General features: G+C 41.1%; 32 protein-coding genes and 1 pseudogene. 25 read left to right on the top strand and 8 right to left on the bottom strand.

Annotated features, from left to right (window positions below; all coding sequences use genetic code 11):
- Positions 1-78 precede the first annotated feature (78 nt).
- Positions 79-186, bottom strand: a pseudogene (locus ACX0G9_RS27125) (transposase); the annotation flags it as partial.
- 1,227 nt (positions 187-1,413) lie between these two features.
- Between ACX0G9_RS27125 and ACX0G9_RS27120 the strand changes: the two are divergent.
- The 6 genes from ACX0G9_RS27120 (at position 1,414) to ACX0G9_RS27095 (ending at position 10,187) form a co-directional block, all read left to right on the top strand.
- A complete protein-coding gene (locus ACX0G9_RS27120) occupies positions 1,414-3,006 on the top strand; it encodes a hypothetical protein (RefSeq protein WP_459068116.1) in 1,593 nt (530 codons plus the stop codon).
- Positions 3,007-3,009: 3 nt separating this feature from the next.
- Positions 3,010-6,126, top strand: coding sequence for an NAD(P)/FAD-dependent oxidoreductase (locus ACX0G9_RS27115; protein ID WP_459068115.1), 3,117 nt, complete (start codon positions 3,010-3,012; stop codon positions 6,124-6,126).
- Positions 6,127-6,129: 3 nt separating this feature from the next.
- Positions 6,130-6,588: a MauE/DoxX family redox-associated membrane protein gene (locus ACX0G9_RS27110; RefSeq protein ID WP_459068114.1), complete on the top strand. Its 459-nt coding sequence runs from the start codon at positions 6,130-6,132 to the stop codon at positions 6,586-6,588.
- Positions 6,589-6,604: 16 nt separating this feature from the next.
- Complete coding sequence (locus ACX0G9_RS27105) at positions 6,605-7,084, top strand: TlpA family protein disulfide reductase (protein WP_459068113.1); 480 nt, start codon at positions 6,605-6,607, stop codon at positions 7,082-7,084.
- An 11-nt stretch (positions 7,085-7,095) separates the two neighbouring features.
- Positions 7,096-9,747, top strand: a complete 2,652-nt coding sequence (locus tag ACX0G9_RS27100; RefSeq protein ID WP_459068112.1) for a class III lanthionine synthetase LanKC N-terminal domain-containing protein — start codon at positions 7,096-7,098, stop codon at positions 9,745-9,747.
- Between the two features lie 158 nt (positions 9,748-9,905).
- Positions 9,906-10,187 (top strand): hypothetical protein, encoded by a 282-nt coding sequence (locus tag ACX0G9_RS27095; protein ID WP_459068111.1) that lies wholly within the window; start codon positions 9,906-9,908, stop codon positions 10,185-10,187.
- 273 nt (positions 10,188-10,460) lie between these two features.
- On the opposite strand, the gene ACX0G9_RS27090 is transcribed toward ACX0G9_RS27095, so the two are convergent.
- The 5 genes from ACX0G9_RS27090 to ACX0G9_RS27070 all read right to left on the bottom strand — a co-directional run bounded on the left by ACX0G9_RS27090 (position 10,461) and on the right by ACX0G9_RS27070 (position 20,904).
- Positions 10,461-11,843, bottom strand: coding sequence for a TlpA family protein disulfide reductase (locus ACX0G9_RS27090; protein ID WP_459068110.1), 1,383 nt, complete (start codon positions 11,841-11,843; stop codon positions 10,461-10,463).
- Positions 11,844-11,872: 29 nt separating this feature from the next.
- The gene (locus ACX0G9_RS27085; RefSeq protein WP_459068109.1) at positions 11,873-13,294 is read right to left on the bottom strand and encodes a RagB/SusD family nutrient uptake outer membrane protein; all 1,422 of its coding nucleotides are present in this window, start codon (positions 13,292-13,294) and stop codon (positions 11,873-11,875) included.
- 23 nt (positions 13,295-13,317) lie between these two features.
- On the bottom strand, positions 13,318-16,695 hold the full coding sequence (locus ACX0G9_RS27080; protein ID WP_459068108.1) for a SusC/RagA family TonB-linked outer membrane protein: 3,378 nt from the start codon (positions 16,693-16,695) through the stop codon (positions 13,318-13,320).
- Between the two features lie 166 nt (positions 16,696-16,861).
- Positions 16,862-18,136, bottom strand: coding sequence for a FecR family protein (locus ACX0G9_RS27075; protein ID WP_459068107.1), 1,275 nt, complete (start codon positions 18,134-18,136; stop codon positions 16,862-16,864).
- Positions 18,137-18,399: 263 nt separating this feature from the next.
- A complete protein-coding gene (locus ACX0G9_RS27070) occupies positions 18,400-20,904 on the bottom strand; it encodes an outer membrane beta-barrel protein (RefSeq protein ID WP_459068106.1) in 2,505 nt (834 codons plus the stop codon).
- Between the two features lie 504 nt (positions 20,905-21,408).
- Here ACX0G9_RS27070 and ACX0G9_RS27065 point away from each other — a divergent pair.
- Positions 21,409-21,972 (top strand): cyclic nucleotide-binding domain-containing protein, encoded by a 564-nt coding sequence (locus ACX0G9_RS27065; protein WP_459068105.1) that lies wholly within the window; start codon positions 21,409-21,411, stop codon positions 21,970-21,972.
- A gap of 20 nt (positions 21,973-21,992) precedes the next feature.
- Here ACX0G9_RS27065 and ACX0G9_RS27060 read toward each other — a convergent pair whose 3' ends face one another.
- On the bottom strand, positions 21,993-22,517 hold the full coding sequence (locus tag ACX0G9_RS27060) for a hypothetical protein (RefSeq protein ID WP_459068104.1): 525 nt from the start codon (positions 22,515-22,517) through the stop codon (positions 21,993-21,995).
- A gap of 241 nt (positions 22,518-22,758) precedes the next feature.
- Here ACX0G9_RS27060 and ACX0G9_RS27055 point away from each other — a divergent pair, with 241 nt between their 5' ends.
- From ACX0G9_RS27055 to ACX0G9_RS26995, 13 genes are all read left to right on the top strand, one after another.
- Positions 22,759-23,298: a Crp/Fnr family transcriptional regulator gene (locus ACX0G9_RS27055; RefSeq protein WP_459068103.1), complete on the top strand. Its 540-nt coding sequence runs from the start codon at positions 22,759-22,761 to the stop codon at positions 23,296-23,298.
- A 216-nt stretch (positions 23,299-23,514) separates the two neighbouring features.
- Entirely contained in the window at positions 23,515-24,105 is a 591-nt protein-coding gene (locus ACX0G9_RS27050) for a Crp/Fnr family transcriptional regulator (protein ID WP_459068102.1), read from the top strand.
- Between the two features lie 341 nt (positions 24,106-24,446).
- On the top strand, positions 24,447-24,788 hold the full coding sequence (locus ACX0G9_RS27045) for a DUF4134 family protein (RefSeq protein ID WP_459068101.1): 342 nt from the start codon (positions 24,447-24,449) through the stop codon (positions 24,786-24,788).
- Between the two features lie 20 nt (positions 24,789-24,808).
- A complete protein-coding gene (locus ACX0G9_RS27040; RefSeq protein ID WP_459068100.1) occupies positions 24,809-25,129 on the top strand; it encodes a DUF4133 domain-containing protein in 321 nt (106 codons plus the stop codon).
- Positions 25,130-25,131: 2 nt separating this feature from the next.
- On the top strand, positions 25,132-28,263 hold the full coding sequence (locus ACX0G9_RS27035) for a TraG family conjugative transposon ATPase (RefSeq protein ID WP_459068099.1): 3,132 nt from the start codon (positions 25,132-25,134) through the stop codon (positions 28,261-28,263).
- Positions 28,264-28,303: 40 nt separating this feature from the next.
- On the top strand, positions 28,304-28,921 hold the full coding sequence (locus ACX0G9_RS27030) for a hypothetical protein (protein WP_459068098.1): 618 nt from the start codon (positions 28,304-28,306) through the stop codon (positions 28,919-28,921).
- 21 nt (positions 28,922-28,942) lie between these two features.
- Entirely contained in the window at positions 28,943-29,605 is a 663-nt protein-coding gene (locus ACX0G9_RS27025; RefSeq protein ID WP_459068097.1) for a TerB family tellurite resistance protein, read from the top strand.
- Between the two features lie 10 nt (positions 29,606-29,615).
- A complete protein-coding gene (gene traJ / locus ACX0G9_RS27020; protein WP_459068096.1) occupies positions 29,616-30,650 on the top strand; it encodes a conjugative transposon protein TraJ in 1,035 nt (344 codons plus the stop codon).
- A gap of 59 nt (positions 30,651-30,709) precedes the next feature.
- A complete protein-coding gene (gene traK / locus ACX0G9_RS27015; protein WP_459068095.1) occupies positions 30,710-31,327 on the top strand; it encodes a conjugative transposon protein TraK in 618 nt (205 codons plus the stop codon).
- Positions 31,328-31,833: 506 nt separating this feature from the next.
- Complete coding sequence (gene traM, locus ACX0G9_RS27010) at positions 31,834-33,456, top strand: conjugative transposon protein TraM (protein ID WP_459068094.1); 1,623 nt, start codon at positions 31,834-31,836, stop codon at positions 33,454-33,456.
- Positions 33,444-33,779: a hypothetical protein gene (locus tag ACX0G9_RS27005; RefSeq protein ID WP_459068093.1), complete on the top strand. Its 336-nt coding sequence runs from the start codon at positions 33,444-33,446 to the stop codon at positions 33,777-33,779. The genes traM and ACX0G9_RS27005 overlap by 13 nt, the downstream gene beginning before the upstream one ends.
- Positions 33,764-34,675, top strand: coding sequence for a relaxase/mobilization nuclease domain-containing protein (locus ACX0G9_RS27000; protein ID WP_459068092.1), 912 nt, complete (start codon positions 33,764-33,766; stop codon positions 34,673-34,675). The genes ACX0G9_RS27005 and ACX0G9_RS27000 overlap by 16 nt, the downstream gene beginning before the upstream one ends.
- 50 nt (positions 34,676-34,725) lie before the next feature.
- A complete protein-coding gene (locus tag ACX0G9_RS26995; protein ID WP_459068091.1) occupies positions 34,726-36,708 on the top strand; it encodes a YWFCY domain-containing protein in 1,983 nt (660 codons plus the stop codon).
- Positions 36,709-36,795: 87 nt separating this feature from the next.
- Here ACX0G9_RS26995 and ACX0G9_RS26990 read toward each other — a convergent pair whose 3' ends face one another.
- The gene (locus ACX0G9_RS26990; RefSeq protein WP_459068090.1) at positions 36,796-41,622 is read right to left on the bottom strand and encodes a RecQ family ATP-dependent DNA helicase; all 4,827 of its coding nucleotides are present in this window, start codon (positions 41,620-41,622) and stop codon (positions 36,796-36,798) included.
- Between the two features lie 161 nt (positions 41,623-41,783).
- Between ACX0G9_RS26990 and ACX0G9_RS26985 the strand changes: the two genes are divergently transcribed.
- From ACX0G9_RS26985 to ACX0G9_RS26965, 5 genes are all read left to right on the top strand, one after another.
- Positions 41,784-42,242 carry a hypothetical protein gene (locus ACX0G9_RS26985; protein ID WP_459068089.1) on the top strand — a complete coding sequence of 153 codons (459 nt, stop codon included), beginning with the start codon at positions 41,784-41,786 and terminating at the stop codon, positions 42,240-42,242.
- Positions 42,239-43,582 carry a S1 family peptidase gene (locus ACX0G9_RS26980; protein ID WP_459068088.1) on the top strand — a complete coding sequence of 448 codons (1,344 nt, stop codon included), beginning with the start codon at positions 42,239-42,241 and terminating at the stop codon, positions 43,580-43,582. The genes ACX0G9_RS26985 and ACX0G9_RS26980 overlap by 4 nt, the downstream gene beginning before the upstream one ends.
- Before the next feature lie 381 nt (positions 43,583-43,963).
- Complete coding sequence (locus tag ACX0G9_RS26975; RefSeq protein WP_459068087.1) at positions 43,964-45,199, top strand: hypothetical protein; 1,236 nt, start codon at positions 43,964-43,966, stop codon at positions 45,197-45,199.
- An 83-nt stretch (positions 45,200-45,282) separates the two neighbouring features.
- Positions 45,283-45,951: a hypothetical protein gene (locus tag ACX0G9_RS26970; protein WP_459068086.1), complete on the top strand. Its 669-nt coding sequence runs from the start codon at positions 45,283-45,285 to the stop codon at positions 45,949-45,951.
- A 255-nt stretch (positions 45,952-46,206) separates the two neighbouring features.
- The gene (locus ACX0G9_RS26965; protein WP_459068085.1) at positions 46,207-46,953 is read left to right on the top strand and encodes a DUF3800 domain-containing protein; all 747 of its coding nucleotides are present in this window, start codon (positions 46,207-46,209) and stop codon (positions 46,951-46,953) included.
- Positions 46,954-46,987: the final 34 nt, after the last annotated feature.

Below are 46,987 nucleotides of genomic sequence, written 5' to 3'. Positions count from 1 at the left end.
AACCTATGTACTCCTTGTTGCCAAAAACTGTGTATTCCTGATTACGAAAAATCCTGCATTTGTGATTGCCGATTACATGGCTTCACTAATGCCCAAGTCACGGGCTATATCCTTAACAGGAATGCCCCCTTCCTGCTGTTTAAGGGCTGATACGATTTGACTCTCTGTAAATTGCTTGCGTTTCATAATTCAAGTTTAAAGTTAACAATTCATTCAATTGGTAACTCTAATTCTTGTGGCCGGAGTTCGGGGGAGCTTACACTATTACTTCACACCTCTAGAGAAATGGGGAAACCTCAAATACTTAATTCTCATCAACAGAATCTTACTAAAACAAAAAATTTGTGAAAGCAAATATTAGATCTGCAAAATTGGTGCTTTAAATGTGAATACAATAATTATAAATATTTCATCCCTTATTGCCCAATTTCTGTACACTCAATGATGGAAATGTGATTACATTTCATTTTACTGAGTTACACTTATTCTCAAAAAGAAAAAACAATTATTAAAAAAAAAAGAAAAGCTATAGTAATCGACTTGGTTTCGAAAGAGGACATAATGTAACTTAGTTAAAATTTATTGCATTGGAAGGAATAGAAATATTATCAGTATGACCCTACTTTATTTTATTTTTTCTAGCAACAAATAGACATTGCAGATAAAATTAAAAAATATACTCATAAAATTTATTAAACACCTAAGCCAATTTCTAGATCAGCAAAATTAACAATTATTACTTGACCTTTTAATGTTTTATCTGAATACCGTTAAACAAATTTTTTATGAAACGTAACAGACTTTTTCTTGGCCTTACTACAATTGCATTAACCATTGCAGGACTGGCTGCAACTAATTCACGTGTTATGCCTTTAACAAGAATGTTCTATTATACTAGAATATCATCCCCACAAAAGTGCACAAAAATGGCATTCACCGCATGTTCAATAAATGGAACATTGCTTCAATGTTTTTACCAAAATGGAACAATAAGAACGCCATATTATACACAGGGGGGTGGCTTGCCATTTCTTTGTCACCATCCGGTATATTACAATCCACTTTAAAAAAAATAAATACTTACTTCATAATAAATATTCTTTTATGATCCCTCTCAAAAGATTCGGCAAAACACTATTTATATTAAGAACGGCAAATAATTTCTTGAATCCCCTAGTGTAGCATTTAGTTATAGTGAATTTAAGAGTAGATAGAATTACTTACTATTTATAAATATAAACAATAGTAGAAAAAAGTTAGAATTTTATAGTAATGGATTTGTTTTCGATACTATTACCAATGTACCTTGGTTTGAAATTAAGAAAAAACACAGATATTCAATATTTCACTGGTAGAAATCCGAACTAGTAGCAGTCTATAAATATTTTGTAAACCTTATTCTACTGCATCTGCATGAAAAAAGCAAATGAAAGCCAACCGCCTATCGCTATTGAAGTAGCTACGACTTATCATCCAGGTCTAATATTAAAGCAAATACCCAGCATAAATAGTTTTAGACAATATATCTATGGAGAAAATAAGGTTTACAGTGCCTTGATAATCTTTTTAATGATCTGTCAGTTTATCGTATTTAAATTATTATATCCATTCCCAGATTTCTTCTCAGACAGTTATAGTTACCTTTATGCTGCATATGCACATATGGATGTCAACATCTGGCCGATAGGCTATTCAAAATTCTTATTGATCTTTCATTGGTTTACCCACTCTGCAAAAGCCTTGATCTTTTTTCAATATATGTTTTTAGAAGTTACGGCCCTTTATTTTTATCACACTATTGTATATTTTTATAACACAGGAAAAAACACCCGAATTATTCTATGCTTGTTTCTTTTCTTTAATCCACTTTTTCTTTATTTAAGCAATTATGTGACCAGTGACGCCATTTTCACCGGTTTGAGTCTGATTTGGTTGACACAATTAATATGGATAATTCGTCGACCCAAATTGTATATGGTATTTGTACAATCCTTGGTAATGTTTATTGCATTTACCTTTCGATATAATGCTATGTATTATCCAATTATTTCCGCATTTGCTTTTTTAATGTCCCAACAACAAAATTGGATAAAAGCAGCAGGTATCATTTCAGGCCCAATACTAATTCTCCCTTTCATTTTATTTTCGTCAGAAGCAGCTAAAAAAATGACGGGCACAGCCCAATTCCCTCCAATACTAGGGGGATGGCAATGGGGGAATAATGCGCTTTATATACGGGAGTATATTGATGTCGATAGTACGAAATTTCCAACGCCAGAGACTGCCGAACTGGATCGAATAGCCAGAGAGTTTTATCGAACCATTCCTGCATCAGCAAGAGAATTACCTTCTTATGTCGCTAATTTTTTTATCAGGCAACCAGAAGCTCCACTTAAACAATACAAATCAAGACATTACAGCCCCCAAACCAATTACGAAGATGTTGTAAGTTGGGGAAAAGTAGCACCAATCTTTGGGCAATATGGAATATTTCTAATTAAACAACACCCCATTGCCTATGCGCGCTATTTTATTTTGGTTAATACAAAGAATTATTTTCTACCTCCATTAGAAAAATTGGAAATCTATAATCTGGGATTGGATGAAATATCTCCAATTGCTGCATTTTGGTTCGACTATTCCAGCCTGAAAATCAAGTCGATATCGAAGACTCTACAAGGTGCTATATTATTTATATATACAGGATTATTCATGGCCATGAATCTATACTTCTTAGGAAATCTCGTTCTATTCTTTCGAAAAAATGGCTTAAAAAACGCTCCTCGTTTCTTTTCCTATTCAATAATTATTATAAGCAGTTTTTTATTCCTGAATTTCTGTTTTAGCGTCTTTGCCAATATTATCGTCATTCGATACCAGGTCTTTCCCATGATCATATTCCTGGCTTTTTCTATGCTCTTAACGGATTGGCTGGATTTAGCAGCACCGGAAAAGAAAAAAGTGCATGTTCCCTCATCAGCATCCATACAACCAGAAATCTCTTAAGCTATGCCCAAAAAAGCGATTATCATTGGTGCCGGGCCGGCAGGGTTGACTGCGGCATATGAATTGTTAAAAAGAACAGATATTATTCCTATTATCCTGGAAAAAAGCGGTGATATAGGCGGAATCTCCAAGACGATTAATTATAAGGGCAATAGGATGGATATGGGCCCACATCGCTTCTTCTCTAAATCAGACAGAGTTATGGACTGGTGGCTAAAAATTATGCCACTGGAAACAAATGGGAAGGACGATGTAAAGATTTCTTACCAGAATAAAACAAGGGAAGTCAGGCAATCAGAAGAGAATGCCATTGAAACCGGAGCAAATACACCTACAGATAAAAAAATGCTGATCATTCAGCGCTTGACCCGCATTTATTTTCTTCGTAAGTTTTTTGCCTATCCCATTCAACTCGGGGTCGACACGTTAAAGACCTTAGGCCTTATAAGAACCATCCGGATCATGGTCTCTTTTATACTTATTAAGATATTTCCCCGTAAACCGGAGAAAAGCCTGGAAGATTTTATCATCAATAAATTTGGCCGACAACTATATCTCTTATTTTTCAAAGATTATACAGAAAAGGTATGGGGTGTACCCTGTCATGAAATCTCTGCAGAATGGGGAGCACAAAGGATAAAGGGAGTCTCTCTAAGTAAGGCTATTGCTCACGCCATTCAGAACCTACGGCCTAAAAAGAAATCAGGAATCGGACAAAAAAGCACGGAGACCAGCCTCATTGAACAGTTCCTTTATCCCAAATATGGACCCGGGTCGCTTTGGGAAGAAGTAGCCAGGCAAGTAGAGGAAATGGGGGGAAAGGTCTATTTGAACCAGGATGTGCAGAAGATCGAACAGGCAGATCAGGAAATAGTTGCTATAACCACAGTCAATAGCCTGACAGGTGAAACAGGAGTTTGGGAAGGAGATTATTTCTTCTCCACTATGCCGGTGAAGGAACTCATTGCTGGAATGGGCGAGGCGGTCCCTCCAAACGTTAAGGAGATTGCGGCAGGTTTGCAATACCGGGACTTCATTAATGTGGGGATTTTACTAAAACAACTGTCAGCGCCTTCTAAAAACAGCAGTCATTATGAAAAACTGGATCTGAAAGACAACTGGATCTATATCCAGGAACGGGATGTAAAGGTTGGAAGACTGATGATCTATAACAACTGGGGAGATGGGATGATCAAGGATCCGTCTACCGTGTGGATCGGCATGGAATACTTCTGCAACAAGACCGATGCCTTCTGGGATCTGGATGACGATACTATACAAAAACTGGCAGTAGCAGAACTAGAAAAGATGGGATTGGCTAATACAAATGACATACTGGATACCACCGTACGACGTATGGAAAAAACCTATCCTGCATATTTTGGCACCTATGATCAGTTTGATAAGGTCAGGGAGTTTACGGATAAATTCCGGAATCTATTCCTGGTAGGCCGTAATGGGATGCATAAATACAATAATTCCGACCATTCGATGCTAACGTCCATGGTGGCTGTGGACAATATTGCGGCAGCAATTACCAGCAAAGAAAATATATGGTCTATAAATACGGAACAGGAATATCATGAGGAAAAGACAGAAACGGGAAAATCAACCCCTCAGCCTGTCCAGGGGAAGGCTCAGCGGACAGAGCCTTCCTTTATAGATTTTATCTGGAATAACAAAGGCAACCGTGTCTGGTTATACTTGTCAGGCATTGCCTTTATCATTCAGTTTATACTATTTAAAAGATATTATCCTTTTGCCAATTATATGCCAGATTCCTATTCTTACCTGGATGGAGCATTTTCAAACGCAGACGTAAATATGTGGCCGGTGGCTTATTCAAAATTTCTACGGCTGATTAGTGTGTTTACCCATTCTGATAAGGTCTTGGTTGGTATTCAATACCTTTTCATGCAGGCAACAGCCATTTTCTTTTTATTAACTCTTTTTTATTTTTTACGCCCGGGAAAGATCGTTCAACGGGTCTTATGGTTTTTTTGCATTCTAAATCCAATTCCATTGTATGTAAGCAATTATGTTTCGGCAGATGCGTTGTTTTTTGGCTTTAGCCTGACCTGGCTTACTGTACTCTTATGGATTCTTTATCGTCCCAGGCCCTATCAATTATGGTTACAGGGCATCCTTCTATTAGCTTGTTTTACCTTAAGATATAATGCTATCTATTACCCTATAATTGCGGCATTAGTCTTCCTCCTCTCCAGACAACGGTGGGAAAGAAAGCTGGCAGGTATAACGTTGGGTACAGCTTTAGTATTCGTGTCAATTTTATATACCAGCCAGAAAATGCAGGAAATTACTGGTCATCGTCAATTTTCCGCTTTTGGAGGCTGGCAAATGGCTAATAATGCGCTCTATATGTATGAACATATTCCGGCATCAGAAAGAGGGGAAGTTCCGAAAAGGTTTGCAAAACTGGAAGGTATGGTTCGCCAACATATGGATACGCTGAAAAAAGTAAAGCTGACCGCAGAAGATTCAGCTAACTCCTATTTTTATCTCTGGAGCGGTCGAAGCCCCTTAAGTCTATATCTTGAAAATGAATGGAAAAAAGACAGCACAACCACCTATTTTAATCGCTGGGCGTCTGAAGCCCCTCTTTATTTGGACTACGCCAAGTGGTTAATCCTTAAACACCCCTGGTCTTATATTCAAACCTTTATGTTCCCTAATGCTATAAAATTCGCCGTTCCACCATCAGAATTCCTTGGAATGTATAATATGGGAGGAGACAGTGTAGGAATGTTTGCTAAAAACTGGTTTCATTATAAAAGTCAACGGGTTAAAGCCAACAATAAAAAAGCAGGTCCGATCCTGTTTACGGAATGGTATCCAGTATTTTCGGCTCTGGTTAACCTTTTATTACTACTTCATGTTGTTGGTCTCTTAATTTTGGGTGGATTAAAAAGAACAAAAGGGCTTCCCGCCCTCCTGGGAGTTGCAATAACACTCTGGCTATTAAATACAGGATTTAGTGTATTTGCTTCTCCGATCGTTCTCCGATACCAGGTATTCCCAATATTGGTCAGCTTGTGTGTAGCTCTATTGACAGGTGAAGCTATATATAAAACAGACCCTTCTAAAAAAATAATTGCATAAACCATGAAAAAAGAAATTATCGTAGACATTATCTCCTGTTTGTTCATTATACTTTTCTTATATACTGGAATTTATAAATTAATGGACCTAACACATTTTAGATGGGCACTTTCAAAATCCCCACTGATGGAACATACTTATCTGATAGTTTCGGATATTATACCTCCATTAGAGATTATAATCGCATTACTTTTATTGATTCCCTTTTTCCTTGACACACCACGATTACGCAAGTGGGGTTTATATTGTTCCGCAGCACTTATGATAATTTTTACTATTTATATTGGTTATATGCTTGAATTCCGGACAGACAGGCCGTGTACTTGCGGAGGTATAATTTCCCAAATGAATTGGCACCAGCATCTTTATTTTAATACAAGTTTTTCAATCTTGGCTTTGTTCGCTGTCTGGCTGAATAGGTTAAGATTAAATAAGACTCAAAATAGGTTGGTAATTAGCTGATTTTAACTGTATTTAAATGAAAAAGATTTTAATCTTCTGTTTAATATTTTCTATGGTAAAATGTAAACCTTCCATAAAAGGAGGAGAAATTTTACCTTCGTTCAACCTTTTGCTTGTAGATAGCGTGACTAAATTTAATACCACATCTATCCCTGAAGGCAAACCATTTGCAATCTTATATTTCAGCCCAGACTGTGAACATTGTCAGGAAGTAACTGAAGGCATTCTTAAAAAAATAGATTCGCTTAAGAATGTACATTTCTATTTTATTACCAATGACCCTTTTGATCGTCTCCAGGTCTATAATAAAATGTATAAATTATATCTTTTCCCAAATATAACATTAGCCAGAGATTATAACTTTTTTATCCTAAGAAATTTCAAAGAGGCTACAATTCCTTACTTAGTCATTTATGATAAAAATAAACGAATAAGAGCAACTTTTAGTGGAGGAGCATCTGGTTCTCAAATCATAGACTACATTAAACAATTATAAATACGAAAAATATGGATAAAGTTCTTCAGCTAAATAATTACTCAGAAATATTAAAGACATATGGATTGGAGGGAAGTCCTTCTGGATATTATTGGCAGGTCGGAGAAATAAAGCAAACTCAGGGATGGATCATTCACCTTTCCGTGATTAAATTGCAAGTAGCTAACTTGTTACAAGTTCTTATTCCAAAACTTTTGGAATGGCAAGTTCCTTTTAAAATCGCTAGAGACTTAAATACAGTATCCAATCTTCTTGATGGTGGACTAGGATTTATTAATTTAGGGAAAATTGTATGTGTTTATCCCACGATTGATCAAGATACTAATTTTATAGCCAAAAAACTGATTTTACTTACTAATGACTACAAAGGGCCAATCATCCATACTGATCGTCATTTAGGTAGTATTGTTTATACAAGATTTGGATCCTTTACTCCTATAATGGTCACTAATGAAAACGGTGACCCTGTGCAATATATATATAATAATCAAGGGCAGTTAGTTCCAGATCCATATACAATACCTTTTGAAATGCCAAAAGGTATTTCCTGGCCATTTTCCGACATAACAATCCCTATCCCTCCAATTCGAAGAAAGTTATTAAATTTTTCCTATTATCCTCTTATAACCATAAAACCTGATGCAAAAGGTAATGTGATCAAGGGTATATATTTCAAGAAACTATGGCAAATCCATACTTGCCTGATCAAGCAAGGTCGCCAACAGATGTTTGTAGATTCTTCTGGACGAGATATTAGGGATCGCCTAAGATGGCAAAATGAATTATACCAAATGTTAAATAAATATGTACCAATGCCAGAAGTGTTTGATTTTTTTCAAGAATACGAAGATAGTTATCTGGCAATGGCTTTCATAAAAGGGGTTTCTCTACAAAACTGGATCGCTTCATACTATAAAGGTCGTTCTTGGATAGATTTAAATAATTCTTCAAAAATTGCTTTAATAGATCGGCTATTAGAAACACTTGATATTATCAGGAGAATTCATGAAAAGGGATATTTGCACAGAGATATAACTTCTCATAATTTCATTGTAGATCTGAATGAAAAAATATGGCTGATAGATATGGAATTAGCGTGGTCAATAAACCGAAGTTATCCTGATCCACCTTTTTCATTAGGAACGCCTGGTTATATGTCACCAGAACAAAATTCAGGAAATACTAAGCCATCAATTAAGGAAGATATTTATGGTCTCGGAGCTTTAGCTCAAGAATTTTTTACAAATTTACCCCCTATAAAACTTGAGCAAAATCATCAAGAAAACCTGCAAAATGCAATTCTTTTTTTTACAAAAGATGAAGAAATAGCTCGCTTGATAATCACTTGCAAGTCTGTAAATCCCCAAGAAAGACCTTCATTAACTGAATTTCAGGAAATCGTAACTCAATTTCGTAGCCGTGTAAGTTCGACAATTGAGCCTCTTGAAAAACCCATAAATTCTTCGCATTTTTCATCTTCAGCCGTAAATACAATCCAAGAAGGTCTCCAAGGTTTAATTCACCCTGATTTAATCCTACCCCAAATAGGATGGTTATCCATGAAACAAAGAGAAGAAGACAATATTGGAAACCCGCAAATAGAACAAGATATTTATGAAGGTTGGCATACAGGTATTTCAGGTCCACTCTGGCTAGTTGCAAGAGCGAAAAAGTGCGGCTTCAATATTGAAAATTGTGTAGAGATTTACAATCAAAGCTGGGTATTCCTTAATCAGAATTATTTCACGAATTCTAATCCCTCAAACTCAGGACTATATTCTGGAGGAGCGGGAATTTCAATGGCCCTGGTGGAAGGAATAGAAAGTGGTCTCTTATCAGCAACCCAAAATACAATTTCCTGTATAGAATCATGCTTCTTCTCCTCAACAACTAACATAGATCTCTCAACTGGAGTTTCAGGACAAGGGATTGCACGTATACGCGCCAATAAATGGATTAATTCATCAAAAGAGGATAATGTCTTAATAACCTTTATAGATAACTTGATCAAATCTCAGAAACCAGATGGTTCTTGGGATCTTGGACTAAATTTATCAAATAGGAAAAATACCGCAATCGGGTTAAATAAAGGAATCGCAGGTATCTCATGGTTTCTCTTGGCCTTTCTTGAAAAAAATCCAAGCCATCCTGTAAAAAAGTCATTGGTAAAGTCTTTAGATTGGATTTTAAAAGTTGGACGTAAAAAAAGTGATTGCTATATATGGCCAATAAGTACGAAGTCAAATGACATTGATCTTTGGGGAATGGGAAATGGGATCCCAGGAATAGCATTGTTGTTTGTTAAATCATATGCTATATTAGGAGACCTTTTGTATAAGGAAATAGCAGAGGATATTTTACAACATTTAAATCCCCATCCGATTTATACCGATTTTAGTCTTAGTGCAGGACTGGCTGGCTTGGGGGAAATCTACCTAGAAGCTTTCACTATTTGTAAAAATACACTTTGGAAAAATCGGGCAGATTGGATTGCCAATTTCTTTCTACATTCTGCAAAAAAAAGCGAAGATGGAAGTAAATATTGGCTAACTAAAATGTCTGAATTCGCAACAGCAGATTTATTTACAGGCAACAGTGGAATCCTTCATTTTTTGATCAGACACCAAAATCCTAATGAATTGAGCCATCCACTTTGGCCTTAACATAATAAAAATGTGACCCGACAGGGTCCAGAAACTTGTCATGACAAACTCACCAAATGGCTTCTATCTACTTGCCTTTTGTTGAACTACTTAAAAGTAGATAATTATTTTAAACTAAAGTTTTTTCTGCTTTTTGAATTTAAAAAGCCTACATTTTTATGAAACGTTCCAGAATTATTCTAGGAGTTACCACAGCTATATTGGCAATTGCCGGTGTAGCAGCTTCAAATGCAAATCGTATTCCTAAATTAAGTGTATTCACTTACACCAAAATTTCAGCAGGTGCACCATTATGCACAATCGTACTGAATACTTCCTGTACATTAAATGGGACTCAGGGCGCTTGTGTGTATAGGAAGGGGACTCTTCAATTCCCAGTTTACACTCACATCACTGCAGCTAATCGTTGTGTAAATATAGCTAAATATAACCAACAATAATTAGCAAGTGAATAAGTAAAAATGAGGGTGTTTAAAAAGCAATTTGAGGCACCCTCGTTTTTATTTTTAATTTTATAAGGGAGTTTAAACACAACATAGGCATTCTTGAAAAAAACTTTGCACATATCTCTCAATTGATTCGGCGGAAGTTATAGTACATTCCTGCCCATATTTAGGAACTTACCAAAAAAAACCTCTATTATTTTTGAGCGCCCCAACGTTTCCTTAAGAAAAGGCTAAAAAAATAATAATGCCGAACTATGAAGAACTACCTTAAAAGGTCTGGTCCCGAGAAACTAAACTAATCCTATCTCGTACTACCAAAACCTTCATTTCCTTTTCTGTGGGAACTAGATCCAACCCCATTGGATGTAATATTTTTTTCATATCATTTATATCAGTTAGTACACAATTCCCACACTCTAAAGTCATATCTACATTTCCATTTATACCAGATTCATCAATCACATAATTATCCCCTGCTGCACGGCTTATAAGTTTGAATACATTTTCAAATGGCATATTCACTCCTTTATATAAAACACTCCCAATAATCTCATCTACAACTGCACCTCCTTTTGTTTTAACTTTTTCTCTACCTTCCTTCGTAGCTATTAATTTCCAGCAAGGACATTTTTTATCTTCTACAGATACAAAAAAGCCAAAGGAATTTTCTAATTCTTTTTGCATAACCTCCTTCACTCTTTCCACACTTATTTTCGAAGGAGGAAGGTTTACTGAATAGCAAAAAAGATTTTTTCCGGTTTTATAATCGACTTTAAACATTGAAGAATCTGTGACTTCTAAAAAAAGTTTAGGGGAATATTTCCCATAATAGGGTTCCTCCGGAAAGGAATATGATGTTCCCAAATATGCATAAAAATATAATGACCTCAAATCAGCGCCTAAAACAGAAAAACCGGACTTCACATTTACCAATAACGCTGCATCAATACTACCATAGTCTAATATTCCATTAACCCCTGGTTTCCAAGTAGTCAAAATTGACCGAAAAAGAAAATCCGAATCAACACCGCCATTTCCATTTATCGCAAAAGGTTTATCATAATCAAATGGTATGATTTTAGTTGAATTTGAACTTATACTTTCCGGAGGAGTTTCATTCATTCGAAAAGCCTTGGGTAGAACAGGATGCTCCCCAGCTAAAAAAGCTTTCATTTCATTTAAGTGTATTGTGGTTGTAATACACTGAACAACGCCTTTATCATCGATTAGGATTGATCGAGGCGTGATTAAAAAATCAAACCGCTGCGCAATCGCGGAATCGAAAGCGCAAGGCATTAATAGATCCTCTTTTGCCCTATATCTGGAGTAGATAATTTCTACTTGTTTATTAGGATCTTCAATACCAACCATCATAACCTGTACCCTTTCTCCCAAATTTTTCTGAATTTCATTGACATGTGGGAAGCTTGCGACACAAGCACCACATACTCTATTCCAGAAATCCAACAACAACCATTTACCCCTAAAATCTTTTAAGCTGGCTTTTCTTTTAGGGTAATATTTGATATTTTTTAACTCAAACTCAGGGCAAGGTTTTCCAACTTCAGGATAATAGGAAGGGTTATTGTTTTGGGCTTGAGAACAGCCAACGCAAATCAATGAAAAAACAATTAGTAATAAAGTTTTCATATTTGTCCTATACTTTTATTAAGAAATAATCAATACTGAGGGTTTTGAGTCAAATTAGGATCCTTATTACGCTCTGATTGCGGGATCGGATATAATTTTTGGTGACCGTCTGCGCTCCAAGCACTTTCTTTCATTGGTGCAACAACACTCATGACCGAATTTATATGTTCAGTTCTAATTAGATCAAACCATCTATGTCCCCATTCAGTAAACAGCTCAACTCTCCGCTCATGAAGAATTGCCTCAAGCAAAGACTCTTGATCGGTTGCACCTTTATAACTAGAAAGACCTGCGCGCATTCTAATTGTGTCTAGATCGGAAATCGCACCTTCTAAATTACCAGTTTTCGCCCTGCACTCTGCACGAATCAAGTATTGTTCAGCCAAACGTAGGACCATAACATATTCTGTTATGTTGGGATCAGCATAGACTAATTTATACTTGTAAGGATAAGAATACAAATTTCCACCAAATGTAGAGTCATGGATCCAATTTGCCCTTCGCCCATCTCCAGACTCAAAGCTGGCCAGCAATTGTGAACCTACAGACACTCCATTTCCGGTCCCATTTGGCTCAGCCCTGAGGATAAAAATCAACCCATCTTGAGTTGCATAGATCGATGGCTGGGGAATTTGTATTTGCCATATCGCTTCATGGCTGTTTGCCAGAAACACACTATTTAAATCTTGTTCCATACCAAAAAGGGTAGTATAATTGATCACTGAAGTTGCTTCAAGTTCAGCACTATCGTATTTTCCTGCATATAAATAAGTTCTAGCCAAAAGGGCTTTAGCTGCCCAGCGTGTTGGCCTGGTTCTCTCCGTGGTTACAGTTGTATCACTAAAATCAATATAATTAGAGCTTAATAAATTCTTTGCATCATTAAGATCATTTATAATTTGTTGAAAAACCTCTTTTTGGGGAGTCCTAAAAAGTAAGGCATTCGAGGCATAGTCAGTAGTAGTAACCAAAGGTACATCTCCATAACAAATAGTTAAGTAAAAATGCCAAAATGCACGAATAAATTTCGATTCTCCACTTAGTTGTTGGCTAACAGATTGGCTAATTCCATTGCTTGTTGCAAGCCCTTCTAAAATAGCATTAGCTTGATAAATATAATTATATGAATGAGGCCATAGGCCTATTGCCATAAAAGGTGTCATTGAATTTTTATAAATTTGGCTCTCAATATTAGTAGGAGAATAATAACTAATTAACTCATCACCTAATAATCCAGAGTACAAAGACATTGTTGATGACTCTCCGTTAGCGCTCATTTGCGAATAAATAACTGTTTGGGCCGAGGTTGCCGTGGTATTATCACTAAATACTCCTGCCCTTACAAGTAGGGTTGGGGGCGAATCAATTTGTACAAATTTCTTACAGCCGCTTAAAAGTAGAATTGATAAACAGAAGCTAAAATTAATCAAGGTCATATATAAATCTTTCATGAAATTCATTTTACTTCAAAAAATTAAAGTGACATATGGATACCTGCAGTAATCATCCTCAATGGAGGAAGGCCCAAACCTTGCACCTCTGGATCAAGTAATTTGTATTTTGTAATAGTTAACAAATTTTCGCAATTAATGAAAGCTGATGCATTCTTTATCCCAATTTTTTTAATCATTTCAGAAGGGAACCTATATGATAATGAAACATTTTTGAGTCGGACAAAAGAAGCATCTGAAATAATTGCATCACTTGCTTGTATATATGAATACGCTGTACTTGCTGCGGTTGCAAAAGATTGTGTAAATTGTTGGGCATTTGCGATATCTCCATTTTTTTGCCATCGATCAAGAACATTTACCGGCATATTTGTGGAAAATCCTGGTGGTAACCCAAATGCATTCAAAAAACCATGACCGACTTGTTTAACAAATTGAAAGAAAACATCTAAGTTCCATCCTTTATACTGAAAAGTATTTGAAAATCCGCCATAATACTCTTGTGTAACAGGCTTTGTTAATTCCTGATCTATTCCAAAAGAAGGTATCCCTGAACCATTCTTGTTGGCAAAAGTATAAATTCCCTTTTGAGGATCTACCCCTGTAAAATGGAAAAGGTATTGGGCAAATAAAGACTTGCCCACTGAATATGTAAATGCATATGGAGAATTTTTTATTCCAGGGTAAGAAGCAAGTTTGTTTTTGGGAATACTTATATTAAACGAACTTATCCAAGCAAAATTTGTTGTTTTTATATTAATTGTATTAAATGACAATTCCCATCCAGTGTTTTGAATTACTGCCGGCAAATTGGCTTGAACAGAAGTAAATCCTGTTATTTGTGGTAAAGGAAATCCAACTAATTGATTTCCTGTTTGATTTCTGTAATAACTTATAGTTAATTGTATACGATCCTTCAAAAACCTCAACTCAATCCCGCCTTCTAATTTTTTATCCTGTTCCCATGCAAAGTTAGGATTACTTAAAAGTGTGGGGTATAATCCAGAAAATTCTTGATAAGTGGACCTATTAATTGAATACGTACTTAAAAATTGATAATCTCCAATCGCATCGTTTCCTGTCAACCCATAGCTTGCTCTGAGTTTGCCGAAATTCATCCAAGGCAATTTATTTTTCATAAATGGTTCTTCAGAAAATATCCATCCTGGCCCTACTGCACCGAAATTTCCAAATTGTTTACTAGGTCCAAACCGGCTACTACCATCCCGACGAGCTGTAAAATTAAGAAGGTAACGATCTTTCCATCGAACACCCACACGGCCAAAAACCGCATTGTATCGATATAAAGAATAATTATAGCCATTCAAATAAAATAGAGATGCGGCATTTGGGTCGGTTATAAGCTCATCACTACTAAAACCAAGGGCTGTTTCGGATAAAGATTTTTGAGTATTTTGTTGAAAAGTAGAACCTAATAATGCATCAATTACCCAATTGGAAACCTGCTTATGAAATTCAATTTGAGGTTCAATAATCCAAGCATTAGCGGTCGTAGTAGCAAATGAATTAGATCTTGAATAAGGGCTGGCATTATCCGGAGGAGGAGAAGCACTAGAAAATGCAAGTTGTGTTTGATTCATTTGTGTTTTAGTGTACCCAAAACTGCTTTTCACCTGAAAATCATGAGATATTTGGTAACTCAAAGTAAGGTTACTTATCAAATTGTCCGTTATGGCGTTAGCCTGTAAATGTGTTGCAGCCATTGGATTTAGCCATGTAGCCCCACCTCCCTTCAATTGCCAGTTTATATTGCCAATACTATTGTAAATAGCTGGTGCATCTGGAGCCAAGGTAATACTACCAGTAAAATCAGCCATTGGGATCTTGCTATTATTATAAACATAATTACCAGTGAATTGAATGCGAAACTTTTGATTGCTTGAAATATTATTTATATTAAAAAGAATCGAAGCCTTTTGACTACTATAATCTCCGGGAAAAACAGTTCCTTGATGATTAAAACCGCCTCCTATATGAAATTGAGTATTCGCATTTCCACCTGACAATGAAGATTGAACATTAGTGTAATTAGCGGTGTTTCCAAGCAGCACTTTTTGCCAATTCGTGTACCTAGTTGTATCCCAGTAGGTCATATCAAAATCCACATTGGGGTCAGGAGTTACCCCATCATTAATAAAGGCCTCATGACGCACTTGCAAATACTGTTTAGTATTGAGGAGATCCACATTACGTGAAACTCTTCCACCTCCAGAGCTTACATCAATATCAACTTTTGTTTGGCCAGCCTTTCCTTTCCGAGTTGTTATTAAGATTACGCCATTGGATCCTCGTGAGCCATAAATGGCGGTAGCGTCCGCGTCCTTCAATACTTCAATACTTTCAATATCGGCAGGGTTTAGGCTATTGAAAGGGCTCAATCCCTGACCTCTTCCATAAAGTGGATTGCCAACCGCCCCTCCTCCGATATCAGTACTGGAAAGAGATGCAGAACTAAATGGAACTCCGTCAACAATAAAAAATGGATCATTAACTGTAACAGGCTTTCCTAAAGGAAGACTGTTTTGCCCTCTTAATAAAATCGTGCTATAAGACCCTGGCAAGCCCGATGTCTGTTGAATATAGAGCCCCGGTACCCTCCCCTGCAGAGCAAGCAATGGATCTGAGACCGGCTGCTTAATAATATCCTCTCCTTTTACGGTTGTAACATTACCCGTGTTAAATCGGGCTGTGGTATTGTAATACCCTTTAACTACATTCGCGTCCAAGCTACTAATTGAAATTTTCATAACCACAGTAACTTTAACCAGGTTATTTTCCACTTTAATTTCCCTCCTATAATCTTCGTGTCCTACGTAAGAAATTTCAATCACATACCTACCATTTGGAATATCCTGAAATATAAATTCACCTTTTGCATCCGTTTGACCCGACTTATTCAATTTCCTGATCTTCACATTCGCCCCGACTAAAGGCTTGCCATCCTCCCCTTTCACTACCCCCCCCACTTCCTGCCTTGCCTCATCGGCGAGAGTAGATTCTTCCAGGTTTATAGATTCAGGTCTTTTTTTGATTATATTAATAGTATGCCCCACAATCGTATAGGTCAACGGGAAAGGCTGGTTTTTGAAACAATCCTTTAGCACCGCATCGATGCTGGCATCTTTCGCATTTACGGTCACTTTCCGCGCATCCTGCAACAGATCGTGATCCATAAACACACCATAACCGGTTTGTTCTTCGATCACCGAAAATACCTGTTGCAAGGGTATATCGGTTCCGGAAAAGCTGATCTTCTGGGCGTATCCCCGGGCGCTTACCTGAAGGCATCCCGCAATTAATAAGAGGAGGGTCAGTCTCATGGCTATTACCATTGTTTTTGTTGCGGGAAGGCAAATACCTTCAGGTAAAGTTCTTTTCATTAACTTTGGGATTAATTGGGTTATGCTATAGTGTTTCTAATCAGTACAATGGTTGAATCAGGGATAACCCAACTACCGATCCATTACTGGATCAGTTCAAACCGGCAGTGTCTCACCACTTCCGGTTTTTTTATGGATACCGCTGACTCCTTTTTAAAACTTTGCCTTAAGGTGTCGACGCTGCAACAATTATTTTTTTATCTTTTATGGTAAAATGAATATCGTGTCCTTCGAGGATATGCAGGACCTCGGATAATTTGAGGTCACGGCTGATCAGCCCATCAAAACGCTGATCCTTTATCTTTCCTTCATACACCACTTCTATATCATACCAACGTGAGATCTGCCGCATTAGGGTTTTCAGATCCGTGTTATCGAAATTGAAAAATCCGCGCTTCCAGGCTATCACACTTTTTATATCCACAGCAACCAGATTCACTCCATCATTGGCATGTCCCGTCTGGGCTTGTTGCCCCGGCGCAACCGTTACACTAATTTTGTCCTTACTGACTTTTACGCGGCCTTCCACTAAGCTGGTGCGAATTAGTGACTCCTCCGGATAAGCCATTACATTAAATTCTGTTCCGAGGACTTCTACCTGCACCGCTCCTTTTTCCGGATTGCCGGCGGGAGGAAGTATGGCGACCTTGAAGGGCATTGCAGCATGTTTCTTGATCTGGAAGTACCCCTCTCCACTCAATTCGACCATCCGGTCATTTCCAGAAAAGGCTGTAGGGAATCTCAACGAAGAAGCAGCATTGAGCCATACGACCGATCCATCGGGGAGAGTCACCTGGTATTGACCTCCACGTGGTGTGGTGATACTATTGTAACTAACTGGTTGTCCATGTGAGCTGGTACCATTATAGGCCAATTTGCCGTTTGCCAGTTTGATGACCTTGGTTGCACCCTGATTCGCCAATTGGCCGTTCGAGGCATTGTCCAGGACAATTTGCTTGCCATCTGCCAACGTAAGGATAGCCTTCTCCCCTCCCGGTGGCACGTCCTTCTTAAGACTGAATGCCACCGGCTCACTGGGGATATTGGTTTTTCGCGTATTCCGGAATAAGGCGACAGATACCGCGATAAGAATCAATATGCCAAAAACAGGAATTAAAGACTTAAAATTGAATAAGGAATTAAATATATTCCTCTTCGGCGGCTCCGGAGGAAAAGGACTACCCATCTCCAAAGCAATTCTGCCTTTCACATCTTCCCAGGCAGCCTTCTCATCGATCTCCTTCATTTTTTCCATGTCATCTTCTATTTGTTCGGGCTCCGTAAAGTCTTCGATGTTTTCCTGGGTATAATCCGGTTGATCATGAAGCCACAATTGCAGCATTACGCTTTCGAGCTGACTCAAGGAACCATTATGCCTTTTGTGCAGCAATTCACCCACTTCCTGCATGATTTTGAACAACTCGTTCTGGTTTCTAGCCATTTTTCAGTGTTTAAATTTTTTAATAGGATAAAAAGTAGACAGGTTTAGGAAGAGAAGTAGGAGTATTGCTCTATTTTCTGGTAAAAGAAAACTACTACATCGTCTCATATATAGAAACACGAAAACCACAAAACGGAACTAGTCAAATCATCAGAATTTGAAAATATTTTCCAAACATGTCTTAAAGAGTTAGTCAAACCGACTAAAATGTCTATATGAGTATAAACTGCCTAATCCTTTGACTACTACCTCGATCCGGCCGATCATTCTCTCTTTGTTTTCCCCATAAACCGATATCCAGCCGTTACCTGCCAATATCTCCCCAAAACATTGTATCGATTTTCTGAAACCTGATTGGTGGAAATGGCCCGGTTAATTCCGATACTCTGCCCCAAAATATCATGGATCTGTCCTCTAAGGTTCAGTCGGTTATCCAGAAATGTCTTCTGCAGCCATGCATCACAAAACAAAGTCTGATTATGCAGGGGAAAGAGATCGGTCTTTTGTCTCCAGGTATAATTGATATTAGTACCTATCTCCAGGCCTGTAATCGGGAAGAAAGAGAACTGAATAGCATGATGCTGAACCCAATAGCGGGTAATGGCCAGGCTGTTGATCGAACTACGGGAATAGAACCAGGTCGCCCCGGCTGTAAGGCTAAAGGCAAATTTACCCGCCACGTATTTCCGCAAACCGATATCCCCGCCCAGATTATAACTTTCATTCCGGCTTAATTCCTCATTAACAAGCGTAAAAGTCGGGTAATACAACAGATTGGTACTAAAGTCTATATCCAGCTTTAGTCGCTCCAAACTTTTATGCCCGGTTAGCCGAATCCTGGCCTTGTTCGAACCCCTTGAATTAACGGCCTGACTAAGCTCTCTTCCCAGGCTATCTATGCCGATTCTGTCACAGATACTGTTTGTGGTGAATCCATAATTCAATAACAAACCCGTAAAAAGGGATTTTGGGCTGGTCAGATTCAGGGAAAAGTCATGACTAGTGGCAGGCTGAAGACCGGGATTGCCGATGATGACATGCAAAGGATCGGTATTGTTTTGGATAACCTGTAGCTGGTTAGCAGCAGGCTGTTGGACTAACCCAATATAGGAGAAAGATAGTATTTTACTCTTGGTAAAATACTGAAGTCCCACCCTGGGAATTAGATGTAAAGACTTGTACCTGAATAAATTATTCTTTACCTGGTCTCTCTGCCGGTACACATAATCCAGGATATCAGCTCCGGCCCAATAGTTAAACTGTTTATGGGAATAAGACTGTATTCCAAATCCGGCCTTATGGGTGATGATATGATAGGCATACTGGCTGCTAAGACTGTCCACTTTGGCCTGATATTTACCATCGTCCCTGTTATAAGAGTCCTGAGCAACTACGCTGTGATTAAGACCAAATTCGTAACTAAGGATGAAGACGGCATCCTTCCAAAGCGGTTCGGAATAATTAGCATTGGCATTTACAATCATCGTATTCCCGGAAATTGCCTTTCGCTGATCGACCGTGTCCTGAGAAGGCAGGCCAATACCGGATGGATAAAAATTATTGATTGCCTTTAAATACCCATCAGCCAGATTGTCCTGGCGGGTTATATCCGTCAGCAGACTGAAGACTCTTTTGCTTCTCCTGCTTTTGCGCCTCCAGCCAAAATGCGATCTGAAGTCCTGGTTATTGATAGCAGACTGTATATTTCTAAGACTACTATTGATGAGCGTATCATTAAAATAACCTTTCCCGACATTATTATATTGATTATTCCCCGTCACTCTTTTACCGCTCGCCCAAAACCCAAAGGCATTGGAGGAGTCCGGATATAGATTAATGGCCATAGACAAATTATGCCGGTCCTGGTTATTATCTGAATAAGCTGATTGTTCCTGGCGGTATACCTTCCCGGGTAGTGTTTGTTGGATAATGGCTGAAGAAAATGGATGCGTCGTCAAATGTCCATACTCATAATTGCCGGCCGCATGATTCCGTACCCAGCTATCTGCATAATGCAGCGCTCCGCCTATGAGTCGGGGGATACCCGTACCTGCTGAAACATCCAATCCTCCATTCTCCGTTCCCGGGTTATCGAAGCCTTGCAGATCTCCGTCGCCCTCTTCCCCTTTAAAACCGGTTGAACCGATATTTGACGCGGACCCAAAAGCTGTCAATTGACGTTTGCCTTTTAATGCTACTCCAATAGCCCGGGCATCATAATACCCTTGTCCTCCTGTTCCGGCTTCGGCCTTTAAAAAAGACTCGTTCTTGCGGTCCTCCTTGAGAATCAGGTTAATGGTTTTGGTCGTCTTTCCATCCCTGATACCGGTGAACTCTGCCTTGGTGCTTAATTTATTAAAGACCTCTACCCGGGCAATCGCATCACCATTAAAATTTCGGGTGACCCTGGTAAGATCCCTGCCGAAAATATCTTCTCCTTCTATTAAAATTCGTTCAATTTTTTCACCATTAAGGGTAAGACTGCCATGCTCATCGATACGGAGACCGGGTAATAATCGAAGCAATTCTTCCACATTAGCTCCTGCTTTCAGCCGGACATTGCCTGTAGTATATTCAAGGGTATCTCTCTTTATATGAATAGGTATATGTCCGGGAGTAACGATCACCGAATCCAGTACATCAATTTTTGGAAGAGGATCTTTTTTTTGACCATAAATGACCAGAGAGGACAAAAAAATAAGAATAAACAGGAGAAGATAGTTCTTGCTGCTTTTTCTGCCAGGAGTCAGTTTAACCGAATTGGCCATTATAGGTAATGAATAGGATAAATTAGAAAGGGAGATGGTTAGACAACCATCTCCTCAGACTATTACGGCTCATTACTGAGCCACCTCAACAAACACGAAGTAGGTTTGAGGGATTACTCAAAAGTAAATGCACGCGGTTTCAGGAGTATTGGCTTTCGATACATAGGAGTTCGGTCTAATGGCCAATGGCCTACGATTAGGCAGGGGTTCCGTGTTACAGCGTATCTATAGAAACACCAAGACCAGGAAAAAGAACTAGTCATTTCTGAATTATTTTTAATTTTATTTTTTGGCCCTCCCAAATGAAAATTTATGTTAATAATTATTTTTCTGTTTGGAAATTATCCCTAGCTTTGTTTTCAACACATTCTACACTAAAGGCCAGATTTAAACCAGACCCCTCTACACCCTACCCTATCTTTCCTTAGTCCTGCTGCGTCGCAGTTATTTTAAACCCGTGTAACTCGTAAAAAAATTATTACACAAACAAAATCCCCTTGCTCTATGGATAAATTTCTTAATTATGTTCACGACCATAAATTAGTATCCAAGCAGCAAGAAGAACGAATACCCAGATATAAAAAAATAGTCCATTTACAACCAGGAGAAAATTTACGTCTTCAGGTGCCGCATAGTTGTATGGTCTATGTCATCGATGGTTTGCTGGTAGAATCTCTTGAGCGAAGTGTCGGCTGGTCATGCATCGGCTTTTATAAACCCGAAAAATATTTGCTATCCGGCATTGGTTGGGAGTATCATCCGGAAACGGAAGTTCACCGTATTGTAGCTATCGTACCCACCTCTTTATACTTTATACACGAGTACAGGATAGAACGGATCTATGCCAAACTCCCTAAATCAAAAATTGAACATCTCTATAATCATTTAGGTATTACTGAAGCGAATTCACCTGACCATTCCTTATCTCCACTGGAAAGACTGCAGCTATTCGTCGATACGGAACCCTATATTTACGCACGGGTTCCCAAAGAAGACATTGCGGCCTTCCTGGACATACCGCTTTCTACGTTTAATTCCTTAAGGCCTCCGAGTGGGAATACGCCATAGGTAAGAGGAGGTAATTATTTTTATCCGGGTTGACCGTTATTTTTTGCTGCAATTGCCTTTACGACGGCTACCACTGTCAAGCCTATCCATAAAATCAATTGATTTATAACTAGAATTAACAGGGTCCAGTTTAAAACAGAAGACATCCAGGAGAATTTTCTCCAGGCAGCTGGATTAAACGCTGCAAACCCTCCTACACCCTGAAAAAGATCTGACGAAATTATTTTGACAATAATCGCTAAGCAAAATAATGTCATCCCCACCTGCAGCCAGCTCCATTTTACCGATAACAAATGATCCTTCCGGCCAATGACAAGTGCCAGCCAAGTAATTGTCAACAGGATGCTAATGGGTACAAAAAAATCGTTCAATCCCCAGGTGTTATTACCAAAAACGAAATAAGTATCCTCGATCATGATATCGATCGTAGCATGGCCAACGAGAACTGGAGCCAGTATGATAGCAATGGGCAGTAACAGTTCCGGAAAGTGAAAGAATAATTTAATACGATTTCGCTGCATCCCGAAAGATAATAAGGAGTTCATACTTCTGCAAATGTAATTTGGAAAGAATCGGCAATTTTGCAGTCGATCCTTCCAAACTTATTTCTGATCTTGCATACCGCTGTTCTCACCCAAATGACTTCTTTTTCAACCTGCCGCAACAGTTAGTGAATACTGTACTCACTTTGTCATTTTATTCAAAACTAAAACCATTATTATGGAAAAACTTTTGCAATTCCTGGACTTTATGCACCCTCTTTCTTCCGGTTTAAAAAAATACCTGTTGAAAAATGTAGAACGGGTTGTTATCAAAAAAGGCATCAAACTCTTAGTAGCAGGCAACATTAGTAACTATCTTTTTTTTATTGAATCCGGCTTAACCATGAATTATTCGGTAATTGATAAAAAAATAGCGGTCAGATGGTTCAATAAAGAAGGTGATTTTACAAGAGCCGGCCGAAGTTTCTTTTTACAGGAAAAAGCTAATCAATCCATCGAAGCGCTGGAAGATTGTGTTGTATGGAGAATCAGCCATGAAAAGCTATATTATGCATTTAAAGAATTTATAGAATTTAATATTCATCGTGCTGTATTGGCAGAATACTATTTCGCAGAAGCAGAAAAATTACAGGAAAACACGCTACAGCTCACCCCGGAAGAAAAAATAATCGCACTGATAGCCAAATGGCCAGAAGCATTTGACCGTATCGGTAATGCAGCCTGGATTGCCTCTTATCTTGGTCTTAAACTAAATACCTATAACCGTCACCTCCCGCCAGAATATAAAAACAAGAATAAAGGGAAAGGTAAGAACGAGGAATAAACAAATAATCCAGCATATTACAAAAATTCATTTGATACACTCATTTGAAGAAGCCATTTGATATAGTCAAATGGCTTTTTTCGTTTCGGAAAACTCTGCACATATTTGTCTCCGATTTGCTGTTTGCCCGAACAGACAATTTTAGCAACCTGCTGCCGTAATGGGCGAGCCAACTTCGCCATCTAAACCAAATTCAAAAAGTAAAAACTAATCTTCATGATCTATCCTATCTATTTTCTAAAAAAACTAGCCCCAGTACCTTTCGGATTAGAACTTGTCCTTTTTAATTGTTTCAAAGAAAATCATTTGCCCAAAAAACATTACCTGATAAAAAGCGATCAAATATGTCAGGAAATGCATCTTATCTATTCCGGTATGGTGCATGCAATGATTTCTTCAGAAACAAAAGACAGGACTTCCTTTATTTTTACGGAAAAGGATTTCGTTTTTCCAAGAAATTTTTTCTTAAATCAAAAACCCTCCCTGGAAAGTCTCCAATGCATAGAGCCCTGCATTACCTGGAGCCTTAGTCTCCATCACATCCAGGATATTTGTAAGACATTCCCTGAATTCCAGCTACATCTTGATTTAATCAGGAAAACTCAGGATGAAAACAGAATTCCCTGGGATCTCCTGGTCAAGGAGATGCCCGTCAGTAAAAGATATCTTTATATGAAAAATAACAGACCAGATCTTATCTGTCGTGTACCAAACGAAATAATGGCTTCCTATTTAGGTATGTCTACAAAGACCTTTTATAAGATCCGGAGGATGTTAAAAGGAAATAAAAAACAATTTATAAAATAGTGGAACTCTTCCCTTTTTTTGAAGTCAAACTTCATTCACCTTTACATTCTAAACTTAATCAAAAATGATACTCAACAAAATCAGCTGGAGCAACTTTCTCACCGTCCTCCTTGTACTAACCGTCATTTATTATTCTATCGTCCTTGCGCTGTTCTACCAAAATGAAATCCGATCTCTCCTAAAGAACAGACAGCACAAAATATAATAAAAGCATTAGTCAGGCAGTTCAACAAAAAATTCCTTCATTTAAACGCATTCCATAGACGTTCCACTTCCATCGATACTTCCATTCGAAAGGGGCGACTTCTAAACCTTTACTCATTACGTAAAAAATAAATTTTATGCGAATAAAATTATCAGGCCTCCGCATGCCCAAACTTTACCGACTCCCCATTATTTTTCTTTTCTTTCTTTCCTTTCTATTCTTTAGTGTTATTTTAAATGCCCAGGATGGTAATGCAGGTCTTGCGCAAGCCAATACCATGATCAGGTCCTACTACCAAAATGCCGTAGAAATCATGTATGGAGTCTCTGCACTTCTTGCCATCGTCGGTGCCATACGTGTCTACTCTGTCTGGGGCCATGACGGCAAACAGGCACAACAAGCCGCTATAGGCTGGTTCGGCGCCAGCATTTTTATTGCCACTGTATCCACCGTCATCAAATCCTTTTACGGTATCTAACCCGGCATAAAAAACTGATTATGGCAAACACCATCTACCCTATTAACCGAGGTATCGGGATCCCCTTGCAGTTCAAAGGTTTTATCGGGCAATATATCTACTACGCGGCAGGCATTTTTGTAGGAAGTTTTATTCTCCTTGCCATCCTCTATATGATAGGGGTCAGCTCTTACATCTGTCTGCCGCTAACCTTCCTCCTTGCCGGAGGGGGCATTACCAAGATCCTGAAGCTAAGTCAGAAATACGGGCCCTATGGCCAGGTGAAAAGAAAGGCAGCCCGAAAGATCCCCAGGCATATCCGGTCATCTACCCGCAAAACATTTATTCATCTTAAAAAGTAGTCATGAAAAATCTTTTCTCAGAAATACAGCCACTCCTGGAAGTAACCGATGAGGGAATTATTTCCAAGACCGGAGCCATGACAATCTGCCTGGAAATATTTCTCCCGGAAATCTTTACCGGAACCGATGAAGCACTGGAAAAAACACACCAGGGTTTTATAAAAAGTTTAAAAGTCCTGAAACCCGGAACCATCTTTCATAAACAGGACTGGTATACCCATAATGAATATGCTGCGCCTTATATCTATGACCCGGAACAAGAGAATTTTCTTTCCACGGCCAGTAATCGTCTTTATAATCAGAGAAACTGGCTGGAACATAGATCCTTTATCTTTCTAACCAGGCTCCCTGCAGGCCGCACCCTCACCCAGCCGCTCTCGGGATCGCTGCTCAAAAAAACCCTCGTTCCGGAAGACACCCTTGATCCCCAGGCCATGCTGGATTTCGAAACTACGACTGCTCTGTTTATCAGGATCCTGCTTGACAATGGCATTTCCTGCACCCGGTTATCCGAAGATGAACTAATCAGCAGTTCCGGCAACACAGGCCTTATCGAAAATTATTGCACGCTGCTTAACGCATCCGAAACACCAACCTTACAAGACATCCGGTTTAATCCGGACTTTCGGATCGGTGACCAGTATGTCCGGATATTTACGCTCGCCGATGCCGAACACCTGCCCAACCAATGCAGCGTCTTTATGCCTTATATCCCTTATTCTACAGAAAATACGCCCATGAACCTGGGATTCGGCGCATTGCTTGGCCTTCTGCTGAACTTCCCGCATATCTACAATCAATATATTCTTATCGAGGATCAGCCTGCCCTGATAAAGAAACTGGAGTTAAAAGGACGCCGTCACCAAAATCTGTCCATCCATTCGCGGATCAATGCACAGGCCAAAGAGGCGATCGACTCTTTCCTGACTGAAGCGATCTCGCAACACCGGATCATGGTCAAGGCTCATTTTAATATCCAGATCAGCTCTCCTAACCCCGCGGAAATAAAAGACCTGGGCAACAAGGTCAGTTCCGCCATCGCGGCCATAGGAGCCACCCCTCACCCGGAAACCGTCGCCGCTCCACTATTCTGGTGGGCCGGCATTCCGGGAAATGCCGCCGATCTGCCAATCCATGAAACGATTGACACTTTCGCAGAGCTTGCCGCCTGTTTCCTGGCCTCCGACACCAACGCCAATTCTTCATCCAGCCCCTTCGGCATCCGTTTGGGCGATCGTCTTACCGGACGTCCACTCCATGTGGACATCTCCGACGAACCCATCCGCAACAATAAGACGAAGAACCGGAATAAGTTTGTTGTTGGAGGCTCAGGCAGCGGCAAATCCGTATTCATCAATCACCTCCTCCGCAATTATTATGAATTATCCGCCCATATCGTCGTGATAGATATCGGCAATAGCTACCAGGGGCTCTGTTCCCTGCTCGGAGGTCTTTATTTTGCCTACACAGAAAAGACGCCGATCTGTTTCAATCCCTTCTGGCTTCCCCCGGGTGACAAACCGGATATCGAAAAAAAGGAGAGCATCAAGGCCTTATTGGTAACCCTCTGGAAAATGGCTGACGAAACCATGCTACGATCAGAATATGTTGCCCTTTCCAATGCCATGCATCTTTATTACGAACACTTGGCCGCCAACCCTGAACTATTTCCCTGCTTTAATACCTTCTATGAATTCCTTCGTGACCAGTTCGTTGAAGTACTCGCCACCGATAAGGTCAAGGAAAAAGATTTTGACATGCAGAATTTCTTGTACGTATTACGACCATTTTATACCGGTGGGGAATATGATTTTTTGTTGAATTCCAGAGAAAATATGGATCTGCTGCAACAACGTTTTATAGTGTTCGAACTGGATCAGATCAAGGACCACATCCTTTTCCCCGTCGTCACAATCATCATCGCGGAAACCTTTCTCGCCAAAATGCGAAAATTGCCGGGCATCAGAAAGGTGATCCTCATCGAGGAGGCCTGGAAAGCCATTTCCCGGCAAGGCATGAGCGAGTATATCAAATACCTGTTCAAAACCGTACGGAAATTCTTTGGCGAAGCCATCGTCGTCACACAAGAGATAGACGATCTTATCTCCAGCCCGGTGGTCAAACAGGCGATCATCAACAATTCTGATTGCAAAATATTGTTGGACATGAGCAAATTCCGCAACAAATTCGAGCAGATCGCAGAAACATTGGGCCTCACGGAAAAAGATAAGGCACTCGTGCTCTCACTCAACCAATCCAATGACCCTTCCAAAAAGTATAAGGAAGTCTTTATAAGTCTGGGCCCCGACTCCAAAGTCTATCGTGTCGAACTCTCCCTGGAAGAATACCTGGTCTATACCACCGAAGAATCCGAGAAACTGAAAGTTCAGGAATACACCCGCAGCCATGGAAATATCAAGGACGGAATTATTGCCCTCGCCCGCGATATCCGCAATGGGTCGACAAAACTCCTATTAGCCGCTGCATTGGTCGGATTGTCGCTCTTATTTCCCAGCATTTCGACCAAGGCGCAGATCCCTATCGTGGATATTATCATGGCCGGTGTCAAAAAAGTCATCGTAGCCACCGATTTGGAAATACAACGCCTCCAAACGCAGACCCTTTTTCTCCAAAATACTCAGAAAGCAGTGGAGAATACCATGCAGGAATTGCAGCTGGGAGAAATCACCGGTTGGGTACAGCAACAAAAGGATCTCTATGAACAATATTACCAGGAACTCTGGTCCATTAAAAATTCAATTGCCATGTATCAACGACTTGTCCATTTAGTCAACCAGCAAGACAATCTATTGCAAGATTATAAAAAGGCTGTTGTAGCCATCAACCTGGATAAACATTTTACCCGGAATGAGGCCGACCGTATGCTTTCTCTATATGGTCGAATTCTGGATGAAAGTATACGGAATGTGAAAGACCTGGTTGCTGTGGTTAAGGCTTCCATCACCCGGATGGATGATGCAGAAAGACTGTCTATTATCGATAAAACGGCGGATGCCGTTGAACAGAATTACAGCGACCTCAAAGCGCTTTCCCAGAAAAATTTCCTGCTCAGCCAGCAACGTGCCAAAACTCAGGCGGAGCTTGTACAACTCAGGTATTTATATGGTATCTAAAGCAACTAAGTCTATTCTTTAACCTTTTAACCAACGACTCATGAAAAAACTGAAAATCATATTGGCCGGTTTATGCTGCTGCGCCCTGGGCCAATCCCTCCCTGCCCAAACCTTTGACGAATGGTTCCGCCAGGGGAAGACCCGCAAAAAGTATCTTATCAAACAGGTAGCCGCCCTGGAAGACCTGCTTCTCACCACTGAAGAAGGTTGGCGCATCGCGGAAGAAGGCATTCACGATATCGGGGCCATCAAGAACGGGGAGTTTGATATGCATCAATCTTATTTCGAATCTCTGAAGAACGTCAACCCGGTCATAAAAAGTGATGTATATATCAGGAATATTCATCAAAAAATCGGGATTCTGTACATGCTATTAACCCAGGCTCTTTTAAAATGGCAAAAAAGCCCCTTTCTCGATATGGAAGAATTACATACTAAAAGCCTGCTCTGCTTAGAGATGGGGGAATTAGGAGAAGAGTTAGCCGATGACCTGGAGAAAATAAGTACCGATGGCATTTACCAATTATCCGATGGAGAAAGGTTGATCGGCATTCAGCTTTTAGAAGACCAATTTCTTAAACTTTCCGGTTTGGCGCGGACTTTTATTGATGACACCGACTTGTTCATTTCCCAACGGCAGCAAGTAGCAGCTAATTAGATCCTTTCAAAAAAATCTTTTATGCGTAAATATTCAATCACCGGCCGACTGTTCCTGAGCCTCTTCCTGAGCCTGGCCTTGCTATTACCCGCCGGGTCCGCCAGATCCCAGACCATAGCAGACGCCATCACCCAATTGGTCTATGATTTCCAGAAGCTGACTATACTGAAAAGCACCCTTAAGGATATGTATACCGGCTACCAGATCATCGACAAGGGTTATACCCATATAAAAAATATAGCCAAGGGAAATTTTAATCTGCATAAGGCATTCCTTGACGGGCTCCTGGCCGTATCCCCAACCGTAAAGAACTATTCCCGGGTAGTGGATATCATCAATACCGAATATACCATCGTCAACGATTGCCAGACAGCCTCGCGTCATTTCCAGGGCAATAAACATTTTAGCCTCCGTGAATTGGATTACATCCATACTACCTATTCCCTGCTGATCAAACGCAGCGGAAGAAGTCTGGATGAATTGGTTCGGTTACTTACGGATGATGAGCTTCGGATGTCCGATGGAGAACGGTTACGGGCTATCGACCGGGTCTATGCGGATATTAACCGGCAGCGGAATTTTCTGCAGGAATTTACCAACGATCAGGCCCTGCAGGCGGCACAACGGGCAAAAGAAGTACAAAGTATTGACCTGATCCGTCAACTATATGGGATCACGAATTAAAAACTAATGTATGCAAAAGAAAATCTGGACGATTCTGCCCATACTGGCAGCAGGAATGTGCCTGCCTTTTCTGTCCCTGGCACAAGACAAAGGATTAGCGGGTGATATCGGTGGTTTACAACTGGTTCTGCAAAAGGTCTATGACGATATGATCGTTCATTCCTCGGAACTGATCGGGGTATCCAGAGGAATAGCGGGCTTTGGCGCTTTATTGTATATCTCGGTGCGCGTATGGAAAAATATAGCCCGCGCTGAAGGAGTTGATGTTTTTCCCCTGCTTCGCCCCTTTGCCATCGGGATGGCCATCATGCTCTTCCCTTCTTTGATCGGTCTGATCAACGGCGTCATGCAGCCCACCGTCAGCGGCACAGCCGCCCTGGTCCAAAACTCCAACCAGGCAGTCGCTACCCTTTTACAACAAAAGGAAGACGCGATGAAGAATTCGAATGAATGGCAAATGTTTACGGGGCCTTCCGGATCGGGGGATCTCACGAAATGGGAAGACCTGTCCGGAGAAGCCGATTCAGGGGTATTTGCCGGCATTTCCAACCGGATGAAATTCGAGATGGCCAAAATATCCTATAATATGAAGAGCTCGGTGAAGGTCTGGTTATCGGAGATCCTGCAGGTCCTCTTCGAATCCGCCGCTCTATGCATCAATACGGTACGAACCTTTTACCTGATCATTCTGGCCATTTTGGGTCCGCTGGCTTTCGGCCTTTCTGTCTACGATGGGTTCGGAAGTATCCTGAGCAATTGGGTGGCGCGGTATATCAATGTATTTCTCTGGCTGCCGATAGCCAATATTTTCGGTTCGCTCATCTCCCAGATCCAGCAGGAAATGATCAAACTGGATATCGCTCAATTGAGCGCCAGCGGAATGACCACCTTCGGTCCAACAGACAGCGCCTATCTGATCTTCCTCGTCATGTCCATTGTCGGTTATTTCACGGTCCCGGCCATTGCCAATTATATCGTTCATGCTGGTGGTAATGCGACGGATCTGGCGACTAATCGGATTAATAGATGGATTGCTGTTTTATAACCTGGTATTGTGATCAGGATTTTGTAACCAATTTTTTAACCGTTAAAAATCATTTTACCGTGTTCCCCAAAACAAAAAATATAGAAACTGTCTTCCAGCATATGCGGCTGTATATGATCGTCCTTATAGTCTCTGTGGTTTGCTTTTCCGGATATGTACTGCATCTTTCCTATAAGCTGGTGGAAAAGTCACAGTCCAGGATCTATATCCTCGCCTCCGGAAAAGCCATGGAAGCCTTTGCCCGAGATAGACAGGACAATATGCCTGTCGAAGCCCGGGATCATATCCGTTCCTTCCACCAGTATTTTTTCACGTTGGATCCGGATGAGAAAGTGATCGCTACCAATACCGGCCGGGCTCTTTACCTGGCCGATGGCTCTGCCAAACGCCTCTACGATAATCTGAAAGAGAACGGCTATTATTCCGGGATCATTTCCGGAAATATCAGCCAGGAAATCACGGTAGACAGCATCGCCCTGGATACACATACCTACCCTTATTATTTCCGGTGTTATGCCCGGCAACGGATCATCCGCCCCACCAGCCTGGTCACCCGCAGTCTGATCACGGAAGGCTGGCTGCGTAATTCGAGCCGCTCGGATAATAATCCTCATGGGTTTCTGATCGAGAAATGGGGGACACTGGAGAATAAGGATTTGAGTGCTGTGGGGCGGTGAGGTTGCGCTGGCCAGGTGAGGTTCTTTGGCAGCGATGTGCTCACCTGCGACCGATTTTTCTCATAAACTAATTTATAGCCTGGCATTAATTCAATATTGGGCCAAGCCAATTATCAACTTCGGGAAGTGCTCGAAAAATAAAGTCGCATTTGAGTACATCGCTGCCATGCAGAACTAAGTGTGGCAGAGCGGTAGGTATTTTAAAATAGGATTTGAATTGAAAAGGACCCCTCTTATTGGAGATTGGAATTGGCATTTTTAAACGCATATGCCGACCCTCACCTCAACCGACGCATTTTTTCACCTCCGGGATTTATTCAAATGCACAATAATGGCCTGGACCAACAGAATACTAATGACGATCGGAGGAAGTGAAAATCAGCGACGGGGAGGTTAGGGTTGGCTAAAAGCACTTATGATCAATCAAAAAAGCAATAAATCATAAACAATAAAAAATCAAAAGCATGACAAATCAAAGCACAACCGCATACAGCCCAAAATTCCGAATGAAACGAAAAAAACTTCTATTCTTCCCGGCAATGATCATACCCGGTCTAATCGGGCTTTTCGCGGCTATGGGCGGCGGACTAGGAATACCGGACAAAAACGCCGGCAAAAATGCAAGCGGATTCAACAACGAATTGCCCAAGGCTAAATTCGATCGCAAGGATGATAAACTGGACAAGTTGGGATATTACGCCCGGGCTGATGCCGATTCAATCAAAAAACAGGAAATATCCCGCCAGGATCCGTATCATAAAGGGATTGTCGCCTCAGCCTCTTTGACTCCTCCGGATTCCAGTGCCGATATCCTGCTGAGGAAAATCGATCAATTGAAACAAGCACTTAAACAGGCACCCTCCGAAATCCCTGAGCCAGGATCATCAAATTCCTTGTCCATGCATCCGGTCAGATCAGTTGACAGATCTGTTTTATCCTTCCCATTAAAATCGGCAGAAAGCCCATCATCAATGAGGTCTTCGGAAAAATCATCTCCTTTATTGAAACGACTGGATCAACTTTCTCAGAATGCCAGACCAATGCCTGATACACCGGAGAACGATCCGCAACTGGACAAACTGAATACCATGCTCGATAAGATCATTAAGATACAACGGACGGTACAAGGTCAAACGAATGGAGAACCAGCAATCACCTCATCCTTGCAGGAAAGTACCCTGATTTCAGAAACCAAAACTATACCAGCCGTCATAGAAGGCAATCAGACCATCGTATCCGGCTCCCGGATCGCCCTGCGAATCACCGAAAAATGCACGATCAACAAAATTCCAATAGGTAAAGATCAACTGGTCTATGGATGGGGAACTATCAATAAAGACCGAATGGATATCCTGATCGACGGGATCCGCGAAGGCAATTCCATATTTCCGGTCAAGTTGCAGGTATATGATATGGATGGAATGCCCGGAATTTTTATCCCCGGACTCCTCACCCGGGATGTCAGCAAAGAATCAGCGGATCAGGGTATCAGCTCTATCGGACTATATGCACCTGATGGATCGATCACCGGTCAGGCAACATCGGCAGGGATTCAGGCGGCGAAATCCCTGCTCCACCATAAAATAAAACTGGTCCGGGTAAGCGTGAAATCTGGATACCGGGTGTTATTGAGAAATTTGTCATCCGGTCCATCAAAATTATCGCTGGTGACAGATACAATGGAGGCAAGCCAGCTCCATGCTGCCATCCCCGCCTGGACAAAACCTCCGCTCCCCTATTTACATCAATCCACCAGCAATGGGAAGGTTCATCTTACTTTGTTGGGAATATATCTGAAAAATAAGACCTTATGGTTTTCGGTTACAATTCAGAATAAATCTCACATTGACTTTATCCCTGAAAATATACGCTGGTTTATCCGGGATAGGCGGCAGTTAAAAAGAACGGCCATTCAGGAGATCACACTAAAGTCGGTTGACGGAAAAGACTCATCCCAATCAGTACCAAGCGATTCGATACAGACCATTCTCACCGGCTTCCAGCCTTTTGTATTAGCCGAAGAAAAGGAGTTGATTCTGCAGGTAAACGAACAGCATGGGGGGAGACAATTAGTCCTGACCATTCATCCAAAAAAGATCATAAACGCCAAAATACAATGCGCAAATTAAAAGAACATACCAAACAATGCCTGATTATTGCTTATTTACCTCCAGAAGAGTTTTATAAAATAAGGGAGCGGTTCCAGAATTCCATATATCGGAGCCTGAGTGAATACTGCCGGAAATTATTAACTCAAAAACCGGTCAGGACTTATTATCGCAATAAATCCTTTGACGAGTTCGTGGACGTTGCCATAGAATTAAGGAACGAATTACGAAGGATAGGAGATAAAAAATGGCTAACCTTCGAGGGAGAAGTGGAGTTCCTGCAGTTAGTGAACCATATTCAGGTAGCCATCAATAAACTGGTAGACCAATGTATGCAAACATAAGAAAAACAAACCATCTGGTCCAGACTCTCCGCTATCATGAGCGAAAAATAGAACGGGGACAAGCAGAATGCCTGGCAGCCGAGAACTTCGTAAAAGATCTGGATCAACTAACTCTGAAAGATAAGCTGTTCCATTTTAACCGGCTTACCTCTCTTAATGAAAGAATAAAAAAACATGTATTTCATATTGCCCTGCTCTTTTATCCGGAGGAAATATTATCCAATGACAAAATGCTAAAGATGGGCAAGGAGTATATGGAGAAAATGGGGTTAGGTCGACAACCCTATTTGATGTACCGCCATTATGATTCCAACCATCCACATATTCACTTGTTAACCGTGGCTGTTAAACAGCATGGAAAAGGAATTTTCTTAACACCAGCAGACTTTTCCCTTTCATCGGAAATCACCCATAAATTGGAGGTTGAATATAATCTCTTAAAAACCGGTCATAAATTAAAGAAATGGATAAAACAGATGAGGACCGAACATAAAAGGGATATTGTCCATCAAATTAAACAACTTCCTAAAAAAGAACTGGTCCATGAAGATGTGCTCAAACCAGAAATGCCCAGGCAATCTAAGCCCATTCGGAATTTCCAGTCCGACCCAAAAAGCCAACGGGTTATCACCGCCATCGAATGGGTGCTGGCAGGCAAATCTCATGATTTTAATACCCTTAGAGAAGATCTTGCCCAGGAAAGAGTAAGCATGGAAATACGAAAAGATGGGGTGTTTTATAAGGACCAATTGACTAAAACCACGTTTGAAGGTCAGGCCCTGGGTCACCGTTACACCCTGGAAGGACTTCGACAACGGGGAGTGAAGGATCAAGCACAAACATTGGATCAAACCTTGGAACAAAAACAAACCCATCGCATCCGCCCGACCTTTTAAGCCTTTCCTTTTAAGACCCAGATCTCAAGGATGGGCTTTAAAATTAAAAAATGAGAAACGGAGAAGATCAACAAGCCTTACGCACGATCCGGGATCTGACCCGGCTGGTCAGCGTCATTCTGTTGCTCCTGCACTTCTATTATATCTGTTACGGCGCTTTTGTGAAATGGGGCCTTACCGGGAAAATACCGGACCGGATCTTTTCCAGTTTTGTTCACACAGGTCTTTTTGAGCGTCCCATCTATGCCAAAGGACTCTGCCTGGTTTTTCTGGTTTTATCCCTGATTGGTTTGGCCGGCCGGAAAAACGAAAAGGTCACCTATTGCTCGGTAGTGCTGCTGACCAGCGCCGGACTTATTGTTTTCTTAACTAGTGTACATTTTCTACCTGGCAGGAGCGAAGAACTGAACCAGGAATCGCTTATGGAAGGGGCTATCCTTTACATGCTGGTTACAACGGTAGGATATCTCGGAATCATGACCGGCGGGGCCCGTCTTTCCCGGATCTTGCCCTTGGTCTTCCGGACAGATGACCCTTTTGGTCGCGGAAAGGCAGGTTTTCCGCAGGAGGAACAATTACGAAAAACAGATTTCTCCCTTCACCTTCCAGCCCATTATACCTATAGAGGCAATGAACGCAATAGCTGGATCAATATTATCAATCCCCGTCGCGGAGTTTTCATACTCGGTTCACCGGGCTGCGGTAAATCTTATTTTATCATCGAGCCGTTGCTGCGCCAACTCGTAGAAAAGGGTTTTGCGCTATTCCTCTATGATTTTAAATATGATAGCCTGACGCGCCTGGCTTATACGTATTTTCAGACTTACCGGAATCGTTATCCAGCCAATTCGGGTTTCTATTCCATCAATTTTACCGATCTCTCCCGCAGTCATCGCTGTAATCTCCTCGATCCGGTTACCCTGGACACTGTCGCTGATGCCATTGGTGCAGCTCGAACGATCCTGCTGAGTATGAACAAGACCTGGATCCACCAACAGGGGGATTTTTTTGTGGAGTCGCCCATTAATTTCCTGGGTGCCCTGATCTGGTTCCTCCGGAAATACCAGGAAGGTCGTTACTGCACCCTTCCGCATGTCATCGAACTGGCACAAGTACCTTATGATAAGCTATTCACCATCCTCAATGCTGAACCAGAGATCAGTACCCTGATCAATCCCTTTATCAATGCCTTCCGTAATAAAAACATGGAATTGCTAAACAGCCAGATTTCCTCGGCCAAGATTCCCTTAGGTCGTCTGGCCTCTCCTGATCTGTATTATATCCTCACGGGCAATGACCTTACCCTGGATATCAACGATCCTGCTTCCCCGAAGATCCTTTGTCTCGGTGGCGATCCACCCCGGCAGGAGGCTCTTGCTCCTATACTTTCCCTCTATATCGATCGCCTAAACAAACGGATCAACCGGCCTGGTCGTTATAAATGCGCCCTTGTATGTGACGAATTTGCCACCGTCCGGGCATATAGTACCACAACCACTATCGCGACCGCCAGGTCTAATAATGTAGTTCCTATCCTGGCCGTTCAGGACCTCAGCCAATTACGAACTCAATATTCCCGGGAAGAAGCCGACCTATTTCTGAACATAGCCGGAAATCTTTTCTGCGGACAGGTAGGCGGTGAGACCGCCCGTTGGATCAGCGAACGCTTCCCCAAAATTCTTCAGACCAAGGCTTCCTTTTCGGCTAATAGTTCCGATACTTCCATCAGTCAATCCCAGCAATGGGAACCAACGGTTTCGCCGGCCACGATTGCAAATCTTTCCTCCGGGGAATTCCTGGGCATTGTAGCGGATGATCCGGGGGATAAATTGGAGATGAAGGCATTTCATGGGAGATTGCGGCGGGGAAGGCCTATTAAGGGGCTCTTGCCTTTGCCTGTTGTTCGGGGGGTAGATGCGGAGATATTGGCTGAGACCTTTTTACAGGTAAGGGATGAGGTTGAAGGATTGGTGATGGTGGAGATTGGGAGGATTTTGAACGATCCGGAATTGATGAGATTTGTAGTGAAATGAAGTATCTGCTTACAAAAACATTTAACTCAAAAATAAGATAATCATCCAAGATTAAGCCGGGTAAGACCTCCGTCAATTATCAATCGTTTACTTACTAAGTAGCAATTCAGGCAATACGATCTTAGATTCTTCATTAGCATCTTTATCCATCCAATAAACAATGAAATTTACGTGAGCCCGAAGCGGATGGTATCCTTGCTGCTCGCGAGTCTCCAGTAATTCAATGAACCTTCTTGAGAATTTTACAATAAGATGACCGGCCGGATTGGTCAATCCTTCTTTGCAAATCAACAATTGATCTCCACTATACAATTCCTCAATCGCAGTCTGGACTGATTTAAAATGCCCCAGGTTTACATCCTTATGAGTGAGGATAAAAGCTAGTTGTTCCGGTTCCGGGTAATTTTCTTCATCATAGTCATGCAGGATAACAGTTGAGGCAAACCGTTCCAGGTAATTCCCTTGATAATGAATATCCAAGCATGTCTTTGCCCGGGTAATAGCTACATAAAGCAGCCTTTTTTCATCGTCTGTTGAGGGCTGGGAGCCATTAAGCAACACAACTACGTTATCAAACTGTTTGCCTTTCACCTTATGTATGGTAGAAACATAAATGGCAGAGTCCTCAATATTAGCGAAATCCTCCAGCTGAGACTCTCGTATAAAGGCAATCCAATCCGAATAGTATTTATCGCTTGGGTGTGCCATTTCGAACTGCCCCGCAATAGTAAGTACCAGATCCAAGAGTGCGCTAGCCCGAAAAAGATCGGAAAATTGTTGAATAGCGGCATTCCATTTCGATTGACTGATACGTGGAACACCTTCAACCTCTCCCAGCAACAAAGAAAATGCCCTTAGCTCATATAAACGAGAAAGAGGGAACCTTTCATTATCCTGAATTAGCTTTGCCTTCATGCCTAAATGGCGAAGTACGGCCGTCATCTGGATTGCCTCCTCATTAGTCCTGACCATTATTCCTGTTGTACCTGACAGGCCGGCCTTCCGGACTGCAGCTGAAACCGGCACAATGAGATTAGGACAACTGTAGGCTTTAAGGGAAACCCTGGTATCCTCTGGCATTACGGAAACTCCAAGAGTTGTTTTCAAACGATTAACGATCCGACCGGCCCATTGATTGGCAAAACTTACGATCTTTTCACCGCTGCGAAAATTCTCTGTCAATTCGTAAACGGCGGTTTCTTTCATACTCATAAAATGCTTCATATAAGCTGAACTGGCACCTCTGAAGGCAAAGATATTCTGATCGTCATCTCCTACCATTATAACCCGCATGTCTTCATTCTGCTCTATCAAAACCTGTACAAGCTCAAATTGTGCCTCATCCATATCCTGCGCTTCATCTATCACCAGGACTGTCTTTGAGATCTTGCTTTCTTCAATGTCATTATCCTGAATCTTCTTGACTGTCTCTTTTACCACTTTATCCGAATGATCGATATTCCCTACCCTTCCCAGAAGGTCAAAACAATAGGAATGAAAGGTTTTGATCTCTACAAAATGTGCCATCTCTCCTATGAGATCCAAAAGCCGGGTCTTAAATTCCGTTGCCGCCGCCCTTGAAAAGGTCAGCATTAATAATTGTTCAGGCTTTACATCCTCGAAGAGCAATAAAGAAGCCAGCTTATGGACCAATACTTTCGTTTTTCCACTACCTGGACCGGCGGCAACCACAACGAATCGATGTATAACGTCGTTAATGATCTCCAACTGCCGGGATGATAGTCTCCCGAAAAGTTTGCTGAATTTAGCGGGAGTCAGGGTACGACTAATCTCAGCCTGCCTTTGGCCAGGGAAATACTTTTTTAAAAATCGGAAAAAGTCCATGTTAAAATAATCCCTGGAAAAGGCTAAGGCTTCTTTTTCACTAAGAATCATTTTCCTTGCATATTCACCCACGATATGGATCTGATGTACCTTATGTAGATAATAGTTCTCCAGTTTTCTGTAATCGGCCGAAGTATATTGTTTACTATTTTTTTCTACCCTCTCGATGGAAAGCCTGTTATAGATGACCATAAACCCTCCATCAATTCGAAGTGCATCAATCCGCGACAAATAAAAGAGCGCTTCTTCCACGTCGTCGATGGAATATTTTTTTCCGTGAAGACGGTCGTTCAGCTCGGCCTCCTTTTTCAACTCCAGCACTGAAAACTCAATATACATTCCTTCTTCTACCGAAGTTCTGGGGCCTTCGCTGTGGAAAGCGCCTTCGGAGGGGTCAGGAGAGGAAACCGGGGATTTCTGAAATAGATAAAGAATAGCAAAAGCAGACAAATAGTGCCGGCGATCCATTTTTTCTTCGAATTCTTTTCGGGAGATGGCAAGGTTAAGCTGCAGGTTATTTCCCGAATGGTCATGGTTCCTCCGGTTGACCCAGCCCTTTATAGTCCAAAAGTTAATGATCGTCCTTATCTTCTTCACAGAGCAATCGGGAATTTCCTTATTTTGCAGGGCTGTGTTCAATTCTTTTAAATGCCAGACTATTTCCTTCTCGGTAAGCCTCTTTCCTAATTCATATTCTATTTTCCTAAAGATATCCAGATCAGATAAAGACTGGTTACTTCTTTCTCCTTTCTTTATAAACACCCTGATATCTTTTGTATCTGCCAATATCTGGAGGTCCTTTAACAAGGTTATTATTCTGATGACTTCTTCCTTAGATAAACCTAATTGATCCGCAAGGTAATCTACCCTTGATTCTGCCTTTTCCTCCTTGGATAGTCTTTTGCTTTTACTGGAAAAAAGCCTGCTGATGATACGCTTAGCATTTTCCATTTGTCCATCTGCAACAAACATCTCTGATGTTTCGATCCTGTCAAAGGCCTCCTGGGCTGTATTACAAAGAATACTATTCGCATAAACCCATGGATAATTTCTCCCGCGCCGTACATATTTTACTTCCTCCAGTGCCGCGATTGTCGTCGTTACCCTTGTCTCCGTGTCACGGACATTTTCATCCCATCCTGCTTTGCGGGCTATTTCAAGAGCTGAATAAGAGGCATTATTTCGGATCTGCGTGAGTTCTTTCACGGCTTTCCAGACCTGTTTGATTTCCTTTAGGCTGAGTTTCGTTTGATTATGCAGGATAAAATGCCGGTCAAGGTCTTCTTCATCGTAGAGGATATAACAATCGGCAGAAAGCAATTCATTGCGCCCAGCCCTTCCTGCCTCCTGTATATAGTTCTCCAGGGAATCGGATATGTTATAATGGATGACCATACCCACATCTGCTTTATCTACTCCCATTCCGAAGGCGGAAGTGGCAACCATGATATTAACCTTCCCATCCATAAATTCATTTTGATTCATGGTCTTTTGATCTTTGTCCATTTTACCATGGAATGCCAATGCAGGAAATCCATCACCCGTTAATTTCCTGGCCAGCTCATCGGCTATTTTTGTTCTGGAAACGTATACAATCACAGGGCAAGGCTTTGCTTCGATGAGCTCTCTCAGCCGGGCATATTTTTCATCGTCACTTTTCGTTTCCCATACCCGATAATGCAGATTAGCCCGGGCCGTATCCGCTCTGAATAGTTTTAAATCCAAACCCAGTTTTTCTTTAAAGTATTGTCCAATATCCTCTATTACTTTCTGCTTGGCCGTGGCAGTGAAACATGAAATGGGGATTTTCCCGCACCGCTTATTATTCTCCAACTCCCTTATGAACTCTCCTATATATAAATAGTCAACCCTAAAATCCTGACCCCAAGCAGAAAAACAGTGGGCCTCGTCAATCACAAACCGGGCGATTTCTCTTTTTAATAACAACTGCTCGATGGAAAGCGAACGAAGGGATTCAGGAGCAATGTACAAAAGGCAAGCCCTACCCTCCTCAACTTGATGGATAGCCTCGGCTTTTTCTATCTGACTCAACAAACCACTAATAGCAACTGCATCAGTAATATGATGCTTCTTTTCCAGACCATCAACCTGATCTTTCATCAGAGATTGAAGGGGAGATATTACAACTGTCAGGGCATTTGCATTGTCTCCGCTCATTAAAGCCGGCAACTGAAAGGTGATGGATTTGCCACCGCCAGTAGGAAAAATAGTCAAAAGTGACTGGTTCTGAATGGCTGCCTGGACGGCTTCCTCTTGTAAAGGTATATCTCCAAATTTCCGAAAATGTTCCAAACCAAAGAAACGCTGTAAGGCAGTTATCGGATCCAATGCCTTTCGGCAATATGTGCAACCTTTTCCACAGGGCACCCCATTCAGAAGAAAACGGACTATCTGTATCCGAGAGTAATTCTTTAATAACCAGGCAGGGAAAATCTCCTTATTCCAAATGAAGACAAGTGTATAAGCCAGTGGTATAGGTGCCTGCATCAGCGTCCTGATATCAGCCTCTCCGCAAATCCGGTCTTTAAACAGGTCCCGGATCTCTTTCTCTGTTTTTTCCGGGGTGCCTGGCGCTGAATAGTTTATAAACCGGAAGAAATTGGAGAACTCAGTTTCGCCATGAAGAAGCTGGAACAAAATTTTCCGAAACGGTTCCGGCAATTCGGTAAAAGCAGCTATCTCATCCATAAGGAGTTCCCTGGATTTTTTAGCATCGCTGACGGGATTATTCCTTTCTTCAGACTGGAGTTTATCACCCTTTGTCAGCCGATGATAAGGCTGATTGGGAAAAAACAGCGCAGAAAGGGGTAAGGTATCTATAGCCCGGCTCAGCCCATATTCCAAGTCATCAAGATGTTTTTGCAGAAACGCCAGGTCATGTCTGAATATATTGTGTCCACAGAGAAAATCGCTTTTGGCAATAAATGAAAAGAATTCGGGAAGTGATTTTTTGTGGAAGACTGCGTGGCTGGAGTTGACACATCCAATGTCCAGCAAATTTTGGGTAATGGGATCAACTTCGAGATCGAAATAGGTTATTTCGGGCATAGGAAAGGCAGGTTGTTTGATATCAAGGAGTTAAGTTAGTAAATTTGAAGGAATATAACAAGGGGGGATTGCATTTCCGCATACTTATCGCTGCTCCACCCCAGTAAAAAAGGGTGTTTTTCCCCTAATGAATTCCCTTCAGTTTTCCGTATATTACTTACATGAAAGCCAATCTGTCACTACTGTTGGGTTTTGCCTCTTTTGGTACCCTGATCGGCCTGATCACGGGCATAACCTCCTCGCCGATCGCTGGGGCCATTATTACCGCCTTATTCGCTTTTGCCGGGGGTAAGCTATTGATTGATTTTATCAGCAAAACATCTTCCGATCAAATTAAGATCGGCCTGGTCTTATTTGGCTTTTCGGTGTTTTGCGCCGGAGGTATTCTGCTGGGAATATACATCAAGATGAACAGCCTTCTAACCAATCCGGATCTAATCGCACAACATACTGTGCCCACAAAAACGAACGACTCCACTGGAAAGGATAATGTAACCAAGAGGCCAATTGAAATGTATTTAAGAAGTAACGAATCCAATCTTATTGAGTTAAAATTCAATAGAGGTGAAATATCTGCAGATTCAGCCCTTCATGCGTTCATTAATTTAAACCATCCATGAATAAAATACTATCCCCTCTTCTTGCCTGCCTGCTCTTTTTAGCAAACAATTCCAAGGTTTTTGCCGATAATGAAGAAGACGCCACCGTCAGGATCTATGCCAATACCACTGGAGGTCGCGGTCAAAGCGGATCCGGCTTCTTCGCTAAGGTCAACAACCAGATTTATATTTGCACAGCTTACCATGTCATATATGGCGCCAGGACAATAGAAGTAAAATGTGTCGACGGCGATCTGACCAGTATTTCCATTGCCGGATATGACGAACAAAAGGATCTGGTCCTGCTTAATTACCGGACGACCAAACATCCTTCGCGCATCAAAGCGTTTACCCTGATCGAAAATCTGCCTCAAAACCTCACTTCCATTCCAGGGCATTTTATCGGTCACCCCAAAACAATAACCTATTCCCATTATCCGGTATCCTTTACCAACAATGAATACATTGAGGCTAAAAAGATAGATTGCTTCCGGTATGGCCTGAATTTAAATTTACTGGGGATCTCTACCACTATATATGACGGAGACAGCGGGGCACCAGTGCTTACGCAAAACGGGGCCATTGGCGTCATTTCCGGATCCTATAATGAAGGAGGCTCCTTTACCTGGGCCATTCCCTCCTTTTACATTACCAGACTCACTATTTTATCCAATCCGATCGTGGACCCCTCCAAATTGCCTCCGCTAAACATGTTTGAAAAAAATGTAAATAAATTAACCCGGGACTATAATATAACCCAAAATGTTCAGTCAAAATATTATCCTTTCCTGACAGTAAATAGTACATTCAAGAACGACAATGGAGAATTCGAGTCTACGCTGAACGAAATGGTGACAGCATGTATAACCTTTAAGAACTCCATCGCCGCCTGTGACACTTACCAGCAATGGAATGCTCAATATGGTATTTTCGACGCCAGGTATAATGCCCTGATTGGCAAGGTGGATGATTATGAAAAAAGGAATGATGAGGATGTAGACAGATGGACCAGGATGGTAACTGATATAAGGAGTCATGTAAACAGAGAAGAATTCACCAGATTTCTCGTTTCCAATGGCCAATATATTGATCAGGAAAAAAGCTCAATTTCGAATAGCATTCTGGCCAACAAAAAAGATAAAGACAGGCTCCATAGTGACGCTACCAGTATAAAAGCTGCCCTTCATATGGCTGGTGTCAACAATGATTATCCTGCACTGAAACTCCATTCCTACGACTGGATCGTTAATCTCTCCAGCTTTTTTACCAATATGAAAAATAACCTCCGTTATCAAAATCAGCTTATTCAACTAAATGAGATCATGGAGAATGCCATGGTCGAGTGCCAAACTTATAATTAGGGAGGTTTCGCGCATGTCTTTAAGTCAACCTAATAAAACTTCTTCCCTTTATAGGCATAAACGGTCCCGTATAGCGCCCACTACCCAAAAAAAGGTGGCGATCTACGGAGCATAGGATTGGGCTCCTGGAGGTAATCAGGTGTTTTTCCCGTATTTGAATGGATTACCTCTCTCTATCTTGCCTGCATAAAAACTAATCTTATGCCATCTCCCCTTAACCCTCCGGATTGGGTAATTCCGGTTTCATTGTCAATCCTAGCGCTTTATATTATCGGATCGTTGCTCTTTCCCCGTGCCTCCGTGGTTACAATGACCTTTTCGGTTTCTGCTCTCTAACCTATTTGTTCAAAATGTCCTTAATGAACCTCTAAATTATTTTTTATGTATACCGATTCCGCCACCACCAATCCTTCAATGATCAAAGCTGCCTGGTGGACAGGCGCCTCCTGGCTAATCGCACTTTGTGTGATGGAAATACTCCTGAGTTTGATCTATCTCGGGGTACACCGCAGAAATAATGGACAGGAGAACAATCAATTGGATGCTGCCCAGCTTAAAGTACTGAATAGCCTGATGGCTATTTACCCCGATGCACAGTCACCAACCGCTCTGCTTATTGATTACCGGAAGGACTCCACTAAATTCCTGCCCGATTCAACCCAACCCGGAAAAATGAGATCCGTTAATGTCACCGCCGATGATACGAAGAAGGCAAGATTTAATGACTCCATCATCGCCCTGCGCAAAAAAAGATCTCAAATGATCATCCGTTTCCTGCATTCGGAATTTCAGAACAAAACCGATTCGGCGCAGTTGGCAGAAATCGATTCCAGTATGTGTGAGCTGAATACGCGGGATGCCGGTCTTTATATTGCCGACAAAAAGATATTTATGGCCAGCTATTTCTGGTTATGCGGCCCTAAACTATATTGGGAAGCCTTCCTATGGAGTCTGATCGGCGTTATCACCAGCCTGATCTATTATGTCAGCCTGGCCAATCAACTGAAATTAAAAAATGCCGAAAAAGACGATATCGGTCCATTCGATACCAGCGAAATTGCTCCCCAGGTGGCCAAAATGTTCTATGCCCCGGTAATCACGCTGGTAATCGTTCTCGGGTATGGTTATTTTACCGAAAAGAGCGGGAATTTTATCAATATCAGTGTGAATCACGGCCTTATCGTATTCTCCTTTATGGCCGGTTTCTATTCCGGCAGACTAATGAAGCTATTGGACAGCGTGAAGAAAGTAATTTTCCCCGATTCCAGCAATGGCGGAGCCATGCCCAAACAAACGGATATTACTCTCCAGTTGGCCTTTAGTGACGCAATAACCAAAAGCGTGGACCCTCCGGGAGCAGATATCATAAAAGCGGGTTTGACGGCAAGCTCGGTGACACTTACAGATAAAAGTAATCCCGGTAATCCTTTGGCGCTGAAAAAATCAGCAGCAGGCCAGGACGGGACGTATACCGGCACCAATATACCCTTTGGTAAATATACCCTGGCGGCAAACCTGAGTTATGATAATAATGGAAATATGGTGAATCTATCGGCTTCGCAGGAGATCGAGGTCAGCGATACCCAAAAAACGTTCAGTCTTTCTTTGGATTTTTAGGTTATCCATTCATTAAATTTCAATTAAAGCCTTCGGATTCTCCTGCAAAATCCGTTCTTTTGTCTTACCTAACTGTTTAATTTATGAAATACCTATTCGTACTCCTCCTGCCGTCATTATGCTTATCTTCCTGTCTAAAAAATAATGGTCCCCGTGTCGAAACTATTGTCTTCGGCAGTAAGTGGGGGCTTAGAATCGGAGCCTCTACTGCAGATATTTACAGACAGGTTCAGGCGCTGGGAAAAGAAAAAGGTTTCTACGACCTTGGTCTGGCTAATCAAAAACCATTTTCCAGCCCGGAGAATGTAAAAGACCGTTTAGCATTCTATTATGCACTTACCCTGATAAAAAATACCGGCGAGTTGGAGCGGGTGGTTATCCGCTATATTGGAGATACGATAAATTCGGTCGAGGTGGGCGGTGCTCTTCCGGACGAAACCACCAAATGGCCCTTGGATGTCCCGGATGAAATCGCCCTCAAAAAAGGCGATCCGGTTAGCGGCATCTATTCCAAATTACACGCCCTTTATCAATTGCCTGCTTACAACAATACCTATCAAATCCAGTTGTCCGACAAACCCCTGAACAAAGCCATTGACCCGGGTATGATAGATAACGGAGAGTGGTTATTCTATTTTTTCGAAAATGTCCGGCCCGGAGTAAGCGGAAGATCTACTGTCAGGTTAACTTTCAAAAATGGCAAACTAACCACTATATACAATGAGTATAGCGAGTACGATGTGGTGAATTAGGCGGTTAGGTCTGATGACTGTCATTTTACATATTGAATCTTCTTCAAAAAAATAGCTGACTTTGCTCCAATTTGTAAACTAATTTGAATATAAGTGGTGGGCATTAGTGTTTGTTTTCGGGGCCCTTCATGGTGTTTCCGGAGAGGTTATCAGTACTATATCAGTGTCAACTACTACATTAATAATTGATAATCCCTATAAAAAGTAATTTCATATTGCCTATTGATATTTTCTTAGTTTTACTAAAAAATAATAATGGCAGGCTTCTATATATTTTGTGATGAATCTTTAAAGAGAGGGAAATATTATTCCAACTTCTATGGCGGAATTTTAATTGATAAAATTGATTTCGAAAAAGTTAAAAACGTTCTGTTAAGCAAGGTGCAGGATTTAGAAATCGAGAACTCCGAATTAAAATGGGGTAATGTAAATACTTTCAAACTTGAACAGTACATAGCTATTGTTGATGTCTTTTTTGAGTTTGTAAAGGTTAATGTCATAAAGGTTAGAATCATGTTTACAGATAATAGATTTATACCGACCCAATTGACCAAAGAACACCACGATAATCAATATCATATTTTGTATTATCATTTTATAAAATTAGCCTTTGGGCTGCGATATTTACCATCAGACATCCCTGTGGATTTAGAAGTTTTCTTCGATAAGTTGCCAGATAGTGACAAGAAAAATGAACAATTCAAAAATTTTATTTATGGAATACAATATCTCCCCGAGTTTATTGAAACAAAAATTAAAATAAAGAAAGAATCGATTTATGAAGTTGATTCAAAAAAGCATATTCTTATGCAATGTCTTGATGTTGTATTGGGAGCGATGGCTTTTAGACTTAATGATCTTCATAAGGAAAAACCTGAAGGTTCTAACAAACGAGGTAAACGTACCTTGGCAAAAGAGAAATTATATAAGCATATAAATAAAAAAATCCGGGAGATAAGTATAACACTCCCCATATTCGAGACCAAAAGGTTAGGGTGTTAAGTTAAGATTTGTCTTGCGGTATTCATAGATCAGG

Source organism: Flavitalea flava (genome assembly GCF_054461575.1).
This window is presented reverse-complemented; position numbering and strand designations above follow the sequence as displayed.

What these genes read in the sequence shown, in the direction of transcription:
- ACX0G9_RS27040 (WP_459068100.1), top strand. Translation starts at nt 24,809, where the DNA reads ATGGCAAACACCATCTACCCTATTAACCGAGGTATCGGGATCCCCTTG.
- ACX0G9_RS27005 (WP_459068093.1), top strand. Translation starts at nt 33,444, where the DNA reads ATGCGCAAATTAAAAGAACATACCAAACAATGCCTGATTATTGCTTAT.
- ACX0G9_RS27000 (WP_459068092.1), top strand. Translation starts at nt 33,764, where the DNA reads ATGTATGCAAACATAAGAAAAACAAACCATCTGGTCCAGACTCTCCGC.
- ACX0G9_RS27045 (WP_459068101.1), top strand. Translation starts at nt 24,447, where the DNA reads ATGCGAATAAAATTATCAGGCCTCCGCATGCCCAAACTTTACCGACTC.
- ACX0G9_RS27070 (WP_459068106.1), bottom strand. Translation starts at nt 20,904, where the DNA reads ATGGCCAATTCGGTTAAACTGACTCCTGGCAGAAAAAGCAGCAAGAAC.
- traM (WP_459068094.1), top strand. Translation starts at nt 31,834, where the DNA reads ATGAAACGAAAAAAACTTCTATTCTTCCCGGCAATGATCATACCCGGT.
- ACX0G9_RS27115 (WP_459068115.1), top strand. Translation starts at nt 3,010, where the DNA reads ATGCCCAAAAAAGCGATTATCATTGGTGCCGGGCCGGCAGGGTTGACT.
- ACX0G9_RS27110 (WP_459068114.1), top strand. Translation starts at nt 6,130, where the DNA reads ATGAAAAAAGAAATTATCGTAGACATTATCTCCTGTTTGTTCATTATA.
- ACX0G9_RS27035 (WP_459068099.1), top strand. Translation starts at nt 25,132, where the DNA reads ATGAAAAATCTTTTCTCAGAAATACAGCCACTCCTGGAAGTAACCGAT.
- ACX0G9_RS26970 (WP_459068086.1), top strand. Translation starts at nt 45,283, where the DNA reads ATGAAATACCTATTCGTACTCCTCCTGCCGTCATTATGCTTATCTTCC.
- ACX0G9_RS27100 (WP_459068112.1), top strand. Translation starts at nt 7,096, where the DNA reads ATGGATAAAGTTCTTCAGCTAAATAATTACTCAGAAATATTAAAGACA.
- ACX0G9_RS27085 (WP_459068109.1), bottom strand. Translation starts at nt 13,294, where the DNA reads ATGAAAGATTTATATATGACCTTGATTAATTTTAGCTTCTGTTTATCA.
- ACX0G9_RS26995 (WP_459068091.1), top strand. Translation starts at nt 34,726, where the DNA reads ATGAGAAACGGAGAAGATCAACAAGCCTTACGCACGATCCGGGATCTG.
- ACX0G9_RS27060 (WP_459068104.1), bottom strand. Translation starts at nt 22,517, where the DNA reads ATGAACTCCTTATTATCTTTCGGGATGCAGCGAAATCGTATTAAATTA.
- traJ (WP_459068096.1), top strand. Translation starts at nt 29,616, where the DNA reads ATGCAAAAGAAAATCTGGACGATTCTGCCCATACTGGCAGCAGGAATG.
- ACX0G9_RS27105 (WP_459068113.1), top strand. Translation starts at nt 6,605, where the DNA reads ATGAAAAAGATTTTAATCTTCTGTTTAATATTTTCTATGGTAAAATGT.
- ACX0G9_RS26975 (WP_459068087.1), top strand. Translation starts at nt 43,964, where the DNA reads ATGTATACCGATTCCGCCACCACCAATCCTTCAATGATCAAAGCTGCC.
- ACX0G9_RS27025 (WP_459068097.1), top strand. Translation starts at nt 28,943, where the DNA reads ATGCGTAAATATTCAATCACCGGCCGACTGTTCCTGAGCCTCTTCCTG.
- ACX0G9_RS27120 (WP_459068116.1), top strand. Translation starts at nt 1,414, where the DNA reads ATGAAAAAAGCAAATGAAAGCCAACCGCCTATCGCTATTGAAGTAGCT.
- ACX0G9_RS26985 (WP_459068089.1), top strand. Translation starts at nt 41,784, where the DNA reads ATGAAAGCCAATCTGTCACTACTGTTGGGTTTTGCCTCTTTTGGTACC.
- ACX0G9_RS27080 (WP_459068108.1), bottom strand. Translation starts at nt 16,695, where the DNA reads ATGAAAAGAACTTTACCTGAAGGTATTTGCCTTCCCGCAACAAAAACA.
- ACX0G9_RS26990 (WP_459068090.1), bottom strand. Translation starts at nt 41,622, where the DNA reads ATGCCCGAAATAACCTATTTCGATCTCGAAGTTGATCCCATTACCCAA.
- ACX0G9_RS26980 (WP_459068088.1), top strand. Translation starts at nt 42,239, where the DNA reads ATGAATAAAATACTATCCCCTCTTCTTGCCTGCCTGCTCTTTTTAGCA.
- ACX0G9_RS27050 (WP_459068102.1), top strand. Translation starts at nt 23,515, where the DNA reads ATGATCTATCCTATCTATTTTCTAAAAAAACTAGCCCCAGTACCTTTC.
- ACX0G9_RS27075 (WP_459068107.1), bottom strand. Translation starts at nt 18,136, where the DNA reads ATGGCTAGAAACCAGAACGAGTTGTTCAAAATCATGCAGGAAGTGGGT.
- ACX0G9_RS27095 (WP_459068111.1), top strand. Translation starts at nt 9,906, where the DNA reads ATGAAACGTTCCAGAATTATTCTAGGAGTTACCACAGCTATATTGGCA.
- ACX0G9_RS27030 (WP_459068098.1), top strand. Translation starts at nt 28,304, where the DNA reads ATGAAAAAACTGAAAATCATATTGGCCGGTTTATGCTGCTGCGCCCTG.
- ACX0G9_RS27065 (WP_459068105.1), top strand. Translation starts at nt 21,409, where the DNA reads ATGGATAAATTTCTTAATTATGTTCACGACCATAAATTAGTATCCAAG.
- ACX0G9_RS27090 (WP_459068110.1), bottom strand. Translation starts at nt 11,843, where the DNA reads ATGAAAACTTTATTACTAATTGTTTTTTCATTGATTTGCGTTGGCTGT.
- ACX0G9_RS26965 (WP_459068085.1), top strand. Translation starts at nt 46,207, where the DNA reads ATGGCAGGCTTCTATATATTTTGTGATGAATCTTTAAAGAGAGGGAAA.